The 55,356-nt window shown below is 44.7% G+C and carries 62 protein-coding genes, 2 tRNA genes, 2 rRNA genes and 2 pseudogenes; 7 read left to right on the top strand and 61 right to left on the bottom strand.

Annotation, left to right across the window (positions count from 1 at the left end; genetic code table 11):
- Window positions 1-113 precede the first annotated feature (113 nt).
- Window positions 114-485: an arsenic metallochaperone ArsD family protein gene (locus FYJ53_RS00335; protein WP_154556877.1), complete on the bottom strand. Its 372-nt coding sequence runs from the start codon at window positions 483-485 to the stop codon at window positions 114-116.
- Between the two features lie 149 nt (window positions 486-634).
- Here FYJ53_RS00335 and FYJ53_RS00330 point away from each other — a divergent pair, with 149 nt between their 5' ends.
- Entirely contained in the window at window positions 635-1,801 is a 1,167-nt protein-coding gene (locus FYJ53_RS00330; RefSeq protein WP_154556876.1) for a cysteine desulfurase, read from the top strand.
- Complete coding sequence (locus FYJ53_RS00325; RefSeq protein ID WP_154556875.1) at window positions 1,792-2,328, top strand: (Fe-S)-binding protein; 537 nt, start codon at window positions 1,792-1,794, stop codon at window positions 2,326-2,328. The genes FYJ53_RS00330 and FYJ53_RS00325 overlap by 10 nt, the downstream gene beginning before the upstream one ends.
- A 58-nt stretch (window positions 2,329-2,386) precedes the next feature.
- Here the strand turns inward: FYJ53_RS00325 and FYJ53_RS00320 are convergent, their stop codons facing one another.
- The 7 genes from FYJ53_RS00320 to FYJ53_RS00290 all read right to left on the bottom strand — a co-directional run bounded on the left by FYJ53_RS00320 (window position 2,387) and on the right by FYJ53_RS00290 (window position 5,574).
- Window positions 2,387-2,557, bottom strand: coding sequence for a hypothetical protein (locus FYJ53_RS00320; protein ID WP_154556874.1), 171 nt, complete (start codon window positions 2,555-2,557; stop codon window positions 2,387-2,389).
- Window positions 2,558-2,613: 56 nt separating this feature from the next.
- The gene (locus tag FYJ53_RS00315; RefSeq protein ID WP_154556873.1) at window positions 2,614-3,012 is read right to left on the bottom strand and encodes a putative zinc-binding protein; all 399 of its coding nucleotides are present in this window, start codon (window positions 3,010-3,012) and stop codon (window positions 2,614-2,616) included.
- 4 nt (window positions 3,013-3,016) lie between these two features.
- Window positions 3,017-3,415 carry a putative zinc-binding protein gene (locus tag FYJ53_RS00310; RefSeq protein WP_154556872.1) on the bottom strand — a complete coding sequence of 133 codons (399 nt, stop codon included), beginning with the start codon at window positions 3,413-3,415 and terminating at the stop codon, window positions 3,017-3,019.
- On the bottom strand, window positions 3,408-4,256 hold the full coding sequence (gcvH, locus tag FYJ53_RS00305; protein ID WP_154556871.1) for a glycine cleavage system protein GcvH: 849 nt from the start codon (window positions 4,254-4,256) through the stop codon (window positions 3,408-3,410). Before gcvH ends, FYJ53_RS00310 begins: the two co-directional genes overlap by 8 nt.
- 1 nt (window position 4,257) lies before the next feature.
- On the bottom strand, window positions 4,258-4,542 hold the full coding sequence (locus FYJ53_RS00300; RefSeq protein WP_038351946.1) for a ferredoxin family protein: 285 nt from the start codon (window positions 4,540-4,542) through the stop codon (window positions 4,258-4,260).
- A 2-nt stretch (window positions 4,543-4,544) separates the two neighbouring features.
- Window positions 4,545-4,916, bottom strand: coding sequence for a hypothetical protein (locus FYJ53_RS00295; protein WP_013378583.1), 372 nt, complete (start codon window positions 4,914-4,916; stop codon window positions 4,545-4,547).
- Between the two features lie 112 nt (window positions 4,917-5,028).
- Window positions 5,029-5,574: a DUF2703 domain-containing protein gene (locus FYJ53_RS00290; RefSeq protein ID WP_154556870.1), complete on the bottom strand. Its 546-nt coding sequence runs from the start codon at window positions 5,572-5,574 to the stop codon at window positions 5,029-5,031.
- A 160-nt stretch (window positions 5,575-5,734) separates the two neighbouring features.
- On the opposite strand from FYJ53_RS00290, the gene FYJ53_RS00285 reads away from it, so the two are divergent.
- Window positions 5,735-6,028 carry a helix-turn-helix transcriptional regulator gene (locus FYJ53_RS00285; protein WP_013378581.1) on the top strand — a complete coding sequence of 98 codons (294 nt, stop codon included), beginning with the start codon at window positions 5,735-5,737 and terminating at the stop codon, window positions 6,026-6,028.
- Window positions 6,029-6,100: 72 nt separating this feature from the next.
- Here the strand turns inward: FYJ53_RS00285 and FYJ53_RS00280 are convergent, their stop codons facing one another.
- Window positions 6,101-6,439 (bottom strand): helix-turn-helix domain-containing protein, encoded by a 339-nt coding sequence (locus FYJ53_RS00280; protein ID WP_154556869.1) that lies wholly within the window; start codon window positions 6,437-6,439, stop codon window positions 6,101-6,103.
- A 1,794-nt stretch (window positions 6,440-8,233) separates the two neighbouring features.
- Between FYJ53_RS00280 and FYJ53_RS00275 the strand changes: the two genes are divergently transcribed.
- Window positions 8,234-9,496: a C47 family peptidase gene (locus FYJ53_RS00275; RefSeq protein ID WP_154556868.1), complete on the top strand. Its 1,263-nt coding sequence runs from the start codon at window positions 8,234-8,236 to the stop codon at window positions 9,494-9,496.
- Between the two features lie 136 nt (window positions 9,497-9,632).
- On the opposite strand, the gene FYJ53_RS00270 is transcribed toward FYJ53_RS00275, so the two are convergent.
- The 4 genes from FYJ53_RS00270 to FYJ53_RS00255 all read right to left on the bottom strand — a co-directional run bounded on the left by FYJ53_RS00270 (window position 9,633) and on the right by FYJ53_RS00255 (window position 15,762).
- Window positions 9,633-10,121 (bottom strand): hypothetical protein, encoded by a 489-nt coding sequence (locus tag FYJ53_RS00270; protein ID WP_154556867.1) that lies wholly within the window; start codon window positions 10,119-10,121, stop codon window positions 9,633-9,635.
- Between the two features lie 1,068 nt (window positions 10,122-11,189).
- Complete coding sequence (locus FYJ53_RS00265; RefSeq protein WP_367650989.1) at window positions 11,190-13,037, bottom strand: lysozyme family protein; 1,848 nt, start codon at window positions 13,035-13,037, stop codon at window positions 11,190-11,192.
- A 27-nt stretch (window positions 13,038-13,064) separates the two neighbouring features.
- Entirely contained in the window at window positions 13,065-15,389 is a 2,325-nt protein-coding gene (locus tag FYJ53_RS00260; protein ID WP_154556866.1) for a VirB4-like conjugal transfer ATPase, CD1110 family, read from the bottom strand.
- Window positions 15,382-15,762 carry a PrgI family protein gene (locus FYJ53_RS00255; protein ID WP_154556865.1) on the bottom strand — a complete coding sequence of 127 codons (381 nt, stop codon included), beginning with the start codon at window positions 15,760-15,762 and terminating at the stop codon, window positions 15,382-15,384. The genes FYJ53_RS00260 and FYJ53_RS00255 overlap by 8 nt, the downstream gene beginning before the upstream one ends.
- Before the next feature lie 90 nt (window positions 15,763-15,852).
- Between FYJ53_RS00255 and FYJ53_RS00250 the strand changes: the two genes are divergently transcribed.
- Complete coding sequence (locus FYJ53_RS00250; RefSeq protein ID WP_090414213.1) at window positions 15,853-16,233, top strand: hypothetical protein; 381 nt, start codon at window positions 15,853-15,855, stop codon at window positions 16,231-16,233.
- Window positions 16,234-16,259: 26 nt separating this feature from the next.
- On the opposite strand, the gene FYJ53_RS00245 is transcribed toward FYJ53_RS00250, so the two are convergent.
- From FYJ53_RS00245 to FYJ53_RS00165, 18 genes and pseudogenes are all read right to left on the bottom strand, one after another.
- Complete coding sequence (locus FYJ53_RS00245) at window positions 16,260-17,099, bottom strand: hypothetical protein (RefSeq protein ID WP_154556864.1); 840 nt, start codon at window positions 17,097-17,099, stop codon at window positions 16,260-16,262.
- A 66-nt stretch (window positions 17,100-17,165) separates the two neighbouring features.
- Window positions 17,166-17,519 (bottom strand): TrbC/VirB2 family protein, encoded by a 354-nt coding sequence (locus FYJ53_RS00240; protein WP_154556863.1) that lies wholly within the window; start codon window positions 17,517-17,519, stop codon window positions 17,166-17,168.
- A pseudogene (locus FYJ53_RS21340) lies at window positions 17,485-17,838 on the bottom strand (hypothetical protein); the annotation flags it as partial. The pseudogene FYJ53_RS21340 and the gene FYJ53_RS00240, both read right to left, overlap by 35 nt.
- A gap of 217 nt (window positions 17,839-18,055) precedes the next feature.
- Entirely contained in the window at window positions 18,056-18,469 is a 414-nt protein-coding gene (locus FYJ53_RS00230; RefSeq protein WP_006775153.1) for an immunity 70 family protein, read from the bottom strand.
- Between the two features lie 59 nt (window positions 18,470-18,528).
- Window positions 18,529-19,074 carry a hypothetical protein gene (locus FYJ53_RS00225; protein WP_154556862.1) on the bottom strand — a complete coding sequence of 182 codons (546 nt, stop codon included), beginning with the start codon at window positions 19,072-19,074 and terminating at the stop codon, window positions 18,529-18,531.
- Window positions 19,075-19,143: 69 nt separating this feature from the next.
- Window positions 19,144-20,349, bottom strand: a complete 1,206-nt coding sequence (locus tag FYJ53_RS00220) for a hypothetical protein (RefSeq protein WP_154556861.1) — start codon at window positions 20,347-20,349, stop codon at window positions 19,144-19,146.
- 40 nt (window positions 20,350-20,389) lie between these two features.
- Entirely contained in the window at window positions 20,390-20,977 is a 588-nt protein-coding gene (locus tag FYJ53_RS00215) for a hypothetical protein (RefSeq protein WP_013378569.1), read from the bottom strand.
- Between the two features lie 30 nt (window positions 20,978-21,007).
- The gene (locus FYJ53_RS00210; protein ID WP_002592082.1) at window positions 21,008-21,466 is read right to left on the bottom strand and encodes a hypothetical protein; all 459 of its coding nucleotides are present in this window, start codon (window positions 21,464-21,466) and stop codon (window positions 21,008-21,010) included.
- A gap of 80 nt (window positions 21,467-21,546) precedes the next feature.
- Window positions 21,547-22,659, bottom strand: a complete 1,113-nt coding sequence (locus FYJ53_RS00205) for a hypothetical protein (protein ID WP_004613374.1) — start codon at window positions 22,657-22,659, stop codon at window positions 21,547-21,549.
- Between the two features lie 74 nt (window positions 22,660-22,733).
- Window positions 22,734-23,321: a hypothetical protein gene (locus tag FYJ53_RS00200; RefSeq protein WP_002592080.1), complete on the bottom strand. Its 588-nt coding sequence runs from the start codon at window positions 23,319-23,321 to the stop codon at window positions 22,734-22,736.
- Entirely contained in the window at window positions 23,318-24,154 is an 837-nt protein-coding gene (locus FYJ53_RS00195) for a ribonuclease III (protein ID WP_013378568.1), read from the bottom strand. The genes FYJ53_RS00200 and FYJ53_RS00195 overlap by 4 nt, the downstream gene beginning before the upstream one ends.
- Before the next feature lie 116 nt (window positions 24,155-24,270).
- On the bottom strand, window positions 24,271-25,923 hold the full coding sequence (locus FYJ53_RS00190) for a recombinase family protein (protein ID WP_002594252.1): 1,653 nt from the start codon (window positions 25,921-25,923) through the stop codon (window positions 24,271-24,273).
- A gap of 71 nt (window positions 25,924-25,994) precedes the next feature.
- Entirely contained in the window at window positions 25,995-26,162 is a 168-nt protein-coding gene (locus FYJ53_RS21065; protein ID WP_002594253.1) for a hypothetical protein, read from the bottom strand.
- A gap of 268 nt (window positions 26,163-26,430) precedes the next feature.
- Window positions 26,431-27,789, bottom strand: a complete 1,359-nt coding sequence (locus FYJ53_RS00185; protein WP_002594254.1) for a virulence-associated E family protein — start codon at window positions 27,787-27,789, stop codon at window positions 26,431-26,433.
- Window positions 27,749-28,435 (bottom strand): CHC2 zinc finger domain-containing protein, encoded by a 687-nt coding sequence (locus FYJ53_RS00180; protein ID WP_002594255.1) that lies wholly within the window; start codon window positions 28,433-28,435, stop codon window positions 27,749-27,751. Before FYJ53_RS00180 ends, FYJ53_RS00185 begins: the two co-directional genes overlap by 41 nt.
- Before the next feature lie 15 nt (window positions 28,436-28,450).
- The gene (locus FYJ53_RS00175; protein WP_154556944.1) at window positions 28,451-29,695 is read right to left on the bottom strand and encodes a serine/arginine repetitive matrix protein 2; all 1,245 of its coding nucleotides are present in this window, start codon (window positions 29,693-29,695) and stop codon (window positions 28,451-28,453) included.
- Window positions 29,696-30,120: 425 nt separating this feature from the next.
- A complete protein-coding gene (locus FYJ53_RS00170) occupies window positions 30,121-30,426 on the bottom strand; it encodes a hypothetical protein (RefSeq protein ID WP_002594257.1) in 306 nt (101 codons plus the stop codon).
- Window positions 30,410-30,703 (bottom strand): hypothetical protein, encoded by a 294-nt coding sequence (locus FYJ53_RS00165; protein WP_002594258.1) that lies wholly within the window; start codon window positions 30,701-30,703, stop codon window positions 30,410-30,412. The genes FYJ53_RS00170 and FYJ53_RS00165 overlap by 17 nt, the downstream gene beginning before the upstream one ends.
- A 341-nt stretch (window positions 30,704-31,044) precedes the next feature.
- Between FYJ53_RS00165 and FYJ53_RS00160 the strand changes: the two genes are divergently transcribed.
- Window positions 31,045-31,893 carry a helix-turn-helix domain-containing protein gene (locus FYJ53_RS00160; RefSeq protein ID WP_013378564.1) on the top strand — a complete coding sequence of 283 codons (849 nt, stop codon included), beginning with the start codon at window positions 31,045-31,047 and terminating at the stop codon, window positions 31,891-31,893.
- 50 nt (window positions 31,894-31,943) lie between these two features.
- Here the strand turns inward: FYJ53_RS00160 and FYJ53_RS00155 are convergent, their stop codons facing one another.
- From FYJ53_RS00155 to FYJ53_RS00020, 28 genes and pseudogenes are all read right to left on the bottom strand, one after another.
- Window positions 31,944-32,327, bottom strand: coding sequence for a TnpV protein (locus FYJ53_RS00155; RefSeq protein WP_002593334.1), 384 nt, complete (start codon window positions 32,325-32,327; stop codon window positions 31,944-31,946).
- 95 nt (window positions 32,328-32,422) lie between these two features.
- Window positions 32,423-33,925: pseudogene (locus tag FYJ53_RS00150) on the bottom strand (VirD4-like conjugal transfer protein, CD1115 family); the annotation flags it as partial.
- Window positions 33,915-34,109, bottom strand: coding sequence for a hypothetical protein (locus tag FYJ53_RS00145; RefSeq protein ID WP_154556859.1), 195 nt, complete (start codon window positions 34,107-34,109; stop codon window positions 33,915-33,917). The pseudogene FYJ53_RS00150 and the gene FYJ53_RS00145, both read right to left, overlap by 11 nt.
- Window positions 34,110-34,117: 8 nt before the next feature.
- A complete protein-coding gene (locus FYJ53_RS00140) occupies window positions 34,118-35,005 on the bottom strand; it encodes a hypothetical protein (protein ID WP_154556858.1) in 888 nt (295 codons plus the stop codon).
- A complete protein-coding gene (locus tag FYJ53_RS00135) occupies window positions 35,002-35,889 on the bottom strand; it encodes a PcfB family protein (protein WP_154556857.1) in 888 nt (295 codons plus the stop codon). The genes FYJ53_RS00140 and FYJ53_RS00135 overlap by 4 nt, the downstream gene beginning before the upstream one ends.
- The gene (locus tag FYJ53_RS00130) at window positions 35,873-37,231 is read right to left on the bottom strand and encodes a relaxase/mobilization nuclease domain-containing protein (RefSeq protein ID WP_154556856.1); all 1,359 of its coding nucleotides are present in this window, start codon (window positions 37,229-37,231) and stop codon (window positions 35,873-35,875) included. Before FYJ53_RS00130 ends, FYJ53_RS00135 begins: the two co-directional genes overlap by 17 nt.
- Before the next feature lies 1 nt (window position 37,232).
- A complete protein-coding gene (mobC, locus tag FYJ53_RS00125) occupies window positions 37,233-37,559 on the bottom strand; it encodes a plasmid mobilization relaxosome protein MobC (RefSeq protein WP_154556855.1) in 327 nt (108 codons plus the stop codon).
- Between the two features lie 147 nt (window positions 37,560-37,706).
- Complete coding sequence (locus FYJ53_RS00120; protein WP_154556854.1) at window positions 37,707-38,153, bottom strand: DUF3846 domain-containing protein; 447 nt, start codon at window positions 38,151-38,153, stop codon at window positions 37,707-37,709.
- The gene (locus FYJ53_RS00115) at window positions 38,134-38,295 is read right to left on the bottom strand and encodes a hypothetical protein (RefSeq protein WP_154556853.1); all 162 of its coding nucleotides are present in this window, start codon (window positions 38,293-38,295) and stop codon (window positions 38,134-38,136) included. The genes FYJ53_RS00120 and FYJ53_RS00115 overlap by 20 nt, the downstream gene beginning before the upstream one ends.
- 120 nt (window positions 38,296-38,415) lie before the next feature.
- Entirely contained in the window at window positions 38,416-39,423 is a 1,008-nt protein-coding gene (locus tag FYJ53_RS00110; protein ID WP_154556852.1) for an antirestriction protein ArdA, read from the bottom strand.
- Window positions 39,424-39,446: 23 nt separating this feature from the next.
- Window positions 39,447-39,842, bottom strand: a complete 396-nt coding sequence (locus FYJ53_RS00105; RefSeq protein ID WP_154556851.1) for a hypothetical protein — start codon at window positions 39,840-39,842, stop codon at window positions 39,447-39,449.
- A gap of 5 nt (window positions 39,843-39,847) precedes the next feature.
- Window positions 39,848-40,426 carry a YodL domain-containing protein gene (locus FYJ53_RS00100; protein ID WP_154556850.1) on the bottom strand — a complete coding sequence of 193 codons (579 nt, stop codon included), beginning with the start codon at window positions 40,424-40,426 and terminating at the stop codon, window positions 39,848-39,850.
- Window positions 40,398-40,664: a hypothetical protein gene (locus tag FYJ53_RS00095; protein WP_154556849.1), complete on the bottom strand. Its 267-nt coding sequence runs from the start codon at window positions 40,662-40,664 to the stop codon at window positions 40,398-40,400. Before FYJ53_RS00095 ends, FYJ53_RS00100 begins: the two co-directional genes overlap by 29 nt.
- 11 nt (window positions 40,665-40,675) lie before the next feature.
- Window positions 40,676-40,963: a hypothetical protein gene (locus tag FYJ53_RS00090; protein WP_090414235.1), complete on the bottom strand. Its 288-nt coding sequence runs from the start codon at window positions 40,961-40,963 to the stop codon at window positions 40,676-40,678.
- Window positions 40,956-41,222: a hypothetical protein gene (locus FYJ53_RS00085; protein ID WP_154556848.1), complete on the bottom strand. Its 267-nt coding sequence runs from the start codon at window positions 41,220-41,222 to the stop codon at window positions 40,956-40,958. Before FYJ53_RS00085 ends, FYJ53_RS00090 begins: the two co-directional genes overlap by 8 nt.
- Window positions 41,222-41,803, bottom strand: a complete 582-nt coding sequence (locus FYJ53_RS00080; protein WP_154556847.1) for a hypothetical protein — start codon at window positions 41,801-41,803, stop codon at window positions 41,222-41,224. Before FYJ53_RS00080 ends, FYJ53_RS00085 begins: the two co-directional genes overlap by 1 nt.
- 54 nt (window positions 41,804-41,857) lie before the next feature.
- Complete coding sequence (locus tag FYJ53_RS00075) at window positions 41,858-42,784, bottom strand: ParB/RepB/Spo0J family partition protein (RefSeq protein WP_154556846.1); 927 nt, start codon at window positions 42,782-42,784, stop codon at window positions 41,858-41,860.
- Complete coding sequence (locus FYJ53_RS00070) at window positions 42,738-43,565, bottom strand: ParA family protein (protein ID WP_154556845.1); 828 nt, start codon at window positions 43,563-43,565, stop codon at window positions 42,738-42,740. Before FYJ53_RS00070 ends, FYJ53_RS00075 begins: the two co-directional genes overlap by 47 nt.
- Window positions 43,566-44,075: 510 nt before the next feature.
- Window positions 44,076-44,714, bottom strand: coding sequence for a hypothetical protein (locus FYJ53_RS00065; protein WP_154556844.1), 639 nt, complete (start codon window positions 44,712-44,714; stop codon window positions 44,076-44,078).
- A gap of 85 nt (window positions 44,715-44,799) precedes the next feature.
- Complete coding sequence (locus tag FYJ53_RS00060; protein ID WP_154556843.1) at window positions 44,800-45,114, bottom strand: hypothetical protein; 315 nt, start codon at window positions 45,112-45,114, stop codon at window positions 44,800-44,802.
- Window positions 45,107-45,922 (bottom strand): class C sortase, encoded by an 816-nt coding sequence (locus FYJ53_RS00055; RefSeq protein WP_154556842.1) that lies wholly within the window; start codon window positions 45,920-45,922, stop codon window positions 45,107-45,109. Before FYJ53_RS00055 ends, FYJ53_RS00060 begins: the two co-directional genes overlap by 8 nt.
- A 19-nt stretch (window positions 45,923-45,941) precedes the next feature.
- Window positions 45,942-47,456 carry a SpaH/EbpB family LPXTG-anchored major pilin gene (locus FYJ53_RS00050; protein WP_154556841.1) on the bottom strand — a complete coding sequence of 505 codons (1,515 nt, stop codon included), beginning with the start codon at window positions 47,454-47,456 and terminating at the stop codon, window positions 45,942-45,944.
- Entirely contained in the window at window positions 47,440-49,476 is a 2,037-nt protein-coding gene (locus FYJ53_RS00045) for a collagen binding domain-containing protein (RefSeq protein WP_154556840.1), read from the bottom strand. The genes FYJ53_RS00050 and FYJ53_RS00045 overlap by 17 nt, the downstream gene beginning before the upstream one ends.
- Window positions 49,477-49,616: 140 nt before the next feature.
- Window positions 49,617-50,609 carry a DUF3991 and TOPRIM domain-containing protein gene (locus tag FYJ53_RS00040; RefSeq protein ID WP_154556839.1) on the bottom strand — a complete coding sequence of 331 codons (993 nt, stop codon included), beginning with the start codon at window positions 50,607-50,609 and terminating at the stop codon, window positions 49,617-49,619.
- A 367-nt stretch (window positions 50,610-50,976) separates the two neighbouring features.
- Window positions 50,977-51,068, bottom strand: a tRNA-Ser gene (locus FYJ53_RS00035).
- Between the two features lie 58 nt (window positions 51,069-51,126).
- Window positions 51,127-51,215, bottom strand: a tRNA-Ser gene (locus FYJ53_RS00030).
- 93 nt (window positions 51,216-51,308) lie between these two features.
- Window positions 51,309-52,370, bottom strand: coding sequence for a branched-chain amino acid aminotransferase (locus FYJ53_RS00025; RefSeq protein WP_013378535.1), 1,062 nt, complete (start codon window positions 52,368-52,370; stop codon window positions 51,309-51,311).
- Window positions 52,371-52,506: 136 nt separating this feature from the next.
- Window positions 52,507-53,619: a G5 domain-containing protein gene (locus FYJ53_RS00020; protein ID WP_148430519.1), complete on the bottom strand. Its 1,113-nt coding sequence runs from the start codon at window positions 53,617-53,619 to the stop codon at window positions 52,507-52,509.
- Between the two features lie 141 nt (window positions 53,620-53,760).
- Between FYJ53_RS00020 and mutY the strand changes: the two genes are divergently transcribed.
- Window positions 53,761-54,849, top strand: coding sequence for an A/G-specific adenine glycosylase (gene mutY / locus FYJ53_RS00015; protein WP_148430517.1), 1,089 nt, complete (start codon window positions 53,761-53,763; stop codon window positions 54,847-54,849).
- A 235-nt stretch (window positions 54,850-55,084) separates the two neighbouring features.
- Here the strand turns inward: mutY and rrf are convergent.
- Window positions 55,085-55,201: ribosomal RNA gene (gene rrf / locus FYJ53_RS00010) — 5S ribosomal RNA — on the bottom strand.
- Window positions 55,202-55,275: 74 nt separating this feature from the next.
- Window positions 55,276-55,356: ribosomal RNA gene (locus tag FYJ53_RS00005) — 23S ribosomal RNA — on the bottom strand; the annotation flags it as partial.

The raw sequence follows: 55,356 nt of genomic DNA, 5'->3' as shown, positions 1-55,356 counted from the left end.
GTTCTGCAACCTGATATTGTGGTAAAACACCAATTAATGGTTTTTTATTCATCCAATCCCTCTCTACTTTCACGCAACTCACACTGCGGCAAAATCAAATCCAATTCACAAGTTTAACAGCACGTTCCGTAGCTACAACCTACCCCAGATTCTTCACGGAAAACTTTAAGAATATCAAGTAATTCTTCTGAGCTAAGCTGTAGCCATTCACCAATTTCCGCATTGTTTGGAAAAGTACCCATTTGTTTTACTTCGCCATTGATTAACGTTATTGGCAAAAGTCCTTCAGCTTCCATTATGAGTGCTTGTCCGATAATTGGGTGATCTAAAAATTCATCTTTATCGGTAGCAAAATTAAAAATTGAAATTGAATAATCTCTCTCGATTAAGGCATCTAACAATGGCGTAATCTTCCGCAATTGTTCTTTTTGCTCATTTGTCATACGAGCCGGTTCATAAATTTCAAATTTTGTTTTATCTTTCATTTTTCATTCCATCACATGATTTTAAATTCATATGTGTTTATAATCATATAATATATCCGACTTCCCTTTTTGTCAATACAATGATTGACTTTTTCATAAAAAAATAATATTATAGCTATATAATTAAATATTTATTTAAGGAGATTGTTATGGCCGCTTATCTTGACAATGCCGCTACTTCTTTTCCAAAACCATCAAATGTGATTGAGTCAATGACGACATTTATGGCTCAAAACGGAGCAACTTCCGGACGTGGCGCGTATCAGAAAGCTTTATTGTCCGATCAGTTAGTCTTTCAAGCCCGTTCTAAAACAGCACGCTTCTTTAATCATCCCGATCCAAAGACCGTTGTATTTACTAAAAATGTAACAGAAGCCGTCAACATTGCTTTGAAGGGATTTTTAAAGTCCGGGGATCAAGTTGTCACAAGCGCAGTGGAACACAATGCGGTTTGGCGCTGTCTTAAAATGCTTGAAAAAAATAAGGGTGTTTGTATAAACGTGGTACCCGCAGATAAGAATGGACAAACATCCCCTGAATCTGTTGAGCGCGCTCTAACCTTTAAGACAAAACTGATTGTTTTTAACCACGCATCAAATGTACTTGGAACAGTTCAGCCGATTCAGGCCATTGGTGAAATGGCAAATCTACGGCACATTCCCTTAATGGTCGATACCGCGCAGACTGCCGGACATTTTCCCATAGATATGCAAGATTCTCATATTGATATTCTCGCTTTTACCGGACATAAGGGTTTAATGGGGCCGATGGGGATTGGCGGCCTGGTTCTTTCTCCAAACTTAGATATTGAACCGCTAATCTCTGGCGGCACCGGGGGCGATTCCGCTTATCCCTATCAACCGGATTACTATCCGAATCATCTGGAAGCCGGTACACTTAATGTTCCCGGAATCATTGGCCTAAGTTCAGGAATTGACTTTATTAATGAAACGGGACTTGAAGGCATCCATTCAAAAATTAAAATGCTTTATAATTATGCAGTACATCAGCTTGATACAATACCAGGTATTGAACTTTATAGCCCACTTGATGCGCAAAAAACGATCGGAGTTATTCCTTTTAACCTTAAGGGGTGTCCTCCTGAAGAAATTGCTTTTTATTTAGACCAGCAGCATCATGTTATGATCCGTGCTGGTCTGCATTGTGCTCCTTCCGCCCATCAGCTAATGGGTACTCTCGAACGTGGGACTTGCCGCATTGGATTGAGCTATTATAATTCAAAAATGGATGTTGATCAGCTGGTTATTGGCCTACGTGGCTATTTGAGAAACAAAGGAACAGTATTATGTATTTAGACCATATTGCGATTGTTTTTATGGAACCCTGTACAACGGGGCATGGAAGAATTAAAATCCGCGCTCAATTAGCGCGCAATATTGATGACTTACTGCCCTATCTCAACGCAGTTATTAAAACGGCAAATTACAACCCAAAGGCGCCGTCTTTCAGCTATAAAACAGGAAATCATATCATCACTGTTCAGGGCGATACTCTTTCTGCCACTCAAATGGAGAATGAAAGTGACGCTTACGAATTTCTTGAGCAATTTCAAATAATAGTTAATGACACCGCAGATAATAAAGCGCATATTACCCCTCTAAATAAGCAACGTGAACGGCTGAAGCCGTTTGAGTTATATCGCTATCTTCCCAAAACAAACTGTAAGTCATGTGGCGAAGCAACCTGCATGGCTTTTGCCACAAAGCTTGTAGACGGCAGCCAAAAACTAGATCGCTGCACTCTTTTAAAAGAACAAGAAAATTCCCTGAATTATCAACATCTTGCGTCCATCTTAAAAGAATCCGGTTATGATCTTCACTAAATACACAAAAGAGACAGGAGGCACTGCTTATTCCTGTCTCTTTGTCAAATAAAGCCCTTCATTCAGTTTGAGCTTTTTCAAACGCATCCGTAAAAATAGAAAGCATACTATAGAAATATGCTACTAACTGACAATTCGCATTGAAATTAGGGGATTGCAATAATTCTTTTACTTCTTCTGGAGTGTAAAATCCACCATGATTAATCAGATGTAATTTACGGTTTCCCATTTTTCCTCCATCGGCATTTAATTTTGTCCATATACATTCCACTCCGAAAAAAACTTCTAAAGGGTATCAAATATTTTACATATTTCTGCTGCTACTTGATCCACATATTGTAGCTGTTCTGGCGTTAAATCCTTGGTAGAAATGGTTTGATGATCCAGAGCTATTTCTTCTCCGAGTATGGCTTCTACATCAACGATTCCTGAAACTGCATTACTGTATTTCTCGATGGCCCGTTTCGCACAGCATTTACTGCATCCATCCACTGAAATTGTTGGGTGATTCTGAGCAAAAGCCCGCTCTTGGTCACCGCCTGCAATGAAAAGGGGCAGACATAAAGTGCTCACTGCTCCTGGTCTCAATATTTCCATCATCTTTCGAACAGCCAGACGGGAAATCGTTCCGCCTAAGCATTCTTCGCCACTGCATGCAATAATTCCAATATTCTGTTCACCCATTTGATTATTCCCCCTTCTTCATGGTTTTTACTTCATCAGCCATTACCGCTGCCAATTCATCCGCAAATTTCCATCCATCCTCAGACAGATAAGTGCCCGTACCATGTTCTTCCCCCCGGTGCGCTTTCATAAAGTCAATGACACGATGTTTACCGCAGATCGCTCCACCGGCGGCTTCCACACTCTTTTGGGCACAGCATTTCGCGCAGCCGTCAATGGTGATGCACGGCTGGCCTTCAATTTTCGATACTATTTCTTCATCGCCGGTCACGATGTGTGCTAAGCACAGACGTTCTGTGTCTTCCGGCAATAATTCTCCTGTCACTTTTAGTGCTGATTCACGGGCAATCAGTCCCAGCACCTTTCCAATACCACTACATGGAATGATTTTTACCTTACTCATTGATTTCCTCTACTTTCTTCTTCATAATTTCAAAATATTCCTCATAAGATATGAGCATTTCTATATCTTCATCCCAATCTGTGAGTTTTATCTCAGCAATCCATCCCTTTTCATAAGGACTTTCATTCACGCGTTCAGGTTCTTCTTCCAAAACGTCATTGATGGCTGTAACAATGCCGCTTACCGGCGAAACCAGTTCAAAAATTGATTTTCCGGATTCCACAGATCCTACATCATCAAACTGCTCGATTTCGCGTCCAATCTCCGGGAAATCGACAAATAGAATATCGGATAAATTTTGCTGCACAAAATCCGTAACACCCACACGTGCAAAGCCGTTTTCAATAAAAACCCAACAGTCATTCTCATTAAAATAATAGGCTTCCTTTGGTACTTTAAAAACAAATTTTCCCTTGCTGAAAGAAGCATAGTCAACGGCCTGGGGCATTACGAAAACAGATTGTTCTCCTTCCTCAGGTTTTGCTTGAAAATCTTCAGCGATTCCATTGATAAAATCTTTGAGTTCTTCATCTATTTCAAGGTAATTCCCTAATGAAAGTCCGGCATCCTTGGCTTTTTCACTCACATTAATCCGTTCTGTTACTTTTAAATTGTTCTCAGATGCCAATTTACTTGCACATCTCGTATTGCAGCCATCAATGACTAATAGGGGCTTTTCTTCTAAAATTTTGTTATAACGTTTTTGAGCGGCATGGTAAAGCACAGGACAAATCAGTTCATGATTTCCTTCTTCCAAAATTTCCAAAGCGACCTCACGTGTCAAGGAACCGGCAAATTTATCCAATCCATTGCAAGGCAGAATACAAAAATCTTTTTCCATATTATTTTCCTTCTTTACGTATAGCTTTGATTAACCTGGTTGTTGCTGGCTTATCTGGAAATGAAATGGCATCAAGACCGCATGTTTTTCCACACGCCCGACAAAAGACCACACAATTATCAGGATTCTTAACCACTAGTTTATGCACACCATTTTCCTGCTTTTCAAAAACTTGGTGAGGACAAAAATCAAAGCAATCCATACAATCGTTACATTTGCTGTAATCTATCCGCGGAGACCAGTCAATCCGATTTCGTTCTACTCCCATAAAAGTAGTATCACTCATATCTATACCTCCAATCCCATATCTTCGAGTGCTTTTTCAACTTTTTCAAAGGCCTGTTCATTTGTCATATCACGTATATCTAACATAACAGCGTCTTTTTCAATGTCGAGTCCAGCATCTTTAAAAGCATCTTTAAACATTTTTCGCTGCATATTCGGCGCACAAGCACCAATCACAACTTTTCGTCCTGTCTTTAGAAAATCTGCAAAAAAACGGTCTCCATCTTCCTCGCACATTTGGGGGTGAATAATAGCATATTCTACTGGAAGCTCTACCCTTACCTGATTAATAAAATCCCATATATCCATTGCCTGAAATCCTGGGCATTTCCCCGTACAGACACACATTAAAAATCCTGGCAAATTATCATTCATATTAGCACCTCTTTATATAATTATTTAATTATATATTTATATTATTCTCTTTTTGAATAAAAGTCAAGTATCTTTTAATATGTTTATCCATAATATCTTAATGAAGCCTCCTTTAGCAACAACCTTTCTTTACGTTTTTCTGATCTTTTCCAGAAAAGAAACGCTTAAGATTATCTGGTAACTGGTAATTTTTTTCTTTTTGATTAATATGTCCAAAGACCACTTCTAAAATACCTTCCACAATCATCGCAACCGGAGGTTCTTCATATTCTTCTCCCTGATAAATAAAAATACGGCAATCAACAGTTTCTCCACAGAGATCGCCACAATCTTGACACCTGTTCTCCTTCACTTCATCACAAATGTCGATACCGTTCACTCGGATCGTCGGGGAACTAATGAAATGATATTGTTCAGCCAGCTCTTTTGTTGTCACATTAATCTTGTGAATTTTGACATGAAAATCGAGTAGCTTGAAAACATCTAATAACAACGTTACAGCCAGATCAAACGATGCATCTGTTGCTTTACAGCGCTCACAAGTGTTTAAATCCAAATAAAGGAAATCTAAAATAACTTCCCTCCGTTTTTCATAATTACAACGCAACTCCGAATCTGTAGTCCTTTTCATTTTTTTGTCAAAACAATTTCCAGACATGTTAATCCCTTTCTATTTAATAACTTTTTAATTATATTTTTATAATATTATAATATTATTTTTTTACACCGTCAAGATATTTTTACTTGCCATTCCATACGTCTTCCTATATAATCATTATATAACATATCAATTATATCATTATAGAAAAGGAGTTATTATGGATAGCGAATCTTTATCCGTCAAAATATTGAAAGCGATGGGCCATCCCATTCGTTTAAAAATCGTTAAGTTCTTATTGGATAAACCACACTGCGTGTGCGAACTCAAAGAAAACTTAGATTTTAGCCAGCCAAATTTATCTCAGCATTTAAAAATTTTGAAAGAAGCAGGTATTATTGCCAGTGAAAAAGTTGGAGTACAAACACACTATCACGTATGTTTAAAAAATACAGAAGCGCTCATTGCAGCAGCTGAAGCAATGAGCCAAGAATATTTAAATCAATTTAAGTAAAAAGTGCCATATTCCAAATTAATTCTACAGAAAAAGAGGGGACAATTTTTTATGAAAATCGTCCCCTCTTTATTATTCTACTGGATCATGTGATAAAAGAAACAGCGTCAAAATTTCCTCTGCGAATTTCCCTTTTTCCGCCGGACAACGCTCTAACAGTTCCAATAATGCTGCATATTTTGTCCCCATATACTCTTTAGGGCCATAGAGAATAGCATCAGCTGACATTTTTAAAACGTTGCTAAAGCGATTCAGGCTTTTAAGTGAAAAGCCTTTTGTTCCAAGTTCAATATCGGCAAGGAACGTAGGCGTAATTCCAATCTTTCTTGCCAGTTCATCCCGGGACATGTTCAGAAACGTTCTTTGCTTGCGAATACGCAGCCCAATAGCCTTGTGATCTAGCTCTTGCATTTAATTTCCTCCCATCTATATGAATAGATTATTTTTTACAATGTTCAGTTTGCGGATTTTCAGGGGAGAGTAATCTCTCCCCGTCATCCTCCGTAAACTTCCCAAACAAAAAAGCTATGCAAGGTTTATAATAATTACCCATACACAGCTTCAAAAAATAATCCAGATATTTCTATCCTGATTCGAAAATGCTTTGCATTGCGCTAGTCAACTAATACATAATAAAAAACCTTGTCTTAATGATTGCTATCATGTAAAATAGTATGCAAGCGGTACGTGGCTGACGCCCGTTGTGTAGGGTGCTGTATTCACCTAAAGCAAGCCGAGGAGGTGTTACCGCACCAAGTCGGATGCCGCTTTTTTATTTGTTCGTTTACGCTTTCATTCTATATTCAAATTTCCACATTTTCAAACTTCATTCTATCTGAAATCATCAAACCGGAAAATCAAATATATCATCCCTTATCCTTTTGTTTTTCTCTTTATCGGATAAAGGTTCAAGAATTAGAAAACATAGCAGACGTGACAGGAGCGAATGAACCAAAAGTTATCCATAGTCCGTCCGTCCTTTCGGAAAATAAAAACTGCGCGTGGCAACTACCCACACACAGTTAAGAAAGTTCAAGAAAAAACTCAACAATATCACAAAATCAACTATGGCTATTGAATAAAAATGAAAAATAGCATATAATTAACTTTGCGGTACTCCTCGGAGGTGTGGTGCCCAAACACCGCATGCCGCATTGTGGGGCAATCACAATGCGGATGCCGCAATTTTTATTTCTATAGTCTTTATTATAGTTTATATTGAAATAATATGCAATTCTTATTTGTATTTTTAGGGAAATAGTTTCTCTCGTATTCCATTTTTTCTTTCAGCATTTCTCTTTAGGTACAAAAAAGAAAATCTTTTAGGATAGATATTTATTTTTAGTTTTCATAATTATTTAAACGGATAGATTTAATCGGTCATTTTTCCTATTTTCTAACGGGAAAGATAAATTTTTTCTTTGTAACCATCAGGGCAGAGATAGCCTAATTCCATAAAAACCATCTCATCCCTAGAAATCAGGTTCACTTTGAGGTACAACACGTACATGCTTCATCCGTCTATCCCTGTCCAGACATACCGATCAACGATCAGGAAGCATACAGCACAGCCAGGAAGTCCCCCGAGCCGCTTTTCTTTTACATGGGTCTGCGCTCTCCACCCTATATAACTATGTATACTAGCTAATATGTGTGGAATAACGGTTTTTTAAGAAACATTCGCATATTAATTTAAATAATATATAGTTTTATGATATCAAAAAAGAAAAAAATTCGTTTTCACGCTCCCTTTTTTAAACTCAATAATCAATTTCTTATACTATAAATTCTTGAACTTCCTCTTGCATTTATTAGAAAGCCTCATAAGCGAGGCCGTCTCTGAATAAGCCTTTATATTCTCCTATGCGTTTACCATCTTTGCTTTCTCCCTGCTTAGTCTGTGCATATCCTTTAGATCAATCTAGTACTCTATGATATAGTCGCAATTATAACATAATTGTTATTCTTGATTATTTAAACATAGAGATAGGTAAAAACAAAATAACAAAAATATAAAAGAAAATAAAGTTAGTTTAATATTTTTAGTATACTAAAAATATTAAACTAATTTTATTGAAAATATTGATAAATCCTATTTTATAATATAAACTTGTAGTAATTCGTTTACATTGTTTGAAAGAGGTGTTTCCGATGGTTTTATAATATAACCGCTCTTGGTTTCATTGTATTATTAAGGAGAAGAAAATGAAAAATTTACTAAAAAAATTCTTAACATTTATTTTGATTCTTTCAACGCTTTCATTTAGTTGTTCCAACGTAATAGCTGCCACTACCGACCTTTCTGAAAATAGCAGTGGATTTTATATCGCTTCTAGTGATGTTCCCAATAACTATATTCAGTTTGTTACTGCTATCTTGCCAACAATGCTAAATAATCGAATTATAAATGATAATTCTCTTGATCCCCAAGTTTCGACTAGCTTAAATGATTACTATGTTGGAACTCCTTTTCAAATGAAAAAAGAAGACAATTCTGTCATGGAAGCTTACTATTTTCCAATTATTTGCGATAATAATATCATTTATATATTTATGTCTTACCCCAGTACTAACCCAAGAACCGGCTCATACGAAGCCCTCTATGGATGTACTGGTTATTTGACAAATGCTTTAGCATCGGAATTAAATATTCTTAAAACGGAAATCTCAACTAGCGAGGAATCTCCAATTGAAATACAACGTAATTTAGAAGACGTAAATTATAAAATTAATGGAAAGAATGAACAATTAGTTAATAGTGTAAGTGGAAAAGAATCGATATCCGATAAAGAGGTTACTACTGAAACAGTTAATGATATTGCACAGCTTCCTAGTTTAAGAACAAGAAACATAGAAAAACCCAAAAATATTATGGAACCGGTTTTAGCATTAAGTGACATCATTAACTCAGGCGCATCAACGCGAGCTCCTGGATGGAATTTTTTTAACGGAATAGATATTTCAGAAACACAATCAACATTGCCGTGGTGTGGTGCGTATTGCGCAACAGCAATAATACGAAGTCAGACAAATCATAGAGTGTATGCTGGTAACCTCATGGCTGTTTGTTACCCTAATGAAACTATGTCCGAACGGATAGAACATGGTACAAAGATACCGCATGATTATATTACTTATGCAGAATCTTTAGGAATGACAAAGCTTGCATACCGTGATTACCAATTGTCACCTAGTTCGATTTACTCATTGATGATTGATGCAAATAGGGTCCAAACCTCTTGGGAAATGCAGTACTCTGATGGACGTTTTTACAGTCGACATGCACAAGTCATTTGCGGCGCAAGCAGTGTTGCTGATCCGATGGTCGGAGAAATGATATTCTATGAAATGTGGAATCCATGGTACAATCGTACCATCTCTTATTTAGAAAGTTCTGTGAAAGATTATATGAACTTAAGTGGTTATTACTCTGTATGGGATCAATCCATTTATAATTACATATACTAACACTAAAAAAGAGCTAGATATCTAGCTCTTTTTTAGATGATGGACAATTAACTTTAAGATTAAAAAACAATGGCAAACTTATTTCAATCTCTGAGCTTTGGAATCGGTTTGTTAAAGCGTAAATTGAGTGAAAAAGTTATTCAACTATTTCCTGCCCAATAACGCCAGATTTCAAGTTTCCACCTTGTCCAGATAAAGAAAATTTTGACGTTTCTAGGCAATAAAGCAAAGTTTCCTTAACTTTTTGATTGGCTAATTCATCTACCGAATTTATGGCTTCATTTACTTTTTCCAATGACACACTTGGTTTTAAAAGTTTTCGTTCAGATCCATCATAATAAAACGAATTCACTTCTTCAACAACTTCAAATTGGATTTTAGCTTGAACAAAATTGTTGTGCATCTCTTGATAAAAATCTGGTTTTAAGACAGCATATTCTTTCAGTGTTTCAGAAATGTAGTTATAATCATCAATTGCAATAATATCAACAGGAATGCTTCCATAATATTGTTTCTCTATTATTTTTTTTAAATGATACATCTTCTGAAGTTCTTCAATTTTTCTACATGCGTTCTGTCTTTTTTCTCCAAATAAAAATGATGCATGTACTCTAGCTTGTTGCAAAGTATTATCACATATTTCATCATTTAAATGTTGTTCATTATTTTTATATAATGATGTAATAAAATTATCTATATAGTTTATTTGAGTCTTACAAAAAAAAACAGAACGTAATAAGTAAGATCATTGAAAAAATAGACACTACTATATTTTTTGATGTAAATATTTTCATTTCTCCTCTTCAAGTTTTCATCAATTAAATAATTTTTTAACCATGTTTTAAATTGTCTTTCTTCGAACTTGATAATTAAAACATATAGCTATTCTATACTTTCAGAAGTTTAATTATCCTTTAGTACTCTATACTATAGTTAGTATATCATGTCTTTTATTATGTTGCAATAAGTTTGGATTTCCAGAAAGGCTACCCGTCCAAACCACCATTCCTCTTATGCAGGACACCAGCATCCATCAGTTCGTCGACGGGCGCTGCATAGCCCCTTTTTTGACACTGATGGTACATTTAATCCTGCCCCCTTGAAATAATCATTTGATCGGACATTCTATTGCTTGTCATCGAATAAAAAATATCTCTAATCATATTAATTATATTATATCTCAATTTAAATAAACCGTATATTTTTTCCTTTGTATCAGCAGGACAGAGATAGCCTGTTTTCAGGAAAAATCAAAAAATAAAGGATACTTTTGATTTCAGCTATCTCTTTCCTGCCATATCAAAAATTCTCTTTTCAGCAGGTCCACTTCAAGACGGTTTCCCGCATGTTTCTTTTGCCCATTCCCGTCCAGACTTACCATTTTTACAAATGGCGAAACACACAGCACAACATAGGAAGTCCCCCAAGCCGCTTTTCTTTTACATGGGTCTGCGCTCTCCACCCCATTGACGACGGCCAACTGCAAGTGAAACAATCGACCGCCGGGCTGACTTTCTGCATTTGCTCAGCCACACATATTTGTTGTTTTGATATTGGGGATCAACAAAAGCTTAAAAACCCCGGCTATCCTGATTTTTTGCACAAAAATAAAAGGGAACGCGAAAGACTTTTCTTCCGGTTCCCTGTTTTTGACCGATTTTCATCCGTCCTATTCCATAACCTTTTTTCAGTTTTAATAAGCGGGGCAGCCGTACCCCAGAATCATATAACCCCCGAGCGGGTAGCTCCTTCTGGCACAGCTGTCCGTAGTATTCCCTTCAATGGTATTCACGGTGCCATCCGTCACATTCTCAACAAAACCGACGTGATCCGCGCTGCCGTCACCACCCCATGTAAAGAAAATAATATCGCCCGGCTTCGGTGTATAGCTCCCGTCCTGCCACTGGCCTTTTGACTGGAAATAATTTACGCCATCTGATACCAGTGCAAACTTGGGGATCACCCCCGCGTCGATATAACCGCACTGATCCGCGCACCATGAAACAAAGCAGGCGCACCATTCCACCCGTCCGGAAAAGCCGTACCAGCTCCAATAGGGCTGCCCTCCGACATTCCCGATCTGGCTGGCTGCCACGTTGACAATATTGCTGTTGCCTGCCCCTGTCGGGATACGCCCAAAAGGGTAATACCTTAAGACATTCGGCACATAGCTCACATCGCCGTAGCTGCCGCCGTGCAGATTGGCGAACTCCTGGGCGTTGGCCTGCGTATAACCGCCGTCATTTTCCAAAGCCCAGTCAATATACCCGGCCCCGAAATTGTAGCCTTGAAGGGCCAGTTTGATATGTTCTAAGTCCATGGGACTGGTAACCCCCGCGGCATGTAAACAGTCGGCCAGATACCGGATGCCAATATTGATCGAATACTCCGGATCGGTGATGCCGCCGGGATACTGGTCATTATAGCCGCACTCTGAACACTGCATCGGATCACCCCCGCGACCGCCGGATTCCTGCATCATGACCGCTTTGATCAGTTCAACATATTCCTGTATCCCATGTTCCCGGGCATACTTTGTGATCAGCGGTTCATAGGCCTGCACTTCTTCACTGACAGGCTCCACCGCATTGGCATTGCCTGCTCCCACCAGACACAAGGCCCCGCCAAAAAGTACGATGATGACAAGAATCAGCGCCACCACCCATCCCCCGGCGGCAATAGCACTGGCAAGAGCTTTTCCCGCCGCCGCTGTGACTTTCGCCGCTGCGGCCGTAGCCTTGGCGGCGAGCTTTCCGGTGGTGATGGCTGCTTTCGTCGCAGCCTGAGAAGCCTTGACGGCCATTTTGGCCGATGCCTGACTGGTCTTAGCTACTGCCTTGGCAGCTGCCTGTGATGCTTTTGCAGCCGCCTTGCTGCTCTCTCTGGCGGTCTTTGCCGTGGCCCGCCCGGACTTGGTGGCCCTTTTGGACGCTTTCGTTGTCCGGATGCTGTTTTTTCCCAGCTTACGGGCTTCACTGGCCGTTTTAATGCGCAGCCTGCCCGTCTGGTCACTGGTTTTTATGGTGCGTTTGGGGGCCTTTTCAAGCCCTGTCCGGGCCGCCCGCCTGCTCTTGGCTGCGGAGTAAATGGACTGCCGGATATTCTTTTCTTTTTCCGGAAGGGCCTTGATCGACGGCTCGGTACTGCCTTTGGCTTTCACCATGCCGTCTGCGCGCTCCCGGGTTTTGATGCGCACCTCATCCCCGATATTCCGGACACCCTGTTCCGCTTCGGCGCGGGCATTTTCCGCGGATTCAGCCATACGGTCTGCCCGGTGGGCCTGAACCCTCTGAACAGCACGGCGGCTCTGATCCTGAACTTGACGGGCTGCTCCATGGGCCGCACGATCCGCGTAATCGGATGTTCGGTTGATGGCATAATCATTTGCGGATGTTTCCTGCGGCGACGGACTGCGCTCAGCGGCATCCTTTGTCCGGATGGTCGCTTCCCGTATCCGCTCGGCAGCTGTTCCGGCCTTGTCGAGTACCCGTATATCCTTTTTTACCTCCCGGGTCTTGATTGCTTTTCCGATGCTTAACACCTCCCTTCATCGAAAACGCCGGAAGGATCAAAGGGTTTCTTCTCCTGGCTTGGTCGTCATCAACCTGTACAGTCTGGTCTTTCTCGGAAACTTGTTGACAAAGGGCACTAAGGCACTCCCATACCTTATCAGGCCGCAGCCCTCATCCGCATTGGTGATATAGCTCAGCTGCTCCCGCGAGATATTCAAAAGATTGGCGAGCTTCTGGCGGTCACTGGCCGCCTGATTCAGCATGACGATAAACTCAGAGTTTGACAACATGGTACTGGCTAAAACACTGTCTAAAAGATACTCCACGTTCTGGGTGATGGCGGTCGGGAACGCATTACGCTTCCGGAATCGCCGCCACGCAGAGTTGAAAAAGGCACCGGAGTATTCATTTTCAAAGACAACGTGAAATTCATCTAAAAACAGATGTGTCCGCTTGCCTTTTTTCCAGTTCTCCGTGACCCGGTTGATCATGGCATCTGTAATGACGAGCAGGCCCATGGTTTTGAGCTGTTTGCCTAAATCCATGATGTCATAGACCACCATACGGTTCTGGGTGTCCACATTGGTTTTATGGGCAAAGGCGTTCAGGCTGCCGTTGGTAAAAAGTTCCAGTTCAAGGGCAAGCTCTTGGGCTTCCGGCTCTGGCTGATCCATGAGCTTTTCCCGCAGCACACATAAGGTCGGCAGCTCCCCACCGCGTTGATAATCGTCATAGACCAGTGCCACGCAGCGGTCTATGATGGATTTTTCCTTCGCTCCCAGTCCTTTTTTGTCCAACTGTTCAAAGAGGGATAAAATGAACTCGGACTTGTCCACAATGGGGTTTCCGCCATCACCGTAACCCTCCACCATGTCCATGGCATTGATATGATCCTCTGACCCTGCCGCAATCCGGATCGCTTCACCTCCGAGGGCTGTAATCAGGGAGACATACTCGCGCTCTGGATCACACACAAGAATGTCATCCTGGGTCGCGAGGGCGAGAAACACGATCAGCTCTTTTGCGCTGAAGCTTTTCCCACTGCCCGGCACGCCCAGAAGAAAGGCGGACTGGTTTAAAAGATTGGCTTTGTTACACATGATAAGGTTGTGGGAGATGGCGTTCTCACCATAGTAGATACCGCCCTTGTCCATAATCTCCTGCACCCTAAACGGCATGAGCACGGCTAAGCTCTCGGTGGTCAGCGTGCGCAGGGCATTGATCTTCCGGTGCCCAATGGGCAGGGCGGTGTTCAAGCCATCCTGCTGCTGATAGCGCAGGATCGCGAACTGACAGAGGTGCTTTCTGGCCATGGTGAGCAGTGTATCGGTGTCCGCGTCGAGTTGCTTCCTGCTCTTGGCGGTATGGACAAGGGTGAGCAGACCAAACATCATGCGCTGATCCCTTGTGGTCAAGTCATCCAGAAATTCTTTTGATTCCTTCCGCTGCAGCTCCATATCATAGGGGATAACCGCAGAAAAGTTCTGATTCTGGTTCTGCCGGCGCTGCCAATTCGTTATATTTGTCTCCACACCGAGCAGGCGGTTCTCCACCTCCCGCACGGCTTCATCGGTCGGCACCGGGATCACGTCAATACTGAGCATGAGATTGCGGTTGAGCTGTGTCAGCTCACTGATCATGCTGTCACGGATATAGGATGCGTATTCGCGCAGAAACAGTACCCGGCCATATCGATCCCCGATTTTAAAAAAGTCCGATTCAAACTCAAAGGTGTCTGGACAGATAAAATCCCGGAAGTCATGGCCTTTTTTCATGGTCTGTAACAGATCAAAGGTAAAGCCTGTCTCCTCCCCTGTACGGTAAAAGTCATGCAGGACGCGCAGCCTTTCCTCTGCGTCAAGCTCTGTACAGCGTGATCCCAGACGGGAGAAGTGGGCGGTCAGCTCTGTGCTCACACGGGCAAAATAGGTCTTGGCTTCCTCATAGTTCTTGCGCAGAACGGTCACGGTCACATACTTTTCCTGAATCATGCTGTTGGTTCCGGTGGCCTTGTCGAGTAACATCTGGTTGTACTCTTTCCGGTAGATGTCCAGTCCATCCTCTTTCATGGGGATCAAAATACTTTTTTCAAAGTCCGCCCGGTTCAGGCGGCGGTTGTTGATGGTCAGCTTGGTGGTCGCGCCGCTGTCAAAGCTGTTTAACAGTTCTGAATATTCTAAAAACATGGCTTCCTTATCCTCCCGCCCGGCCACCGCGTAATTGATGTCTGTAAACCGAAAAGTCTTGGCATATTTATTTTTACCGATACAAAAAATCCCATCCGGATAAATGATCTGGATGGGGACGGCCTGCTGTGCGCTTTTTGGAATTTTAAATTTTTCTTTCTCCTGATGGTTTAAATTTTTAAGTGTTTTAATCATTTTTCGCTCCTTTATTCTTTTTTCTTTTTTTATCTTTTCTCTTTTTGACGGGTGTGGTCAAAATCCAGTAATACAGGTTGTCTGCATCAAAAATCAGAATTTTGGGCATCAGAAATCGGTCTTTTATCCATGCCCATAGAAACTGTTCTGCGCTCATGCCGTGGTACTTGATAAAGCCTAACGCCCCAAAAGGCGCGGCGGCTAAGATACAGGCCCAGGACAGGGTTTCCATGCCAAAGTAAGGCCGCAGTAAAAAGTACAGGCCAACGGCCATTCCACAGGCCATAACCGAAAAAACAAACTGCCGCATGGACAGTCCGAAAAACATGCTTTCTGTATATTCGCGGATCTCGCGGTTTATCTTCACTTCCATAAAAAATCTCCTTTTGCTTTTACAGGCTTGCTTTTTGAGCGAAGCCTGCCATACTAAAACTATAAAAACCAATACATAGGAGGTGCCCCCATGGTATATGTCGCATTTATTTCATTGATCATCACCATTGTGCTCATTGTTCTGTCATTTGTGTTGAAGCTTGCTGGAAAGCTCCGTCTGACACTGCCCGTTGTCTATTTCCTGCTGATCAGCACATTTCTCAATCCATGGGCGGCTGCCCATGAAACACTGGCTTTTGCCATTCTCTTTATTCTTCTGGGTTTTTCCCTGATCTCCTGGATACGCTCTTTTAAGGAATACTGGGACGAACGGCAATACTATAAAACCATGAAAGAAGATATTGCCTGGCAGGCCCGGACTGCAAGGGAGCGCGGTATCTCTACCCGTGACTGCTATATTGACAGCGAGGGCACCATGCGCTATAACAAAGATGATAAACCGGTATTCTAGGACGTTAACCGCGTCCTTTTTTATTTCTATAGGCCCATCATCTCTTTCACACAATGATCCGCAAGCTTGATGGTTCCCACCAGCACCAGCATGTTAAAAACCAGTTCCCCGATATAGGCCCAAACCATGGTGACCGCCGAAGCGTCCGGGTTGACCTGTGGCGGGGATGCTGCAAACAGTGAAAAAATCACACAGGCCAGTACAATAATCGCCCCCTCCAGACAGACACCCGCATAGCTTTTCAGAAAGCTCTTGCCAATGCTCTGGCTGGGTTCACCCGCAAAAGTGGACAAGGGCACCGGGGCAATGGCGGTGTAGAGAAACAGCTTAAAAAACCGCCCATACACGCTCATGATCATCACAAAAGACAGTACGGTGATGAACAGTCCCCCGATGAGGGTCACTGCCCACAAAGGGATGCTTTCAAGAAATGCGCAGTTCTCCACGGCTTCCACAATCTCCGGCGGCAGCACGGTTTGGGTCGCACCCCCCAGCCCCGCCGTCACCATAATCTTTGACACAATCCCCTGTACGATGGTGAACAGGGCAATCATGAGTTCCAGACCATAAGTGATGACGCCCTTGGCAATGGCAAAGCGCACAAAGAGTTTCAGGGCGTGCTCCGGCTTCTTGACCTCTGCCAGTGAGCCACAGGTCTTGACCATGCCCACCAGAAAAAACAACACCAACAGCGCGTAGCCGATGGCCTGTAAGGTGCCGTTGATGTTGACAATCACCTCCCAGATGCCGCCGCCCTTAAAAGTCTGGGGCGACTGGGTGAGCAGCTGCCAGATTTCCGACAGTTTTCCATTCCATGTGTCCAGAGAGTTTTGCAGATTTTGTACAATCCAGTTATCACTTTCCATTGAATCCTCCTTTCAGGGGCAGGCCAGCGTTTCGGTCTGCCCTTTTTTCTTTGTATCCATACCGGACTATCCCGCAATGGTATTCAAAATTTCCTTGGCAAAGGTGACCACGATCCCCCCGGCCACGGTCATGATCCCATTAGCCCTCTGGCTTGGATCATGGGACTTAAGGGATAAGCCGATCTGCACAATCCCATAACCGATGAGGATCATTCCGACCGCCCGGACAAGGCCAAAAATAAAAGTGGACAGGTTGTTGACCACGGCAATGGGGTCATCGGCAGCGCACACGGTTGTGGTACATAGAACACACAGTACAACCGCCATATAAACCGAAAAGCGGCGGTGCATTTTAGTGTTCATAGACAGACGGGGTGTCGGGGCTTTATGCTTCTTTTTTCGTTTCGTTGTTTGGTTCATTCAATTGTATCTCCTTTAACTTTTCAAAATAGGCTTCTAAATCTTCCTCCGACCAGAGCATACAAGTTATTTCTTCGGATATTTCCATTTCCTCAATCACAATATCCGGCGAATAAGGCACAAGGCTCATGCTTGCAACGGCGTGATCCACACGCCCATGTTCATAAGGCGGCATCCCGCCGTCGGTGGTCAGATGGATATTGGGGTGTTTTAATAAATTGTATTTTTCATCTTTGATGGGCCGTTCTCCGCGGATAAAGAGCAAGGCATAGCGGTTGTCGAGCATCCGCACCTCATCCGGTGTCATCAGCTCTTTGCCACAATGTCAAGTGATGAATTCAAAAAAGACAAGCACTATCCAAAGAAAAACTTCTTTTATGGTATCTGCCTATTTTGTTTTCGATAGTTTTAGCTGTGATACATTTAATTTAGGGTGCAAAAAAGCAGGAGACCTTTTCGGATCTCCTGCTTAGTAGAGCTGTGAATATTTAATTGTGGTTGGGTTGCCAGTTATACAAACTGGGGTTGTGTAAATATCAAATACTTGTTATTTTTAGTGCACAATTAAGTTCTTCTGCTTTTAGCAAGGCATGATTGAAAATTGTAATAAAATCCTCACCGTCACTTGTAACAAAATAATTTGATAAATCGGTTATATCATCGCTGATATTTGTTCCCCACGGTGGCTGGGCAGATAGATTTTTTATATTCCATATTACTTTATTTGGAGAATATTTTGCTAATCCTTGCTTCATCTGTTCCAATTCATTGATAGCTTCAGGAATACGGGAACTATTTAATTCACCTAAATACAATTCGTTCATAATGACTGGAAATTTAGTTCCCCATTTTTTATTTTCCAAATTATAAGCAACCGTTGAAAAAAATGAAAATAAAAAATCTTCACTTCCTATTTGAAACCAATAATACTTCACTTTAAACCCAACCATAACACTTTCTCCCAATACATCTGTGACATTTCAATTACACAACTTCTAATTTTTGTTTTTTACTTAACTTTAGTGTAGCTCTCCATACTAAAAGTTTCTAAATCAAACACTACCGCAGCAACACTGTCCTCATTTTCTTCAATAAGCCATAAGCGAGTCCATAAGGTTTGGTCGTTCATATTGGTAGCAGTTTTATCCTCACCATCGGTAATGATTTTTTCGGGATCTAATTTTGTTACAAAAATGTTTTCAGGTTTAAGACCTGGCAGGCTGCTCTTAAGTTCCTCCTCTGTTAGTCCTGCTATATCCATTGCTTCAGCACATTTATAATACTCAACATCTCCGTACCAGTAGTTATCGTTAACATTCTCGATGGATTTTAACCACATAAACTTATCGTCAACGAATTTATAACCAGCACCAGAGCCGGTATCTATTTCCCATGTTCCTTGTATCAGTGCATTATCATCGTTATTATCTTTGCTGTCAGTAGTACCGGCGCAAGCGGTAAGCCCCAATAGTGTAAAACAGATAATCAGAATAGCTGCTGCAATTCTAAAAAAACCATTTTTGCGGTATTTAATCATATTCATATCATAGTTCATAGGTAACCCCCAAGTTAAATTCTCTTTATTTTTGTAAGCCTTTCTCCATTGAAAAATGAAGAAAATATTTTATTCCCGTTCCCGTCTACTCCGTTTTTTCTTTCGGGAATCTGGCGGCGGAGAGAAGGTCTGAATGTAATCCTGCCGGATCAGCGTCACATCCTGAGAAAGAAAAGCAGCGACACGGTCCTGTTCGGAAGTTTGCTCTGGGAAAAAAGACGCAAATTTCTGTGCCAGCTGTTCTTCTTTTTCATACAGTTTAAGTGTGCCTTCGTATCCAATCAATTCTTTCAGCACAGCAGTAAACTCCTTGTACCGGTCCCCTCGAATATCCAGATCGAATGTCGCTTTGGCAGTCATGCCGTTCAGGTAAAGTACCTTCAAGGAAGTATGGTTTCTGAACCGATTCATTGTGAACCATAAAGCCAGCTTTTTTGAGAGCAGCTTACCGCCAATCAGCATCCAGTTCTGGCTTTGGTATATTTCCAGATACTTTTTCATGCCCTCATCTTCAAACTCTATTGGTTCAAAATGTTCTCCATCCAGCAGTAGCTCCAGCTGATTTTTGCTGAGAATCTGATTCAGTACCGGTATGTTCCGGTAAGGCGCGCAGATATAGCGTCTCATTTTCTGAAACAGCGCCACAACCAGAACTGCTGTACCAAGTAAAAACAGGAAAAGCTCTCCGTCCATTTCGATTTTTCCAGTTGCCGTTACCCAGATGCCACGCAGAACCAGCACGACGCCAAAGCCCCACAGCCCGAAAATCAGCAGCTTTTTCAGCGGATGAAAATGAATCCATTCAATGATCTGTACCTGTTGTTTGCCGCTCATAGGTTCATCACGCAAAAGTCGGCGGGCGATCCACTGATTCAACAGTTGTGGAGTCCATGCAACTCCAAATAGAAAAACTGCAATACCGGCATAAAGGGCAATCCCGATCCAACCAATATCCAGATAAGACTCCAAAAGCAGTAAAAGGATAATTGGCAAAATCATAGTAAGAAAAAACGGTAAAAATGATTTTTTGCGTCCCTTCTGGAGATTGAGGTCATTGAGCGCAGAAGTAATACACAGGGCAAAAATCATCACAGCCGATATCCCGCCAGACACCCAGTTTTTAAGGTCACCGAAACGCATCACATGCTCGGCTTTGTGCATATTCGGAAATTTCCCGGTAATACCCGCATAGAGACAAAATCCCAAATAAGCCAGAGCCAAAAGTGCCCCTACCAGCTTCAAAATTGTTTTTCCTGAAAGTTTTTGTTTCTCCATCTTCGTCGTTTTCCTATAAAATCACTGTTCCTGTGTCAATTTATCCTTCTGTATCCCAAACAAAGCTATCTACCATGTCTCTGGCGGCCTGTTCGGTGGTTTCTGATCCGCTGAAATTTGTAAGCTGGATCAGGCAGAACCCGTAATCCTTTACAATATAGTATTGCGTGGTGACAATATCGCCCTCGTCGATAGTAAAGATATACAGTAGATCTCCCTGCTCGGTATAGGTTCCATCCCCGTTCAGTTGTGCTTCAATACCATCCAGCTGCATCAAAATCTGTTGGACGATCGCATCCCGGAACTGCTCATGCTCCTCCAGACTATATTTGTTCTTTCCTACATGGATGGATATGTTGTCCGGCTTTTCATCATTTTCGTGACCTTCCTCTATGTAGAAAATCTGCGAATCAGTAGAATGCTTCTCAGATTTCTCCCATCCCTCCGGGACGGTATAACTTCCGGGAATCGCATGATCTTCAGATGATATTTCGGTTTCGGAAGAAGAGGGTTTCTGCCGATCCGCCACAGATTCATCAGAGGGAGATTGTGGCGATGAAGCCCCATTTTTGCCGCATCCAGCAAGGAGCAACACCATAGTTAATAACACAATTAAGATTTTTTTCATACTCTGATTCCTCTCACTTTATAATACTGGTTATCCGAGTTTGGAAACAATCTGGCAGAACATCTCAACATTTTCTTTCTGCCCCTGAATATCAGAGCCAATCGCATTGTTCATCAAAGAAATTTTCATTTTTTCTTTTCCAAAATGCAGCATTACGACTTTTCTTCCGGGCAGCAGCCCACCCTTGACTTCTGCCTTTGTTATGCTGCTTAAGGGCAGAGAAAGCCGGTTTTCAATTTTTGAGACATTGACGGAATTTACAATGACCATATTCAGGTGTTTCTCGGTAACTCCCAGATAGCAGTAAGCATTGCTCAGTGCGCCTAATGCAGCGGCAGCACCCCCCGTCAGTGTAGAAAGTCCTCCAATCAGTGCATAGGTATCAGCTCCGGCCATGATGACCGCCCATAACTTGCACTGATAGGCTTCGTTTTCCTTCAAAATGGCTTCCAGCATTTCATTTTTATCTTTTTCATTCATTGTAAGCATAATTGTTCCTCCTAATTATTGTTTTAAGTTGAGAACGCCGGATGCAATCCTTTGATAGATGCACCCGGCGTTCAAAAGCATTAGTCTGCTTTCAAATTTTTGTCCAGGATCACCAGTTCGCCGTTGCGTTCAATGATACCAGGCTGAACCACGACGATTTTCAGACCTTCCTGCAATTCCAGATACTGTGAAGCATAACCCCAAACCTTGACCTGATCGCCTTCCTCAAGCTCAATGGCAGTGCTTACAGTACCATCTTCATTCAAAATCTGGTTAGCAATACAGTAGAGCTGGCCGGTTGTATCCTCTGCGATGTAGAGAGACACATCCGAAGCGAGCGGCGTTCCGGCAATAGATTTATATTCACCGACTTCTTCGCCCCAAATAGTACCTTCACTGTAAAATCCAACGACCATATTTTCTTCATATCCCTCGATGATCGCATTGAAATCCTGAGCATACGGCTCCATCTCGGCTTTTGTAGTATCCTTGTAAGCGGCAATCTTTTCATTAGATGCCTGTTCTTTTACCTCTTGCGGCTGATAATCCTTGTATTCAAAAACATTGTCCGAAGCAAGCGTGATTGCTGTGTAGTCATCATCCAGAATGACTTTATAAACAGCAATTTCATCATCATCAACAGTACGATTGATGTCGATATTTCCTGCGGAATTCAGTTTATATCCGTCTACACCTTCCAGCGCCTTTTGTAAAGCTGCGTTGGACATCGCACAGTTGATCCCATTGAGCGTTACAAAGAAATCAGGATTTGGTTGATCCTTATCGGCAGAGTATTCCAGTTCTACCACCGTTCCGCCCTCAGCAGGCTTGCATGGCTCTGTCCCGGCATTTACGATTGCAACATCTATTTCCTGATCGTCTTTGGAAAGTTCCCCATAAATACGCTCGCCGGGTTGCAGAGAAACCTCTGCTGCATCATATTCTTCCGTTTCCAAACTCCAGCCGGCTTGTATCAGCTGGGAAGTTTCCAAAGGAAGTGTGTAGTAAGTGCCATCCAGTACGAACTCAGGTGTCCCGTCATTTTTCAGCTGAGACAGAATGGCCTCATCCGTACAGCCTTTATCGCTGCCCGCAGCTGCCGGAGCTGATGTCTGAGGTTTTGAGCCGCATCCGGCCAGCATACTGCATACCAGCACACATCCTGTCAGTAAAGCAATCCATTGTTTTTTCATAAGCGTAAATCCTTTCTGCGATTCTATCAAATTTGTTTTATGTATGAACAACTCATATCCTATATAAAGGTCGATTATGCTCCTATCAGCGTCATGACCACATAGAGTACGATAAGCAGGAGCGCAAGACACATTGCACAGAAAACGGCAATCGTCGTTTTGACCCTGTGCCGCTCCTTTAATGTCAGAACCATCATTGCAAGTACATCAAAGGAAAAGAAGAACTGGCAGATTCCAGCTAAAACCGCCAACCATTTCGGATGAATGCCGTCTTTGCATGACTTTATCAGATAAGCGATAGCATAGGGAGCTGCCCCTAATAGAATCCCGTATCCAAAAATCAAAAAAACAATGGTTACCAGTCCAAACAACGCCATCAGCGGCAATGGGAAGAATGCCATCAGCGTTACATATACGGTGATGCTCCCTCCGACCAGGTAGAACGGGATCAGTCCATACTTGATGATCAAAGTGCAGTTCAGCAATGTCTTTCTTGACCACTTTCTTCCTACGGTCAGCACAACAATCAAATTGACGATTCCCATGATAAAAGGCAGAAGGATCGATAATATCTGCAATTTGATCGCATTGTCAAAACAGCCTGCCAAAAGGAAGAATGTATAAGACACAATTACATAGAGTACCGGGAGGATATAAGTCATTTAACAACCTCCTTTCTGCGCCGGATCAACCAGAGAATCAGCCAGATCAAGCAGACTGGGAATGAGAACAAACCCAAAATAAAAAGTCCGGCTCCAACTGACCCGAGTATAGAGTCCCCGGTGGCTATATTGCTGATGATTCCGAACAGTGCCAGACCAAAGCTGAAAGAGAGCCAGCAAAAGAAAGCATATTTACTCTCTTTGGCGTTTGCGGGTACTCTTGATTCTCCCTTTTTGTTTCCAAGCTGGGTTTTTAGCTGTTCGCTTAGAAGTCGTTCCTGTTCCTCTAATTTGGTATCTCCGATCGCCCTTGCGTAATCTCCCCGAAGCAGGTGATACCCTATTTTATCCTGCGTATTTTTTGCTCGATGCAAAAACTGCTCCAAAATTTCTTCTGCTTCTGTCCAGCGCTGTTGGTCCAGCAGAGCGGAGAACCAGTTCGCTGTAATGATATTTTTGGAATGTTTGCTGAATGCCCAGGGACGCCAGCGATCCAATCCCTGTTTCAAATTATCAAGATTATGGTCGCTTTGATACGCCACCACATAGGGGTTAAGTTTCTTTGCCAGCCAATGTTCATATTTGCAATATGCGAAAAAGCATAGAGCCAGCAGTGCAAGAAACACTACAACAGCAATCCACATAGTCTCGTAAGAAAAAAAGTGATCATATATCAGGCACGCAACTCCGGAGAGAGCCGCAATGCTGAAAATTGGCCATGGATTTCTCATAATAGCAATATCTCCAATCATCTGTTTGAATAAAGATTCCGATATGGTCAAATTGTCATATCTATATGCAAACATTATAGCATTTGCATCATCTTTCGTCATCATTTTTCTGCTGTACGGCTAGGAATTTAATTGTAAATAAATTATGAATATATCTATTGCAATTTTACAAAAAGAAAAGCCTCATCCCTCGCTGATTGAGAGATGAGGCGAAATGATTATGCTGTAATCTCCGGGATTTCTCCGACAAAGTTATAAACGATTCTGACTTCCTGCACCTTCTGTCCGTCAATCTTCTTGACTTCGCCCACCAAAATTTTGCTGATGAGCCGGTTCAGCACCGCTTCATCCAGTTCTTCAATGGCTGCATAGCGCCGGATTTCTTTGATGAAGGTGCGGACTTCATTTTCCTGTTCGTCAGAGTGGCGCATCATCAACAGTAGGTCTTGCAGGCGCTTCTGGTTGGCTTCCTGCTCTTGTTCCAGTGTTGCTGTCAGCTTCATAAAACGCTGCTCAGTCAGGATTCCTTTTGCCTTATCGGTATATAGGCTCAGGAACATCTCATCAATTTCACGATTCCTGCTTTCCAGTCGTTGACATTCCTTCTGTGTCTGGGAGGCATCCAGAAGATACCGGCGCTCCATCCGGCTGCTCAGCCGCTGATAAAAAGCATCGGCATCTTTGAGCGCAGTCTTTGCCAGTTCCTGAATATCTTTCAGCACAAGGTTGTACAAATCTCTGGCTTCGATCTTGTGGCTGGTACAGGCGTTCTTGCCCAGCCTGTTGTAGGTCTGGCAGATATAATACGCCTTATCAATCGGTTCTCGCTGTTCGCCGGTAAAACGATTCTTTCCGGTTCTGCCAACCTTTTCATACCGCACCTGCATGGACTTTCCGCAAGTCGCACAATAAATGATACCGTGGAACAGGTTATAAAAGGGGCAGGAGTTGCCCTTCATAATGGTTGGTCTGCGGTCAATGATTTCCTGTACCTGCTCCCATTCTTCCGGGGAGATGATTGCTTCATGGCAATCCTCGATAATTTCCCAGTCCTCACGAGGGATAATGTCATAGGTGTTGGAGCGAATCCCTTTCTGATGTGTCCGGCAGACCAGATGTGCGCCCTTATAAAAGGGATTCCGCAGAATATGGCTGATTCTTGCACTTCCCCATGAATAGTAATTTACATCACATTCTGTGTTGCTTTTTACTCTGGTGATCGGGACTTTATCATCCATGAGCTGCTTTGCAATCCGCATGCATCCCCAGCCATCCAGCGCCATATCATAGATTTTTCGGATTACCGGTGCTGTCTCAGGGTCACGGATCAAATGTCCCTTATCCTCCGGGTCACGCATCAAACCGAGGGGCGGCTGCCCACCACAAAACTTCCCCTGCCGGGAACGGGTCATACGCCCTGCCAGCACCTTTTTGGAAATATCCCGGCTGTACATATCGTTCAGGATATTCTTAAACGGCGTAATGTCCATTTCCTGACGGGTCAGGCTGTCCACTCCGTCTGTAATGGCAATATAGCGTACATTGTGTTTTGGGAAAAAGATTTCGATATAGCTGCCAGCTTCGATATAATTCCTGCCCAGCCTGGACAGGTCTTTGGTGATAACGCAGCCTATCTTTCCCGCCTGAATATCGGCAATCATGCGCTGGAAAGAGGGGCGGTTGAAGTTGCGGCCTGTATAACCGTCATCTACATAATACTCATACTGGAACATCCCATTTTTTTCGGCAAAGTCCCGGAGCATAAGTTTCTGGTTGCTGATGCTCATGCTTTCATTATCGCCGCCATCCTCCAGAGAGATACGGCAATAAAGGGCTGTGATTTTCTGATTAACTTGTTTTTTCCTGCTCATAGTGTTCTCCTTCTATGAACAGGGACACGATATCATTATAATACCATGTCCCTGTCCATGATTCAACTGCTTTACGCCGCTTTCTGTGCCATTTCCCGATGCTCCAGCCATTCCTCAAAGTGTTCGCAGGTCTGACGCTCGATCAGCTGCTCAAAGGCTTCTCGCATGGTTTTGTCCCCAGAAAACTCACGAACCACTACAAACTGGACTTTTTTATTCTGCTTCTTGTTTTTCTCCATAGGCTACCTCCATAGAATAGGGGGATTAGACGGTGGTTGCGGCAACGAAGTCCGGCAACGGACATCAAAAAACCTGTAAACTATCGTCTGACCCTGATTTCTTAACTTTTCAAATTTTCTTATAAAATCTCGTTGCTTTCGTTGCCGAAAACATAGATAGATCATAAAAAGCCTTTACTTGCGGGCTTTTTCTATATCAAACCCATAAATTTATCAGCAACGAACCCGGCAACCAACCGGCAGCCATCCCGGCAACAGACCGTCCTTGTCAGGCGATCCACTCCTGCGGAAGTTCCAGCTGACGACATTCTTCTTCACTCAGTTCTACAAATCCACCTTCGTTGCTGGGTAGTTCGTTGCCGGAAGTGTCCCGTTCCCAGCCCTTTTGTCTGCCATATCCGGCAAACATCCGGGGATTGGAAAAAGGCTTCCAACCGGTCACGACCGTATTCATGATCTCATTGATATTGTGGAGCTGCCACCGCTTCGGCTCATCAAAGGTATGTCCCAGCGCCTCCTTGAACAGCTGTTTTGAGCAGACCATGTTTCCGGTGTAGTGTTCCAGAAATCCCTGTATCTGTCCGGCTTCGGTGTCCTCCGGCATGAAGTCTTTCTGCACCTCCACCAGTTGACGCTGGATGGACTTGCTGAATTTCATGGAATATTTGCCGCTGTGGTAAATGCTCATAGCTTCTGCCCATACCTGCAACAGATACGCTCTGGAAGCGTCCTCGTCCTCCAAAATGTGAACCTCTGCATTCTCCGGGTAAATCATGATTGGGAGAAAGCGCCGGTTCCCGGCTCGATCCAGCGGCAGAAAGTCCAGCGTATTCGAGGAACCACCGAACACACACTGCCGAAGCCGGTCTTTAGGCTGAGATTCATAAGGTGTCCGGTAGGTTTCCTTCTGTCGGCTAATAAAGGAACGGATTTCTTCAATGCTCTTTGCGCTGCTGGTGGCAAGCATCTCTGACATCTCAATGATCCAGTGACCTTGTAGCTTTTGGAATACCCGGTCGTCATCCAACTTCTTCAGGTCATCAGAGAACCATTCGTCCCGGATCGCCAGCAGTCGGAAGAAGGTGGACTTCCCGGCACCCTGACCGCCCACCAAACAAAGCATTTCCTCATATTTGGAACCGGGACGGAATACCCGGCGTATAGCACCCAGCAGGAAATGTTTCAGCATTTCTTCCACATAGTCACTTTCATCAGCACCAAGAAAATGGTGCAGACAGGATCGGATGCGTGGTGTACCGTCCCAGACAAGGCTGTTCAGCACATCCTGAATTGGATGGTAACAATTTTCGTTTGCTACGATAGAAAGGGCAGCCGTGATCTTTTTCTCACTGGTCAGCTCATAGTTTCTCTCAAAATAGAGGAGAAGATATTTCACATCAGTATCCGTCAGAGCGCTGGTATTCCTGCGCCAGCCCAAGTCCTGTACAATGTCTACCCGGTCTGTCAGGAGATTAAGCCGGATGGCATCCCGCAGGAGTGGATCGCAGCAGAACACAATCCGGCAGTTGTCGATGGTGTTGGCTGTTTTTCCCTTGTCGGTAACAGAAAGGCTCTGCCGCACCTCATCAACGCTCTGTTCCGTCGCTATGGCTTCGGCTGCGCTCATCACAGCCTGCTGGGTGGCTGGCGATAAACTCTGATATTCGCTGTTCAATTTTCCTCACCTCTTTTCCATACTCAGCAACTACAAAAGCTCGTTCTTCTATGCTGTCAGACAGAAGAAGATCCAACAGATATTCGATATATGGCTGCCTGTGCAGAGCCTCCACAAACAAAGGATTCCAGTCATCCTCCGGTTGTTTGGGCGCATATTCTTCTTTCCATCGTTCCAGCAAACGCAGGTAGTCGCACAGCACCCGAAAGCATTTCTGCTCTGCCTGCCGGTATCGCATTTCCTCGCTGATTTTTCTTTTGATTACTCTCTTTTGTGGCGGATCGTGGCCTTTGCGGTCAAAGCTGATTGAGAAGTCCTCTGCCAGCTTTAAGGCAGCTTCTTTACTGCTTAGTCCAAAAAGACGGGAAGTGAAATCAATCACATCTCCATCTGCCTGACAGGCAAAACAATGGAACCGTCTGTCCACCTTCATGCTGGGATGCCTGTCATCGTGAAACGGGCAACAAGCCATCCCGTTGCGTCCTACTGAAATTCCATAAACCAAAGCAGCCTGCCTTGTGGTAACAGACTGTTTTACTGCTTCAAATACATTCGTTTCTTCCACCTCCAAACAATGCAAAAGGCATCCGGTTTCCATAGAAAATCAGATGCCTCACAATTCCATATCCTGTTTTCTTGTTGGAGCAATCCGTCCTTCACGCTCCCAGCGCACCCGGTTCTCCCGATCAGCGTCCAGTTTGCCTTGTGCCAGCTTCTCCTTAATGGATTTTCTGGCTTTATTTTTGATCTGCTCTTTGCCAGCCTGTTTGACCTCCGGTTTTAACAGCACCGCCTGTACCTTTTTGAGAACTTTTTCAGCAGACTGCTGTAATTTTTCTCGCACCCTACTCAGCAGAGTGTTCGCTATCTTCACAACTTCTGGCGAATTTTTGGCATTGGGCGATACCACGCTCTTTCGATATTTCTCAATTACTTCCATATCTTCAAGCTGGGTTTGTTCCCGAACCTTGTCGGTCACAACCTCCACCGCCTTGTCATAGGCTACACCGGAAACATCTTCCAGCAAGGTTTCTACATCCTCAATTTTTAGCGTCAGTTCCTCCAGCTTTTGCTCCTGTGTCGCCAGCTGCTCCTTCTGCTTCATCAGGATATAATCCTGCTTTTCCAAATAGTCACGCCCACCATAAGACGGCTCCTGTTCCAGATGCAGCCCATGCCGTTTGGCAACGTCAAATAAGATTATCCGACAGACTGCATCAAAAGTCTGTTTCCGGTTATTGTGCTTTCCTTTTGGCTGTTCCGGTTTAGGGAGAGGGATACCCAGTTCCTCCAACGCCTTTTCCTGCTGGGGGCACAGCTCTCCATACCGATTTTCACAGTCAAATACATGGCGCTCATGGATGTGCGGAGTTCCTTCATCCAGATGGAGCGCCCAGTCTAAAATGTGGATATGAGAACCGAAACGGTTTTCAAATTCCTCATAAAATTCACTGACAATGAGCGCTAAAGTCTCTGGCGGAACGGATTCTTCCATAGTGCCGATCTGGTAGATGCTTTCTTCTGGACAGGTCTTGTTATTTTTCAAAAGATCATCCACAGTGCGATTGCGCTCAATGTGCCGGGTTTTCTCGTTCCGGGCGTTCTGAGCATTGACATGGTCGGCATAATGCTCGTAGTAATACATCCGTTCAATTTCCTCAAAGCTGAAATCCGGCTGCTCTGAGTTTTCCCGAAAGTCGTGGGTGGTAAAGCCCCGGTAACAGTCCCAGTACACATTTTGTCTGGCACGCTCAGCGTCAATGTGTTCGCTATTTTCTACATCGAACCGACGGTCATTGTGCCGGGGATTGTAAGTGCCATGCTTCCCAGATCGTCCATTGTGTCTTGTTAATTTCAAATATTTTTCCTCCTTCCTGCAAAGATGTTCTGGGCTGGGGAGGGCGGCAAAGCCGCCAGACCTGCGAAGTTTTGCGTCAGGTAATACCCAGTACAAGTTGACGCAGGCATCAACTTTCCCTGGGCAAGGCGTTTCACCCTTGACCCGATGAGGCTGGCTGCCCTCAACCCGCCAATGGGCATTGCCCCTTGACCCCAGCAGTGCGCTGCCGCCCCTGCACCCCGGCACAAAGGGCTGGCTGCCCTCTGTACTCCCGCACCGGCGAAGCTGGCCTTCACCGCAGAAGCGGTTTTTGCCAGTTTCACCGGCTCCGTATCCGTACATTTACGCCCATAGGCGAGAAGTGGATACAGAATACGCCTGCGGAAATTGCCGATCAAAACAGCGGGTGCAGACCCGATATTTTTTCGTAAATCGCCCTCATTTTAAGCGATTTTTTCTTCTGTCTGTATGACCTGAAAGCCATGCTCTTTTGCGCACTCCCTTGCAGCTGCCAGCCGTTCTTCGCTGTACGGCGGCACCAGCCGGATCGAAAGTCGTGACTTGTCCATCACATAGGTCACGCTACCTTCCGGCGTACTGCGTTCCAAGCGGCACAGCAGAGGGTACTTCCGGCTGAAATCCTCCAGTCTGCGTTTCAAGCTGGCATTGAAGGTGTAGATACTGGCAATCGTCTCGCCCTCATTCCAGTTGATGATGGTTTCTTTTTCATATTTAGACAGCTTCCTCATACAGTTCCTCCTCATAATCGGTGTTTGCTTTCAGCGCACGCAGACTGCGTCTAATCCGGCGGTATTCGTCCATCTCCATACGCAGATGATGGTAAAAGGCTTCGTACCACCTTTCCTCTGTCTCTGTCTCAATTTTACGAGCAAGATGAAGCATCTGGCTTTTCGCCTCCGGGTCAACAGTCAATGCTGTCAGCCATTTCAGCCTTGTCACTGTGTTGTGATGGCTGGGGCAGGCGTAAGCGTAAAGAATTTTCTTTTCCTTCATATTCAGTTTCATAATGATCTACCTCCATTCATTTGATGCGGTATGTTCCGCATCGTTTATTTTTCTGTCTGCCGGTCTGTCTGCAAAATATTCCTGCCCGGATTCTCTCCCAGCGTATTGTCCTCTTTGGTGCGCTCTTATCGTGGCGTCACTTCCCCGGAGGTCGTCCCCCTTGCAGTCGGTCATTCATTTTTCAAGGTTCTATGTCTCCTGACAAGAACCAGTTTACCGAAAAAAGAGGGCTGCTCCCGTATGTCCAAGACGCAGGAAAAACACATGAAAACCGCATATTTCCACGCTCTCGGAAATGTGCTATAATGAAAAACAAAAACCGATGGCAAGGAGGTGCTTTGATGTACACAAAACTGTCAATCCCGGAACGGCTCAAAGACCTGCGAGTGGTGGATAAGCACCTGACGCTGGAACAGCTGGCAGAACAGACCGGCCTGTCTAAGTCGGCACTGGGGAAATATGAGAGCGATGACTACAAAGACATCAGCCCATTTGCGATTGCGACACTGGCAAAGTTTTACGGAGTGTCCACTGATTATCTGATGGGCGTGTCAGAAAATAAAAATCACCCAAACACGGAGCTTCAAGCTCTGCATCTGAGTGACGCTATGGTGGAACTTTTGAGCAGCGGAAAGATCAACAACCGCCTGCTTTGTGAACTGGCGACTCATCCAAATTTTTTGCGGCTGATGGTTGATATGGAAATCTTTATTGACCAGATCGCTGATATGCGGGTGAACCAGATGAATCTGATTCTGGAAGCTACCCGGCAGACCATTTTTAAAGAACACGCACCTGGAGAAAATGATCTGTATATGCGGACGCTGGAATTGGGTCAGGTACAGGAGAACGATTTTTACAGCCATATCCTTCATGATGATCTGGACAGCATTGTCCGGGATATACGGGAAGCCCATTTGAAAGACAAGACCACAGCCGACCCACAGCCAACACTGGATGAGGTCAAAGAGAATTTTGAACAGGCCATACAGATGGGAACCGACACAGAAGCTATGATCCATGAGTTCTGTGATAAAATGCAGATTCCTTTTGAAAAAATTTCATCCGAGGACTTTTCGGCTTTTCTGCGGATACTGAGCCTGTCCAAACTGCTTAAAAACCCAAACAATATGCGGGGAAAAGCCAAGTCACAGCCGTATTATATGCCAAAAAAGAAAAAGCGCAGGTAGCAAAAAGGCCATCCACTATAAAAGTGAATGGCCTCAGTTTTTCCACCTTCTCAGACGAAAATCATCTCAGACCGAATGACTTCCTCTGCCCGGTGGCGTATGCTGTTCATGTGACCGACCCATGCAAGCTGGTCTTTTGCTTTCAATTCCTCCGTGACTCCCTCTGTTTCTTTTATCTGGGCAATGATACAATCCAGACGGTTCTGTGCCTGCTCATCCAGATCGGCAAGATATGTCCACAGCTTTCCAGACAGAAGCAATTCATTGTACCGGTCGGGACAATACTCTTGCAGATATTCCCTGTGCATCCGTCCCCACCGTCCGATTGGGCGGCTTTCCTCCGGCAGCTGTAAGTCTGGAATATAGTAGTCTCCGACCAGAACATAGTCCAGACCGTTACTGTCATCATGGATATGCTTTTTCAATTTCTCCATAGCGACCTCCTGTTTTCGTTTTATCCGAATCCAGTTGATCGTGTCCCTGTTCATCTGTTATTCAAGGCAACTGAACTCGTCACCATGAATTATGGCATATCCCGGCCGCTGTTCTGGTAATTTGTTGAATAATTCCCGCTCTTACCTGAGCTTTTTCCGTAGGTGTTGGTGTCTATGGTTTCTTTTCCTAAAAGCTCTGATACATATTTGTGTGTGGCCTGCTCATTGCCGCCGAGATATAAAAACGTGTCGCAATTCCCCGCGATGCTTTCCCATTGCTTTTCAAACAGGGCCTTGAGCTGCGCCATGTTCTGTAAAATAATGGACACGGAAACGCCCCGGGAACGCATAACGGACAATATCTTTTCAAAATCATCGGGTAAACTCACATTCGCGAACTCATCCATGATGAAATGCACGTGTACGGGTAACAGCCCCCCATATTTTCGGTCAGCAGTGTAAAACAACTGCTGAAAAAGCTGCGTGTATAAAATGCTGATGAGGAAGTTGAAAGAGGTGTCGTTGTCCGGAATTAACGCGAACAGGGCTACCTTCTTTTCCCCCATACTCGCCAAGTCCAGTTCATCGGTCACTGTGAGTGCTGAGAGACTTTCAAGATTGAACTTTTCCAGTCTTGCTGCTAAGGTGATCTGGATGGACTTCACGGTCTTGGCAGCGCCGCTCCGGTAATTGCGGTAATATTTCAGGGCAATGTGATCTGGTTCCCGGGCTTCCAGACGATCCATCAGCTCATCAAGGGGCGACATATAGCCGTCCACATCTTCGGGGATGTCCCCGTTTCTGAGCAGCTCCATGACCATGGGAAAATTCTGTTCCTCGGTTGGGGCTTCGTATTTCAGAAAAAAGACCAAGGACAACAGCAGCATACTGGCTGCGGTATCCCAGAAGGGATCGCTTGACTGCGCGCCTTTTACGGTCGTCGCCTTAAAGAGGTTTGTCACAAGCCGCTGCACATCGTTGTCGGTTTTGAGATAGACAAAGGGGTTATAGCAGTGTGATTTCTCCATGTTGATTAAATCCAGAATGCGGACTTCATACCCCTTTTCTCTGAGCAGCTGTCCGGTATCGCGTAGGATCTCCCCTTTGGGGTCAAGGATCACCATACTGGTATTGGCCTGCATGACATTGGGCTTTGCATAGAAGCGGGTTTTCCCGGCCCCGCTGCCCCCGCAGACCAACACGTTTAGGTTTCTCCGGTGCCGATGGCCGTCCAGACCCATGCGGACGTTCTGGGTTAACAGCTTGTTATCTTCAAAGTGTTTCTCCCGGTATTTTCGGTTGATGCTCCGGGCGTCTCCCCACTTCGCGCTCCCGTGCTCCTCGCCCCGGCGGTAATTCTTTTTCGTGGCATAAAAAATCCCGATTCCCATGACATATAGAATCATCAGAATCAGGATGGATTTTAAACTGCTTTCACACCATGTGATTTTAAAAGGATGTTCCATCGCTTCGGGGAACTTAAGGATAAAGGCATAAAGCCCTTCGTCGATGAAGGGGGCAATGCGCAGGGCCAGTCCGATCACTGGCACAAGGAGGGCGATGTACAGCATGATGTTTTTACTGAAATTATCTTGCATGGCCGCGTTCCTTCCTTTTCCCGGTCTTTTCTGTGGGTGCGTCGATGGTTTTCAGCAAGAGGTCGTCCACGGCATCGGTTGACCGTTTCTGCCTTATCAGGCCGTTGCGCATTTGATTGAGGGCATTGACCAGAACGCCGTACTCCACATGGTCAAGGGTTAAAATTCTTTTGACTTCTTTCATGGTCTACCTCAGCGTGCCGGGTCAGCCCGGCTCTTTGGCTGTACCATCTGCTGTAAATTGTACTTCACCCGCATGGATACCTCGGCCATGGCATCCTTGATGGTGGTCAGCTCTGCGCCTACTTGCTGCGGTTCTGCACTGGTCAGGAAATCCGGCAGCTTTGAAAAGTCAAAGCACGCGGTTGAAACGCCTGCCTGTCGGCAGAGCATGTAAGCGGCGGCCTGGGCTTTAAAGTCAATATTCCCAGAATCTTCACCGTTTAAGGCCAGTTCAGCCTTGGCTAAAGCGGCAGCAATGCCCTGATACATGGCATCGGGTTCCAGCCCTTTTTCCACCACCACGCACTCCTTATCCATATCAAAATCCACGGCCAGCGTATGATTGACGGCTTCGGCGGTCAGAATCTTTACCGGGGCCTTTGAAATGAGTGATTTTATCAGCATCCGGTCATCCAGTTTTCCTATATTTTGAGAACGCACCCGACAGGTAGTCTGGGTGATGTCGTACATTTTCTTGGCGTTGAAGGACTGCCCGGTTGTTCCATCATCACGGGTGTAGGGATTTCCGGGTTCCAGAATCAAAATCGGGTTTCTGATCTCGGACTGTTTCACAAAGATACCCTGCTCTTTCCATGCCGTGTTGTCTGCAATTTTGGTGGCGGTTTCCCGCTGTGCCTGTATGAGCAGCGCGTTACGGGCAGTGTAGTATTCAAAATTAGCCTGAACGTTCAGATACCCCTGAAATAGCTCCGGACTTTTCCCCACAGTTTCAAGGGACTTTTCAATCTGTGCATAGCAGTATTCCCGGTTGGCCTTCTGCTCAGCCTGCCACTTTTGGTTGTTTCTCGGCTTCTGCTCGGTTTCTTCCTGACCAAACAGGTCATATAGGTTACTCATCGTGTTTTATCTCCCTTCGATTTTTTTGGAATCTCTTTTTTTGTTTTCCGCTTTGGTTCACGGCGTTTGGTTTCTTTCTTCTTCTCCGGTGCCCTGTGTTCGGGTTCTGCCCGGGCTTTTTCCTGTTCAGCCTTGATCGCTCTGAGTTCTGCCCGGACAGAAGGTTTAGATTCTCCTTCGGCGGGCGGCTTTGAGCTGTTCCCGGATGGAGAGCTTTTCTCCGGTTCCTGGGCCTGAGGGGCTTCGGCATAGGGTTTCTCCGCTTGTATGGCCTTCTGATCCTCCTTCCTGGAAACCAGTTTTTCCTCCTTTGGGGGCAGTGCGTTTTCCTCCTTTGACACTGCGAAGCCTAAGAGGTCATCCAGCAGCTGTTCTTCCCCGGCTTTGGCTTCCGGATCTGATGCACCAAATAGGTCATCCAGCAGGGCTTCTTCTGCCTGTGCTTCTTCGTGGGTCTGCCTTTCCCGTTCATTCAGAATTTCACTCTTAATTTCTGCGGTATTCACTGCTGCCAGCTGGAAGCGTTCCACGATCCGGTTGATCCGCACAGCGTCCTCCTGCTTTACCAGAATGTCCGTCACACCGTCCGGACTGCCCGACGGATTGCCCAGGGCACAGTAAAGCACCCCGTAATGCCTGGCTTCCTTGGCAAAGACTTCAAGGTCGGCGTTATTAATCGAAAAGACGGTCAGAGGTTTTCCCAATTTCAGCATGGTCGTTAACCGTGTTTTTCCTTTCGTCTTGTGTATGTCCGCACTTTTTAAAGCTGAGATTAACAGAAAAGCCAGATTCTTAAGGCCTGTTCCTGTCAGCCGTAACAAAAAATCCGCCCCTTCAAGGGATATGCGGATGACTTGTTCCGCTGCGTCACCGCTTATGTTCATTTTTGCTTTTCTCCTTTGCGTTATTTTTTTCTTCTAATTTGACCGCTTTGATTTTTTCTTTCATCGGTATGGATCGCGCGGCAATGCCGTCACAATATTTCACTTCCTTTCTGAGTGTTTTGATCTGCGCGCTCAGCCCGGCAATGTCCGCTTTAATTTTAGTCACCTCTTTTTCATCCGGTGTGCGCTGTGTTCTGTTCCAGAGCTTTTTCCGTTCGGTACAAAGTTTTTTTATCTGCTGTTCATTTCCTGCCTTATGGCTTTCCAGTTCTTCCATGGTGCTGATCTGATGGTGGCATAAAAACCGGGCTTCCTGACTGATTTGTTCCATCTTCCGTATATCCTCCCGGTACAGAAACGGCAGTGCGCTTGCTTCCCGGTCTTTCTTCTTTTGAAACACCCCCAGCTTAAAACAGTAGTATAGATAAAGGCCCCGCAGGCCGCTGGTATGACGGGCCTTTTCAAGACTTCCGTGCAAAAGCATTTTTTTCTTTGCAGCCTTTGGCCCGGGGCGGTGCTGCTTGATCTGCTGCTGTTCAAAAATCCGCTGCTCAATGTTGGTTAAGCTGTATTCGGGATACTTACGGTCAATGCGCACATACCGCGCTTTCCCGGGCGGCTTCAGCGTGAAGTATTTTGCATCGTACTTGATGGCGTATCCCTTCTGCCGCAGCCGGTACAGAAACTGCCGCAGCGTCACACATTCAGAAATCGTATCGTCAAGGTCTTTTATGATCAGGCCGCGCCACGTGGGTTTTCCTTCCCGCTCTGCCTGCCACTCACCGTACTGCATGGACTTGTTCATGGTCTTTTCGATGACGGAGAGCTTGTATTCAAGGCACAGGCGGTCAGACACCTCCCGCATTTTACGATAGCTCTCTTTATTGTCGTAGTACCGCAGTCCATCTGAAAAAGACACGGAATTTAAAACCATGTGATTGTGGATGTGGGCTTTGTCGATATGGGTTGCGACGATCACCTCAAACCGTGATCCCCACAATTCCTCTGCCAGTTTTACGCCGATTTCATGGGCGATCTCCGGGGTGACTTCCCCGGGCTTGAAACTCTGGTAGGCGTGGTAGGCAATGATGCCGCCCTCCTTGCGGTACTGCTTTTTAGTGATGGTCATCTCCTCCCGGGCGGTTTTCGGTGAACAGTTCAAACCTGTGACGTAAAACTGCTTTTCGGTTTTAACGTCCTGGGACACATAGTCCATCACATCCCGCAGGGCCTGCAGGTCCGCTTCGCCATAATTTTTGTTCTGTGTCTTATCCGGATTTTTGGCATAATCAATCACCCGGTCCAGACGGCCCCGGATGTCCCAGATTTTTGTGGTGGCCATGTCAGCTTTTTTCCGGCACCAGAAACTTTTCTTTGACTTCGGTCTGGAACTTCCGCCACTTCAAGGCTTCTTTTTCATAAAGCGGCTGATCCACAAAACCCAGGGCATTGGCCTTGGCGGCAATCTGGTTCAGGTTGTTTCCAATTGCGGACAGCTGCCGCATGGCTTCATAAAACGCCGGGCCGGGTTTTTCATGTAACTGGTAACCTTCAATCATGGCACGCAGAAAAGCTTCCCGGCTCAGGCCAGACTTCTTCACTTTTTTATCCAGTTCCTGTGCTTCCCGCCTTGTCAGGCGAAACAGGATTTCAACGTTGCGCTTTCGCATTTTTTTCACTCCTTATCCATGTTATAAAAGGGGGATTGGGGCACGCCCCAACAAGCGAAAAAGGTGAGGTGCCCGGAGGGCGGCTATCCTTTTTCAGTGCTTGCTGGGACAGTCTAACGCCGCAAAGCTCCCCTGATTCAATTTTTGTTACAGCTCATAATCCTTGTGTTTATCCTTTATCGGAACAGCGACAATCTCCCGATTAAGACGTATAAACTGTTCAGGATATTTGAATTGCTCAGAAAATTTTTCGATTTGTTTTGGGCTTAAGCTTGTAAAATCCTCGCTGTCCCTCGGGGCGTTACAAAGAAAAAAATCACCTGCAATGATCTCAACAAGCCGCTTTTTTTCATCAAAAATGCCCCGGTTCAGGGGCAGACCATTGATCTTTCCTTCCTCATTACAGATGATCACGGCATCGTCATCGGTTGGAAGATAGTACATTTCAATGTATCCATCCACTAATTTCTGCTTGGCTTCAAGGGTGTTCTCAATGGTCATTTCCTGCGGACACTCCCCGGCCCGGATCATCAGGATGGTTATTTCATCCTTCTTATTCGTTAGTTCATTTTGATTAATGGTATTGTTTTCCATAATCGTTTCCTTTCCCTTCGGTGGTTTCCGACGGCTCTCCCACATCCACAATGAGCGGTGATGAGGGGATGATCAATGTGATCTCCACATCCTCCCCCTCATAAAGTTTCATCAATTCGTTCAGGTTAATGGCTGTACTCATGTGTTTTTCTCCTTCGTTTTTTTGAAAATTTCTTTTATTGGCCGTGAGTTCTATTGATTCGTTCAGGGCATCACCCCCTTTCTGAAATAAAAAAAGCAGAATCTCCCAATGACATTCTGCTTACCGTTCCATGGTATCCCGGTGTTTCCCTTTTTCCGGAAATGCAATCTTTCGCTGCACATCTCCATTGTATTTTTCCGGGTGTTCCAGCTGATCCCTGTACTTTTCAATCTGTTTTGGTGTCAGGTCTCTGGCCTTTAGGGCTTCAAAGTCCCAATTGCACAGCAGAAAATCGCCATAAATATTGATCTTCTCATGTTCAGCCGTGTCAAAAACTGCACAGTTTGGAATCCGTTTATCTTCTTTTTGTGTAATGATTAGTGTTTCACCGGACATGGGGTATGCGCAAAGCGTCCCTTCAAAGACGCTCTCAATCCCTTCCAGACCATTTTCAATGCGGACTTTTTCAGGGGGCTGTCCGACGCGAACCAGCAGAGCATCCACTTCTTTCGGCTCGGGAAAAGCCGTGATACAATATTCTTCGGGAATCTCATTCCCGTCGAAAAAAGGGTAAAAACTCGCTCCGGTTTCACACACATAACAGCCGTTGATGTAGCTCCCGCAATCATTCATCCGCGCGTCCCGTCCGTATGCGTCATAGGCGATATAGTTGCTCAGTCCCTCCGGTATATCGAGATATGCACCGCACTCGTTGATATAGTATTCCCCCAGCGCATAGTCGTTGTCGATGTCCTGAACGATGTCGTAGCAATCCAGATTTTGGGTCAGATTGATTAAATCCACGATGCTTGACGTGTAGTCGCCCTCCTCAACAGCAATTTCATATTTTCTCATTTCTTCCTCGGTCAGCTCATCAAGGCAGGATGCGAGATAATTCAGAGCATCCAGATTTTCATATTCGCCCAGACAATCGCCCAGGCCGCTGACCTCTGTTTCATAGTCGGTGATAAAGTATTCCTCGTATCGCTTTCCGTCTACGCCGATCCGCTCAAAAAGAGCCTGTACTTCCTCAGTGTTGGCGGGTAAAGCTAAGGACTCACCCACCAGACAGCCCTCGTTATAGCGGCCTAAGTTCGTCACATAGGCGTTAATCACACCCTCGTACATGTTGATTTTCCTCCTTCTTTCTTTTACCGCGCATCGGTTTTCCGCCGGATCGGGTCTTTATCCAGCTTTCTCTTGATCCGCTGCGCGGTTTTAATATAGTCCTCCAATGTTTTAATAATGCCCTTTTCAAGCCGCTCGTCCATGCGGTCCATAACGCGGTAGTCCCCGGTGCAGTAGTAAGCCCGGCAGGCGGTGTTGACTTCCATGAGGGAATGGCGGTAGGTAATCAAGGATAAAAGCAGCTGTCCCTCTGGGCTGTCGGGCAGATACTGGATTTGAATTTCCGGGTCATCCGGATAGATTTTATCCATGGGTTTTCTGATGCCCATATCGTATAAAGCCCATTTGATGGTGTCTTGTGGGTACCAAAGCTTGGTTAAAAGCTGCTTGCCGCCGTATGTAATGCGTGCGTTTAGCAATGTGATCACCTCACCTGTTCTTTTTTATTTTGCTTTTCCGGTGTCAAAAATTGCGGAACTTCCGGAAATCCAATGGTATCCACATAATATGCCCGGGTTTGTCCACCTCTGTGAAAAACCAGTACGTCCCCTAAAGATAACGCGTGTATTCTATTTCCAAAGGGCCGGTCATCCATGTTGTGCTGTTTATATAAATCTTCTTGATCTACATCTGGTGCTAAGACAGCCATATAGACACGGGCATAATCCTTTGGAGAGATTTTTGTACGGGCTTCTGCATAGGTGCAAAAACCATAATCGGTATTTATCCTGTCGGGAATCTGGTAAATTTCATAGTAATCCATCACGTCCTTTTCCTTTGGCTGCGCGGGAAAATACCGCGCGCCGATTGCTTCCATGCGTTTGGCATACTCGTAGATATGAAAAACATTCCGTCCAATCTTTGTATGGTAGTCGTCCAGATAGTAGCATTGATGGGTATTGGTTGTTCCATCAAGCCGCTTCTCGGTAATCAAACCGCTGTCCTGTAACGTGAACAAGTCATTGTACCGGGTATCAATAAACCGTATCATTGGTGCTGTCATGTGCTTTTGCTCCTTCCTCTTTTTTCTTTTCTTTTTGCTCTGCTGTGCCTAAGTAGGTGACAATTTTGCCTGCTTTGACGCTCTTTTGCAGCTCGTCGAACTGGACAAGTTCGGAGACCGACACGCCGGGCAATGCCAGCATTTCAGTCATGGTCATGCCCGCAATGGCCTTTTCTGTGTTATAGCCTGCTTCGATCAGGCGCGTTAAAGCCCTGAAACCTTTGGTGTTTTTAGCCATGGCACTGCTCCTTACGGTTCATCCTTGAAGCGTCCGCGGACAAAATTGCCGTTGGCATCATAGTTATCTGGATTCGCGGCGGGTGATGACCATCCAAACAAAGAACCGCCGACCATGGCGGCTGTCTGCGCCTTGGTGATCCCAGCCTTTCGGTTGGCCCGCTCGGCAATGGCCCGGTTTGTTAACATATCCGGTGTGGACAGCTCGGACGGGAAATAGCCTTTTTCATTTTTCCGGATGGTGACAAGCTCTCCGGTGGAGCGTAGTGTGTTATAGCACTGTTCTGGTAATTTATTCATTTTCGGTCTGCTCCTTTCGTGGTTTCCGCATTTCTTTATTTCTTTGTATTTTTAATTCTTTGAGTGCCCGGCGGCACAAATCTTCAACAGCTTCCTGACGATGATTTTTATAATGGCCGTAATTGTATCCCTGGGCTTCGGTTTTCTTCCAAACCACATAGGGATAGGGCAGCTTTTCACTGTGTCCGATGACGAAAGCGGTATTCCCGACTTGGATGCTGTCGGTGATCTGATAGCCTTTGTTTTCCTGTTTTTCCATCAGCGTGCTTCTCCTTTTCTCATTTTTGCATTTTTTTGTAAATTTCTTATGGCTTCTTTCGCCCAGTCTGGCTGATGCTTCGGCTTAATTACCCCCAGAATATAACCATAAGAACAGCTCTTGCTCAGGCCATCGTAGAGCCGTTTGTACACGAGACTGTCCTTTGAAGGTGTCTTATCGGCCATCACATAGCCGATCTGTTTGGGTGCAATGCGTTCCTCTGGTCGAAACCATATGGGCTCAATCGCAATCATCTGGCCGCAGAGGTTTTTGTTCTGCTGATAAGGATCACACATTTCCTGGGTAATAATATCCAGCGGTACGTCCATCTCCTGTTGTTCGGCCCGCACTTTGTCGATCTGACCCTGCACACGCTGTAAAAATAGTTCCATCATTTCCAGATAATCGCCAGTTTGCATTTCTGAGTAGACATCCTCCAACAGCAGAGGCTCATAATAGCCACACAAAAACGCTGTTGGTTTATCATCTGACCGACATTCCCCAAAAATAACCATACGCCTGTGAATATCAATGGCCTGTGTGATCTGATAATCTTTGTACATCCAATCTGTTTCTAACATCTTTGTTCCTCCTTTGAACGTAAATGGGCGGCATCTCTGCCGCCCGGAATCCTGTTACCTCTCCATCTGCTTCTGGCGTTTCTGATAAAGCTCCAACGCCTTGATGATGGTATCTTCAATTTTTTTGTCGGTGGTTCCTTTCCTGAAATATTTGCTGATTTTCTCTTTCTTAATTTTGATGGTTTCCTTCTGGTTGGGCTTAACCTCTTTCATGATGGATAAAATGACGTTGTTTGTGAGCTTTCCTTCCTTGGAGAACTGTTTCAGCTTGGTGGACTGTGTCAGTGAAGGGGTACATTCCTCGCTCTCCATCACCTCTAAAAGCTGTTTTTGCTCGGCAGGTTTCAGGTAGGACAGTTCCACCGCTGGCCGGAATGCGATTCTCCCCTCATCCACCATGTCCAAAATGGGGGAATCCAGTTCGGTTAAGCGGATATAACGCTGAATTTGTCTACCACTATCACCAGATTCTTTACCAACAATTTCAGCACTCTCAGACTTTCCGACCACTGGTCGGGAAGTTTCGTCCATCTTTTTTCCCTGATGTTTTAAAGCCTCCAATTTCATTTTATATGCGTAAGCCTTCTCAGATGGCAATATATTCTCTCTTTGCAGATTAGAATCTACCATCAAAATGGTTGCTTCATCATCCGTCAGATTGCGGACAATACAGGGGATCGTGGTTTTTTCTGCAATCTCAGAAGCCATTTTTCTTCGGTGGCCGGAGACCATCTCGTATCCCTCACCTTCTTTCGGCCTGACCAAAGCGGGCGACAGTACCCCATATTCTCTGATGCTCTCGACCATCTCGCTCATGGCTTCATCCATCTGGAGCTTAAAGGGATGGTCCGGAAAGCTTGATATTTCCTCAATGGGGATTTCCATGACTTTTTCCAGTCCATCGTTCTGCCTTTCTGCATCGGTTTTAAACAGGTCATCGGCACTGGGAAGCGGCATGTTTATCTTTTTGTTTACTGCCATGGGTAATCACCTCCCTCGTCAAAGCTTTGTAGGCTTCACAGATTTTTGTTCCCTTATCATAGGTGTAAATGCTTTTGGCCGCCGCACTGGTTTCTGCTGCTTTTGTAGCCCGCGGAATGGCGTTGCGGAAAATATAAAGCTGTTTTCCGTACTGCTCATGGAGTGCTTCGGCCACCTCTTTGGTCATGTTGCTGTTAATATCGGCCATGGTAATGAGTGCCCCTTCAACCTTTAAATTGGGGTTGATCTGCCGCTTAACCTTGCTGATGGACTGGATCAGCTGGGTCATTCCATTGAGGGCCAGATACTGAGCCTGTACGGGAATGATGATGCTGTCCGCCGCGGCCATGGCATTAATTGATAAAATTCCCAGGCTTGGCATGGTGTCGATGAGGATATAGTCATAGTCCTTCTTGATGTCCTGCAGACACATGCGCAGTACGGATTCCCGGTTCATGGCCACCAGCAGTGACATCTCCATGCCTGCGAGGTCTAAATCCGCGGGAATTAAATCGACGTTTTCCGGGTGATGCAGGATCACCGCCTTTGGGTCAATGGGCTGGTCAGCGACAATGCCCTGCATCATGGTGGTTAGTGTCGCGTCAAGTCCATAGTGGTCGTACCATCCGAGGGAAGTGGTTAAATCTCCCTGTGGATCACTGTCCACCAGAAGCACTTTCTTTCCTTCGTTTGCCAGACCAACACCGAGGTTCACTGTGACGTTGGTCTTGCCGACGCCACCTTTTTGATTCGAGATTGTGATGACTTTGGTTTTTGCCATAATTGGCACCTCCTCAATAAAAAAAGCCGCTCAATGGTTTTTGAGCGGCGGGCCGTAATAAAAAAGAGAATACTGATTGCGTATTCCCGTTATAAATGCTTGTTGACAAGCTTATTCAATTGTTTTCTTGAACGATTTAAGTTAATGATACTTGTATTGTCCATAGACAAAGATAACAAGTCCGATAATAGTGTATATGCGATAAAGGTTAAACATATCACATTATTATCAAAAATATAGGTTAGAATTGACGCACTGAGGAACCCAAAACCAATAACATCAATACCGATTCCTATGATTTTATAAAATCTTTTTTATCTTCGTCTTTTACATCCACATAATAGTAATCATACAAAAGTTTTACTTTCTGTTTAGCTACGATAGAATATGTGATTATCTAAAACTAGTCCTACAAAAAAATAGTTCAGCGGTTTTTATTATTGTTAGTATACTTTCTTTACTACAGCAATTTCTCTATAAATACCGTTTTAATTTGCACTAATCACTATTCTATTTTAATTTTATCTGTTTTTTTATCTTTTCATTAACATTTTCTTGTTCTAACATGGTATATGCTTTTTCTAATTCTTTCAGAATCGCATGCACCTTATCTCGTTGCTGATCTTCCCCCATTTTTTGTTGGCATTCTTCAAATGTCCATTGATGATCTTGAGCTGCTTTCTTCATGTTATCTAAAAGTATTTGATACTGATACATTATCATTAAAAATTTTTGATAACAAAAAACAAATTTGCTCAATAAAGCAGCTTCCTGTTCATTAAATAAAAACTCAATTTTAGTCGCAACAGAATTGAGCATCTCTAATTTTACTAAGAATTCCTTGTGATCTGGCTGTTTAAGGGGATTTTTAATTACAGATGCTATTTGCTCTAAATAAGTATTATTTGTCATTAGTTCAAACCAGCAACTAATTGATAGCATTGCTTTATCATCTTCATTTTCATCAAAAAAATCACGATTTTTTTCATACAGTTGCATTAACCCTATTGCAATGCCATAGTTTTCGATACGTTCATCAAACAAATGCTGTTTGTTACTTAGCTTTATCTGCTGTTTTGTTTGAAGCAATGCGATGATAGCAATAACAACGGTAACCACTGAAAGACAAAAATTCCAATCTAATTGCATTCTAGATTCACCCCTTTGGATTAACTTAAGTACATTATACATTTTTTTAATAAATCTAACAAATCAAATGGCAACTTTTATCTTTTTAAATCACTCCCTTTCTATCTTTCCAGTGAAAGTAATGCCGTTTTAGCCGGGAAACAGCCCGCCCCAAACCAATGATTACAATCGCAAGGCTCAACGATGCTGAAAGTATTCGAACACCAGAATAACCGTTGTTAAACATCAGATAAACCGGCACGCATATGAGCAGACTTAAAATACTCACAATCTGCACCGCCAGCCACGGCGGATAGCTTCGGTATTTTTTCTCCCGCTTTCGGATGCCCCATAACAGGATCAAGCCAAAAGTCATCATCCCGGTTAATGTCAGCACTGCGCCTAAATCCCATTCATTCACATTTCTTCCTCCTTTTCAAATACCAGATACCTGCTGCAATTCCCACTAAGGATACAAAAGAAAAAATCAATTCCTTAACAGGTGTCGGTTCTTCCATGGTCTCAGGTTTCGCTTCTGCGGGAAGTTCTTTAATTCGTTTGCCGCGCACCAGCAGCCGATGGCTGTTGATCTGGTACGGCGTGCAGGTCAGCAGGGTTACAAAATCCTGCCCATCCACGGGTTTTAAGGCTTCGGTCTGATCGGGTGTGACCACTAAAATCTGATCCACCTCATAGGTTAAAGTCTTATCAAGGACGTGCAGATAAAAGCGATCTCCCATGACCAGCTGATCTAAATCCGTGAACAGCTTCGCGCCCGCATAGCCCCGGTGTCCGGTCAGCACCGCGTGTGTCCCGGTGCCGCCAACGGGCAGAGCGGTGTTTTTCAGATGTCCCACACCTCGCGAGATCACGGATTCAGATGTCCCGTGATAGATGGGTAGGTTCACTTTTATTTTTGGTATCTCGAGTGTCCCCATAACCCCATCAACATTTAGAATCTCTGCATAATCCATGACATTGTCTTGTGCATCCTCAGAAAAAGGATCTCCAATGATCGGATTAATTAACTCTTCGTTGTAGTTAATGGCATTTTGATAGGCTTCATCCATACGCTGTTGGTTCATCTCCTCTGTCGTCATTTGATAATCCTGAATCACCTGTCCCTGTTTTTGGGAAGCCAGAAGATAAACCATATCCGGATAAAGGATGCAGCCAATCCCCGCACTGATCAGAACAATAATTAGCAGCAGCATTGCTTTGTTTCTCATTTCCAGCTTCCCCTTTTGCCTATTTGTTCCCTGTGTTTCGTTTGCCCCGGATGAAAAGAATGGCGGTTCCAGCTGCCATAAGGATCAATGCCGCGCCCATATAAAGAGGTGTTAAACTTCCGGTGCCGCCTGTGTAGGGGAGGTCGTAATGCTTGATGTTTTCCACAACGATCTTGTTGGCTTCGGCATGACTGTTTGAATTGACGGTCACCTTTACAGGGTATTTCAGTAGATTGTAGGGCTTCCCTTCATTGTCAATTGGGGCCTGTGTCTCAACGATCCAGTAGTTGGTGCTGTCCCCATAGTAGGCATCCTGGCCCTTCTGTCCATAGGCAAGGCCCCAGAAGTGCGCGATGCCGTTTGCGTCCGTGGTTACTTCCCAGTCAATGGCGTTATTGGCAGGGTCTTTGACGGCGTTGATGTTCTTTTTCGCATCGGCTTCGGTTCGGTAAATTTTAAATTTTGCGCCTTGAAGCTTAAGGATATTGTCGTCCGCATCCACTTTTAAAAGGTTGATTCCTCCAGTGTGTACTTCGGGCTTTTTGTCATCGGGAACGGTTTGTGGTTCAAAGAAAATGTCTAAGTTATTGGTATAGTGGATCGTCGCGCCGTTTGGGATTGGCTTACCTAAGCTGCCCTCGGCGGTTTTGTTTACAAAGGTGTTGAACTCAATGTTGAGGGCAGCATTTTTATCTTTGGTGTTTGGCAAAGATTTAGCCGCGGTCTTTTTGCCTGCATCCGTCAGGGATACGGTTAAGGTTCGGCTGTTGGCCGTGTTCGGTTCCGTGACCGTATAGCAGTCCGGTGTCATGAGCACGCGGTTTTTATCGGTATCGACACGGTAGACCTTGACACTGGCCGGAACAAAATCTAATCGGGTGTCAATGATGTCTGTTATTGTGTAGTTCTTACAGGTCGCCATATCGTCCGGAAGGGTTGTCTTGATAATCCACTTTACGCTCTCGCTGATGTCGGCGGTGTCATGTTTGTTTTCCAGTTCCGTAACAAACTTGTCGATGTCCGGGCCGGGTTTGATCTGATTTTTGGGGAATACGTGGACGTTGTAAATCCAGCCATCCCCTGCCGGATTCGTGAGGGGCACCGACACCAGACACGGGCCGGCCTTTTCGGCCACTGCCGGGTTGGTCTGTTCTTCAATGCGGTACACGCCCATGGGGAGGTTGTCATTGCCTTGAATCGTGACGACTCCATCGGCTCCAGTGGTGACGGTTTGAATGTTCCAGGTGGTATCCACCTTGGTGTTGTCGGTATCCTGCATTTTCATAACTTTGAATTGGATACCCGGCAAAGGGATCGCATCGGCAGGAACTTGATCGGTCTGCTGCCCGCTCCCCTCGGTGGTGGCTTTTGTGATGTCCTCCATCCGGTATTTGTGAATGGTCAGGCTCCGCGTTGCACTGGTATCAGGTGATCCGGTAGCGGCAAAAGCGGGGCCGCAGCTTGTGCATAAAACGGCAATGCTTAAGGCAAGGCCGCCGATTTTCTTGAACAATGGTTTATTTTTCAGATTCATTTTTCTGTTCCTTTCTTTTTTTGTTTGTCTTTTTATTGTTGTTGCGCTTTTTCAAAACCAGAGCTGTGCCTGCGGCTGCGACGATGAGCACGATACCGGTGAGCATGAGTGTTATTCGATGATTTCCGTTTCCACCAGTAAAGGGCAGCTTAAAGTTTTTAGTATTGGCCACACTCAGGTTACTGCCGTCCTTGGAGAAGGCTGGCGCGCTTCCCTTGACGCTGACCTTGACAGGTTCTGCCGCTTCCGGATCAATGGTCACACGCCACTGCCCCATGGGCTTGGCATAGCCGGGAACGGTCTTGGTTTCCATGAGCTGATATTCTCCGGCATAGAGATTGCCAAAGTCAATTTTCCCGTCTGTACCGCTGATCCGGGTGCCGATAACGGTCTGCCAGCAGGATTTAATCTTGTCATCCTGTAGGTTGTTATGCGTATGCTTTTCATCACAGCCATACAGCACAAAGGTGACGCCTTTCAAGGGCTGTTGAGTTTCCGTGTCCAGCTTCTTAAAGTTAAAGGGAACTTTTTTCGGTTCATTGGTTTTAGAAACGGTCACCACATCTCGTATGCCGTCAATGGTAAAGTGAAGCTTTGTCTGATCCAGCTCATAGCCCTTTGGCGCGGAAATTTCTTTAAAGTAGTAGTCTCCAAAAACTAAATCCGTCACGTTCCACTGCCCGTTTTCATCGGTCACCCCCTGTTTCAATAAGTTACCCTTGGTGTCATACAGGCCAAAGGTGGCTCCGGCGAGCTTTTCTTTGGTACGGTTATCCGTCTTTTGCAGCTGGGCATCCCCGGTGGCACCGGTGAAGTTTGCACGGAAGCTGCCGCTTAATGGGCTTTGGCCGACAGCAAGGGAAACAAAAAGTCTCTGGGTATCGGGCACGTCTGGGGCGTAAATGACGCAGGCATCCGGATTTCCGGCATCACTGCTGTGGCGTTTAACGGTTGTTGGCGTAATGGTTGCGGAGACCTCACCCTGATAACTGCCGTCTGCGTACAACATAAAGTCGTCATCGTCATAGATGGTCATGGAGCTGGTATAGTCCCCGTAGGTCTGACCGGATGTGTTGCGGGCTATGGCGTGTACACCACTAGGCAAAGTGACGGTATAGTTTCCATGATCGGCGATATTGCTGCAGTATGTCTGAAACCATCCGGTTTCCTGCCGCTTGGTATTGGCGTTCCAGACCGCTTCCTCCCGTTCCGGGATAATGCTCCAGCTGGCATCCCAGTTATTGGGGTTCTGATAGCTGAGGGTATTCACAAGGTTGGCAACGGTGGGATCGGTCATATAATAATCGGTATAAGAGCCGATGCCTGCAATGACGCGGATCGCCGCCCATGTCTGAACATAGTATTCCCCGCTGTTTCCATCATGATAGCCGTGCCACATGACGTTTCGGATACGCCAGCTCTGCACGTTCCAGCTTTCCCGGTTATAAGTGACCAGACCGTTGGGACCGACAACTTCTGAGGGAATGTTGAGTGACGGATCGGCACAGTAGGCGATCTGATCCACGCCGTTATCGCTGATTCTCAAAATCGGCGTGGTGGTTGTAATGATGTCGCTTCCGTCGGGACTGGCAAAGTCGCTGCTGTAGATCACGCCATCATCCCACCCTGCGGCCCGCTGAAATTTTTTGTAGTGGGGTTCATCCCCAAAGCTCCGGCTCGCCAATGTCCTGAGACTGGTGGAACAGCTCACCGTTCCGCCTGTGCTCGTCTCGCCTAAAATGTAGTTGCCGAAAGCATCCCTCTTTCCGGTGTCCTCGGTGGCGGTAAGGCCGTTTGTATCCAGAATCGCTTGTTCCCCGGCATCCAGTTCAGGACTTTTTTTCTTGGTATCCTCGTTCTCTCCGGTAGATGCCGGATTGGTTTGAACGGTTGGCTCTGTGATCTCCAGTGAATTTTCCGTCTCTGTGTTTGCCAAAACCTCTGTTTTGAAGCCGCAGCCATAAATCAGCATCAACAGGGCCATGAGCAAAACGACAGCCTGTTTAAATCGGTGTGTCATGCTGATTCCTCCTTTTACAATTTTGTTCTTTCACGTTTGAACCTCCTATTTAAAAATATCTATCTCAACCGCCTTACGGCGTTTATTTTCTGTTTTGGGCAAAGAAAAAGCAGCTTTCAATTGGGATTGATCAGCTGCTCTCAGCGGCATGGCTGCCGTGCTCTATTCGATTTTTTGTGTTCTTGATTTTTTCTAAATGTGACAAGTTCCTGATTCCAGTCTTTTTGTCTTGGTAAATCTGTGATGAATTGTTTTGACGTTGTGAATCGGTCTGGAAAAGCTTCCATGATTTCCTGTGTGGCACTCTTAATAAAATCCTGACCGGGACGGTTCCCGTATTCATTGACCGGGTCATTGTCCACACCAAACACAATTTGACTGATTTCATGATGTGTTGACAGGTAGTGCAATATCGGAAGGTATTTCAGGCCATTGCAGGAAAGATAGTGATCCCGGCGGTTGTCAAAGCAAAGCGGATTGCGCATGTTTTTAAGGGTCATATAGGAAAGTAAGTCGATGGGTGATTCAAAGATAAAAATCCGTGAATTGGCTCCGGGTAAGGTAAATCCGTATTCGGCCCGGCTTCCCTCCACGAGCATCTTAAAAGGGGCATATTCGTTACTCCCGCGCAGAAAAGCGGATGCGGGTTCTTCACTATCGTCATATCCTACAAACACGCAATTACAGCGTTCATCCTGATAGATAAGTTTTTGATCAACACAGTATTGAACGATCTTCGGATCAAGCTTGCGGGTTTTTAACAGATAGGCAAAGAGATTGCGGTAACTTTTGGCTTTGGGCGGCAGGCAAAAAGGCTTTGACGGCGGTGGCTCCGTCTGCGGGATGGGCCGATGGGCGGGTGGGGCGTGATGGCTGAAGTCCAGCAGCTCTTGAACGGCTTCTTTCCAGCTGCAGGCATTGAGCCAGGTGACAAACTGAATAATGTACCCTCCCTGACCGGATGCAAAGTCTTTCCATTTACGCCCGTCGGGCGTTACGTCAAGACCGTTCCACCCTTTTACCTTCACCCGGCGGTTGCTGCGTTTGAGGTCAAGACCGCGGTACTCCATGTAGTCTATAATATTAATTGTATTTACATAGTCTATTTGATCATCGGTGAATCTCTTTTTCATTATTCAACTCCTTAATTTGGGTACAAAAAAAGCAGATCAACTCATGCTTAAAAGTTAATCTGCTTCTTTACGATCCTATAATCTTTATAATTAATGCTGTATAGAAATTCTAAAACCCTGCCATGATTTTGAATCAAAAAACAACGGATTTTGTACCGTATATCATTCCTTTCATTATAATTATTGTGAATATTGCTGACATTTTCCTGACCGCTGCTGACATTCCACTGACAGAAATCAGTCATTTTTAACCTTTTTCAGCTATATTTTTCCGTATTTTTTTCTTCTTAATCTAAGCCCTTATTTTGCTTTTTTGTATAAAAAAAACTGGGCTACAGAATCTCTGAAACCCAGTATTTATGCGGTTTGGCGGAGAAGGAGGGATTTGAACCCTCGCACCGCGTTAACGGCCTATACCCTTAGCAGGGGCACCTCTTATAGCCACTTGAGTACTTCTCCATGTTTAATGTCAGCTAAAAAAGACTACGTTTTTTATCACTGACCTATTCAGTTTTGATGGCCGAGAGGGTGGGATTCGAACCCACGTGGGCTTGCACCCTAACGGTTTTCAAGACCGCCCCGTTATGACCACTTCGGTACCTCTCGACTCGAAATGCAAGATTAATTATAACAGGGGCTGAAGCCCCTGTCAACCATTTTTTTCGTGATTTTTACTGGTTTTTTTTTATGGTTTTTTATTTAGAGTTTCACCGTCCAACCCAGTTTATCTTCAACCGTTCCTGTTTGCATTCCGAACAGTGTATCGTAAATTCTTTGAGTGTATTCGCCGATTTCGCCATTATTAAAGCTCATATCCTCACCCTGGTATTCCAAACCGCCAATCGGTGATACAACAGCCGCTGTTCCAGTCCCGAATACTTCTTCAACCTGACCTTTATGATACATATCCACAAACTCATCAATGGTAATACGGCGTTCAATGACTTCTTCTCCCCAGGAGCGCAGAAGCTCAATAACACTTTTACGGGTGATTCCCGGAAGAATGGTTCCATGAAGCTCTGGTGTAATAAATTTGCCATCTACCTTAAAGAAAATATTGCTGGTTCCTACTTCTTCAATATACCTGCGCTCTGCACCATCGAGCCAGAGAATCTGTTCAAATCCTTCATCATGGGCTTTTTCCTGGGCCGCCAGACCGCCTGCATAGTTACCACCGCATTTAGCCTCACCTGTGCCACCCACAACAGTTCTTGAGTAAATATCTTCCACATGCATTTTTGCAGGCTGCAGGCCTGTCGCATAATATGCACCTACTGGACTCAAAATAATAATAAATTTATAGTGATGGCTGGTGCGAACACCGATAAATGGGTCTGTTGCAAAGACAAAAGGACGAATATACAAAGAAGTCCCCGGTGCGTGAGGCACCCAGTCCTGATCAAGGGCGACAAGCTGCTTTAAAGCATCAAATACAAATTCTTCATCAATCTGAGGAATACACATCCGGACATTTGAACGATTCATACGCGCAAAGTTTTCCATAGGTCTGAAAAACTGGATATCTCCCTCTGGCGTTTTATAGGCTTTCATTCCCTCGAAAACTTCCTGGGCATAATGAAGCACCATCGCCGCTGGAGAAAGCTCTATCGGCCCATATGGGACGATTCTAGCATCATGCCAGCCCTTACCTTCTGTGTAATCCATGATAAACATATGATCTGTAAATTCAGTCCCGAAAACCAAATTGTTTTCATCTGGTTTTGGCTTTAACTGTGTTCTTTTCGTAATCGTGATTTCCATAGTTCTTCCACTCCAATCTTTTTAAAAACACTCTGATATATAGTATACATTTATTGTATACAAAGAACAAGTGCTAAAATAAAAAAAAGGGCAAATTTGCCCTTTTTATATGTATTTTTAATTGTACACGATCAATTTAGAAATACCAATTCCCCGCAATACATACAGAACCGCTGGTCTGATAGCTTCTGAAGCTTGTAAAATTATGGCTGCGGATGCCGCCTTCCATGCAGTCTGTAACCGCCTGCTGTACAGCTGCTGGAGCATTACCAAGATACTGAGTATAATAACCGTCAAGGTAAGAAGCAAACTGGCCTGGTGCTGTCAATACACTTACAGCATCTGGGCCCCACCCTGCGTCTACACGGTTCATAACACAGGAGATAACCCCCATTGCGCCTTCATAGGAAGTGCCGCCTTCATGTGCAACAATTGCACAGATCAGATCAAAATCGCTGCCTGCAGTCTGAGTTGCATTTCCAGCGCTCGGACTTGGGCTTGAAGCAAGGCTTTCAGGAACAGCTTTCTTTGTTCCAACTTCCACGACTTCCTTAACCGGTTCAACCTTTGTATTGCTGGAAATATTCTCGCGTTTTACTTCTACGCCGTCCTGATAGGTTACTTTATCCACAAAATCGGCTTTTCCAACGACACCTTGTGTCACAACATTGCGTGTACCCTCTTCAAGCTCTGCATTTTCTTTTTCTTCGCTTTCAAAAGGAATATCTCTTTCACCAGCCTCTTCTTTTACTTCAATACGAGTAATGGTTACATTTGATACATCTGTTGTCAAAGCAGTCGATGGCGCTGGCGTTACAATATCATCATCATCGTACTGAACATTATTGTCACTCAAAAGATCTCCAACTGTTTCAGCTGCCGATTTATAATCAACTGTCTTTCCGTCAACCTTGATCTGGCCGACAGCATTTTTCTTTACTGTAACAGTATCTACATCTTTAACTTTTTTATCCGGATCAACGCTAATCGTATATTCTTCACTTACTGGATAACCCTGATCCTGAAGAACTTCTTCTACAGATTTCTGCAGCTGCGCATTGATAACTTCTGTCTTAACAGCATCGGCTGCAGTCGCTTTATTTTCGTCTAAAACAAGCTTTACATCTTTAGTCGCATTAAACGCGCAGGTTACGCCAATAATAACAACCAGAACAAACAAACCGGAAATGATGGCCGTTTCCTTTTTATACCTCTTTAAAAATCTCTTAACCAATGTTAACTTATTCAAATCGTGTACCCCTTTTTTACTTGTTTTACAAATTCAAAGTATAGTTTACAAGTTCGTTACAAAATAAATTTTAACAAGATTTTAGATGTTTGTCAAGTTATTTAAGCATTTATGCTATAATAATGGCTATTGGAGGATATTATGACGAAAAATATTTTAAATTTTCATAAAGAAACTGCACGTATTTTTGCCACAAATCTTTTACAATGGTTTTACAAATCAAAACGTGCCCTGCCATTTCGTGAGACCAAAAAACCATACAATATCTGGATCTCAGAAATTATGGCGCAACAAACCCAGATTGATACGCTTATTCCTTATTATCATCGTTTTGTAGAGGCTTTTCCCGATGTAACGGCTCTGGCTGAGGCACCAGAAGATAAAGTTCTAAAACTCTGGGAGGGGCTGGGCTATTATTCCAGAGCGAAAAATCTTCATAAGGCCGCTAAAATAATTCATGAAGAGTATAACGGTATTTTTCCAGACCATTACGATGCGCTCATTAAGCTTCCCGGCATCGGGCCATATACGGGCGGCGCCATTGCCAGTATTGCTTTTAAAGAAAAGGTACCTGCCATTGACGGGAATGTTCTGCGTGTAATCTCACGCTTTAATAATTATAACGGCGACATCGCCAATGTCAAAGTAAAAAATGCCATTACTGACTGGGTTGCTCAGGCTTTGCCTGATAAACCCGGCGATTTTAATGAAGGCCTTATGGAACTCGGCGCTTTAGTTTGCACCCCAACCAACCCCAAATGCATGATTTGTCCTGAACAGAATATCTGCGAAGCTTTTAGAGAAGGAACAATGAATCAATTGCCCGTTAAATCGAAAAAAAAACGTCAGAAAAAGCTTGAAATGGAAGTTGGGATTGTCGATATGGGTGGTGCTCTTTATCTTGTTAAACGTCCGGATAAAGGCCTTCTGTCAGGTTTATGGAGTTTTCCTATTATAGAAGAAGAAAAAACAAAGCCTGGCAACGCTATCCGCCAAGCTTTAGAAACCATCTTTCCCAATCTTCCAGAAGGAAAAAATATTGGTAGCTGCAAACATGTTTTCAGCCATATTATTTGGAATATGACCGTCTATTATTTTGAAATTAATTCCGTGATGGCCGCTGAAGCACCAGAAAAATATGGTGACACTCAAGCCGCTTTCAAAGATCGTGAACAGCTGGCTGCTGTGGCGTTACCAACGGCTTTCTCTAAATTATTAGTGTTACTATAAAGATGTAAAAAAGAAAAAAGCAAGGAATTATTTTAGATTCTTTGCTTTTTAATGTTAAGTTCTACTAACCAAAAAAAGTTAGCAGCTCTTATCGCCGCGTACTCCGGTGTCCTGTAGACACCTTCGTCAGGGGCTGCGCCCCATAAAAAGAAAGGTCATTGGCCCTTTGCAAGTAAACTTGCACGGGCCACTCACCTTTCTTTTTTTTGCGCGGCTTAAGCTTAAATGTAAAAAGACCCCGCGATGTCCTATCCTCCCAGGCAGTTGCCCACCAAGTACTTTCAGCGCTGAAGGACTTTACTTCTGTGTTCGGTATGTAAACAGGTGTTTCCCCTTCGCCATCATCACGAGATCAATCTTGCGTTTTTATTCAGTTTTTGGTCACTCAAAACAACATAAAGGAAAAGAGTGTTTCAAAAGTCTTGTTAGATCAAGACCTCGGCCGATTAGTACTGGTCAGCTCCATACATTGCTGCACTTCCACCTCCAGCCTATCTACCTGGTCGT

This window comes from Eubacterium sp. BL-380-WT-2B (assembly GCF_009696115.1).
Taxonomy (GTDB): Bacteria; Bacillota; Clostridia; order Eubacteriales; family Eubacteriaceae; genus Eubacterium; species Eubacterium callanderi.
Note: the sequence above shows the minus strand (reverse complement) of the source record. Positions and strands in the feature narration are given on the sequence as shown.

What these genes read in the sequence shown, in the direction of transcription:
- FYJ53_RS00335 (WP_154556877.1), bottom strand. Translation starts at nt 485, where the DNA reads ATGAAAGATAAAACAAAATTTGAAATTTATGAACCGGCTCGTATGACA.
- FYJ53_RS00330 (WP_154556876.1), top strand. Translation starts at nt 635, where the DNA reads ATGGCCGCTTATCTTGACAATGCCGCTACTTCTTTTCCAAAACCATCA.
- FYJ53_RS00325 (WP_154556875.1), top strand. Translation starts at nt 1,792, where the DNA reads ATGTATTTAGACCATATTGCGATTGTTTTTATGGAACCCTGTACAACG.
- FYJ53_RS00320 (WP_154556874.1), bottom strand. Translation starts at nt 2,557, where the DNA reads ATGGGAAACCGTAAATTACATCTGATTAATCATGGTGGATTTTACACT.
- FYJ53_RS00315 (WP_154556873.1), bottom strand. Translation starts at nt 3,012, where the DNA reads ATGGGTGAACAGAATATTGGAATTATTGCATGCAGTGGCGAAGAATGC.
- FYJ53_RS00310 (WP_154556872.1), bottom strand. Translation starts at nt 3,415, where the DNA reads ATGAGTAAGGTAAAAATCATTCCATGTAGTGGTATTGGAAAGGTGCTG.
- gcvH (WP_154556871.1), bottom strand. Translation starts at nt 4,256, where the DNA reads ATGGAAAAAGATTTTTGTATTCTGCCTTGCAATGGATTGGATAAATTT.
- FYJ53_RS00300 (WP_038351946.1), bottom strand. Translation starts at nt 4,542, where the DNA reads ATGAGTGATACTACTTTTATGGGAGTAGAACGAAATCGGATTGACTGG.
- FYJ53_RS00295 (WP_013378583.1), bottom strand. Translation starts at nt 4,916, where the DNA reads ATGAATGATAATTTGCCAGGATTTTTAATGTGTGTCTGTACGGGGAAA.
- FYJ53_RS00290 (WP_154556870.1), bottom strand. Translation starts at nt 5,574, where the DNA reads ATGTCTGGAAATTGTTTTGACAAAAAAATGAAAAGGACTACAGATTCG.
- FYJ53_RS00285 (WP_013378581.1), top strand. Translation starts at nt 5,735, where the DNA reads ATGGATAGCGAATCTTTATCCGTCAAAATATTGAAAGCGATGGGCCAT.
- FYJ53_RS00280 (WP_154556869.1), bottom strand. Translation starts at nt 6,439, where the DNA reads ATGCAAGAGCTAGATCACAAGGCTATTGGGCTGCGTATTCGCAAGCAA.
- FYJ53_RS00275 (WP_154556868.1), top strand. Translation starts at nt 8,234, where the DNA reads ATGAAAAATTTACTAAAAAAATTCTTAACATTTATTTTGATTCTTTCA.
- FYJ53_RS00260 (WP_154556866.1), bottom strand. Translation starts at nt 15,389, where the DNA reads ATGATTAAAACACTTAAAAATTTAAACCATCAGGAGAAAGAAAAATTT.
- FYJ53_RS00255 (WP_154556865.1), bottom strand. Translation starts at nt 15,762, where the DNA reads ATGGAAGTGAAGATAAACCGCGAGATCCGCGAATATACAGAAAGCATG.
- FYJ53_RS00250 (WP_090414213.1), top strand. Translation starts at nt 15,853, where the DNA reads ATGGTATATGTCGCATTTATTTCATTGATCATCACCATTGTGCTCATT.
- FYJ53_RS00245 (WP_154556864.1), bottom strand. Translation starts at nt 17,099, where the DNA reads ATGGAAAGTGATAACTGGATTGTACAAAATCTGCAAAACTCTCTGGAC.
- FYJ53_RS00240 (WP_154556863.1), bottom strand. Translation starts at nt 17,519, where the DNA reads ATGAACCAAACAACGAAACGAAAAAAGAAGCATAAAGCCCCGACACCC.
- FYJ53_RS00230 (WP_006775153.1), bottom strand. Translation starts at nt 18,469, where the DNA reads ATGGTTGGGTTTAAAGTGAAGTATTATTGGTTTCAAATAGGAAGTGAA.
- FYJ53_RS00225 (WP_154556862.1), bottom strand. Translation starts at nt 19,074, where the DNA reads ATGAACTATGATATGAATATGATTAAATACCGCAAAAATGGTTTTTTT.
- FYJ53_RS00220 (WP_154556861.1), bottom strand. Translation starts at nt 20,349, where the DNA reads ATGGAGAAACAAAAACTTTCAGGAAAAACAATTTTGAAGCTGGTAGGG.
- FYJ53_RS00215 (WP_013378569.1), bottom strand. Translation starts at nt 20,977, where the DNA reads ATGAAAAAAATCTTAATTGTGTTATTAACTATGGTGTTGCTCCTTGCT.
- FYJ53_RS00210 (WP_002592082.1), bottom strand. Translation starts at nt 21,466, where the DNA reads ATGCTTACAATGAATGAAAAAGATAAAAATGAAATGCTGGAAGCCATT.
- FYJ53_RS00205 (WP_004613374.1), bottom strand. Translation starts at nt 22,659, where the DNA reads ATGAAAAAACAATGGATTGCTTTACTGACAGGATGTGTGCTGGTATGC.
- FYJ53_RS00200 (WP_002592080.1), bottom strand. Translation starts at nt 23,321, where the DNA reads ATGACTTATATCCTCCCGGTACTCTATGTAATTGTGTCTTATACATTC.
- FYJ53_RS00195 (WP_013378568.1), bottom strand. Translation starts at nt 24,154, where the DNA reads ATGACGAAAGATGATGCAAATGCTATAATGTTTGCATATAGATATGAC.
- FYJ53_RS00190 (WP_002594252.1), bottom strand. Translation starts at nt 25,923, where the DNA reads ATGAGCAGGAAAAAACAAGTTAATCAGAAAATCACAGCCCTTTATTGC.
- FYJ53_RS21065 (WP_002594253.1), bottom strand. Translation starts at nt 26,162, where the DNA reads ATGGAGAAAAACAAGAAGCAGAATAAAAAAGTCCAGTTTGTAGTGGTT.
- FYJ53_RS00185 (WP_002594254.1), bottom strand. Translation starts at nt 27,789, where the DNA reads ATGAGCGCAGCCGAAGCCATAGCGACGGAACAGAGCGTTGATGAGGTG.
- FYJ53_RS00180 (WP_002594255.1), bottom strand. Translation starts at nt 28,435, where the DNA reads ATGGAAACCGGATGCCTTTTGCATTGTTTGGAGGTGGAAGAAACGAAT.
- FYJ53_RS00170 (WP_002594257.1), bottom strand. Translation starts at nt 30,426, where the DNA reads ATGAGGAAGCTGTCTAAATATGAAAAAGAAACCATCATCAACTGGAAT.
- FYJ53_RS00165 (WP_002594258.1), bottom strand. Translation starts at nt 30,703, where the DNA reads ATGAAACTGAATATGAAGGAAAAGAAAATTCTTTACGCTTACGCCTGC.
- FYJ53_RS00160 (WP_013378564.1), top strand. Translation starts at nt 31,045, where the DNA reads ATGTACACAAAACTGTCAATCCCGGAACGGCTCAAAGACCTGCGAGTG.
- FYJ53_RS00155 (WP_002593334.1), bottom strand. Translation starts at nt 32,327, where the DNA reads ATGGAGAAATTGAAAAAGCATATCCATGATGACAGTAACGGTCTGGAC.
- FYJ53_RS00145 (WP_154556859.1), bottom strand. Translation starts at nt 34,109, where the DNA reads ATGAAAGAAGTCAAAAGAATTTTAACCCTTGACCATGTGGAGTACGGC.
- FYJ53_RS00140 (WP_154556858.1), bottom strand. Translation starts at nt 35,005, where the DNA reads ATGAGTAACCTATATGACCTGTTTGGTCAGGAAGAAACCGAGCAGAAG.
- FYJ53_RS00135 (WP_154556857.1), bottom strand. Translation starts at nt 35,889, where the DNA reads ATGAACATAAGCGGTGACGCAGCGGAACAAGTCATCCGCATATCCCTT.
- FYJ53_RS00130 (WP_154556856.1), bottom strand. Translation starts at nt 37,231, where the DNA reads ATGGCCACCACAAAAATCTGGGACATCCGGGGCCGTCTGGACCGGGTG.
- mobC (WP_154556855.1), bottom strand. Translation starts at nt 37,559, where the DNA reads ATGCGAAAGCGCAACGTTGAAATCCTGTTTCGCCTGACAAGGCGGGAA.
- FYJ53_RS00120 (WP_154556854.1), bottom strand. Translation starts at nt 38,153, where the DNA reads ATGGAAAACAATACCATTAATCAAAATGAACTAACGAATAAGAAGGAT.
- FYJ53_RS00115 (WP_154556853.1), bottom strand. Translation starts at nt 38,295, where the DNA reads ATGAGTACAGCCATTAACCTGAACGAATTGATGAAACTTTATGAGGGG.
- FYJ53_RS00110 (WP_154556852.1), bottom strand. Translation starts at nt 39,423, where the DNA reads ATGTACGAGGGTGTGATTAACGCCTATGTGACGAACTTAGGCCGCTAT.
- FYJ53_RS00100 (WP_154556850.1), bottom strand. Translation starts at nt 40,426, where the DNA reads ATGACAGCACCAATGATACGGTTTATTGATACCCGGTACAATGACTTG.
- FYJ53_RS00095 (WP_154556849.1), bottom strand. Translation starts at nt 40,664, where the DNA reads ATGGCTAAAAACACCAAAGGTTTCAGGGCTTTAACGCGCCTGATCGAA.
- FYJ53_RS00090 (WP_090414235.1), bottom strand. Translation starts at nt 40,963, where the DNA reads ATGAATAAATTACCAGAACAGTGCTATAACACACTACGCTCCACCGGA.
- FYJ53_RS00085 (WP_154556848.1), bottom strand. Translation starts at nt 41,222, where the DNA reads ATGGAAAAACAGGAAAACAAAGGCTATCAGATCACCGACAGCATCCAA.
- FYJ53_RS00080 (WP_154556847.1), bottom strand. Translation starts at nt 41,803, where the DNA reads ATGTTAGAAACAGATTGGATGTACAAAGATTATCAGATCACACAGGCC.
- FYJ53_RS00075 (WP_154556846.1), bottom strand. Translation starts at nt 42,784, where the DNA reads ATGGCAGTAAACAAAAAGATAAACATGCCGCTTCCCAGTGCCGATGAC.
- FYJ53_RS00070 (WP_154556845.1), bottom strand. Translation starts at nt 43,565, where the DNA reads ATGGCAAAAACCAAAGTCATCACAATCTCGAATCAAAAAGGTGGCGTC.
- FYJ53_RS00065 (WP_154556844.1), bottom strand. Translation starts at nt 44,714, where the DNA reads ATGCAATTAGATTGGAATTTTTGTCTTTCAGTGGTTACCGTTGTTATT.
- FYJ53_RS00055 (WP_154556842.1), bottom strand. Translation starts at nt 45,922, where the DNA reads ATGAGAAACAAAGCAATGCTGCTGCTAATTATTGTTCTGATCAGTGCG.
- FYJ53_RS00050 (WP_154556841.1), bottom strand. Translation starts at nt 47,456, where the DNA reads ATGAATCTGAAAAATAAACCATTGTTCAAGAAAATCGGCGGCCTTGCC.
- FYJ53_RS00045 (WP_154556840.1), bottom strand. Translation starts at nt 49,476, where the DNA reads ATGACACACCGATTTAAACAGGCTGTCGTTTTGCTCATGGCCCTGTTG.
- FYJ53_RS00040 (WP_154556839.1), bottom strand. Translation starts at nt 50,609, where the DNA reads ATGAAAAAGAGATTCACCGATGATCAAATAGACTATGTAAATACAATT.
- FYJ53_RS00025 (WP_013378535.1), bottom strand. Translation starts at nt 52,370, where the DNA reads ATGGAAATCACGATTACGAAAAGAACACAGTTAAAGCCAAAACCAGAT.
- mutY (WP_148430517.1), top strand. Translation starts at nt 53,761, where the DNA reads ATGACGAAAAATATTTTAAATTTTCATAAAGAAACTGCACGTATTTTT.